We start from the raw sequence: 57,671 nt of genomic DNA, 5'->3' as shown, positions 1-57,671 counted from the left end.
TGGTAGTAGTTTTGCTGCCCAAATGGCAACTGAAGATGTACTAAAAGCTAAAGGTATTGATGCCAAGTTAGATCATACGGATATTTCTTCTGCCGCGTCGATGAATGTCGACATTATTATTACCGCAGAAAATTTTCGTTCGCAATTTGCTAAATTTAATATTAGTGACCACACCTCGATTGTATACCTAAAAAATATCGTTTCGAAGTCGGAAATTGATGAAAAATTAAGTCCGATCTTACAAGAGAAAGGATTGCTTTAATAAGCAAAAAGGAGAGCATTATGAACGTAATTAACTTCATTATTGATAATATTCTAACTCAAGCATCTATCACAATTAGTTTAATTGCTATGCTTGGTCTTATTCTGCAAAAAAAATCGGTAGGGCAAACCATATCAGGAACGCTAAAAACTCTACTTGGTTTTCAGGTGCTCAATGCTGGTTCAAGTATTATTGTTGGTAGTTTGAGTTATTTTGGTCAAATTTTTACAGCTGGCTTTGAGATGCAAGGCATTATTCCTTCCATTGAGGCAATCAATGGTCAAGCCATGAATCAATTAGGTTTGGGTAGAGATATTGCCTTAACCTTTTTAATGATATTTATTTTTAATATTTTAATTGCCCGTTTTACGCGTTTTAAATATATCTTTTTAACTGGCCAGGCTATTCTTTGGATGGCAACCATGACAACCGTGTTCGGTAGTTTCGCTGGTCTTTCAGGTGTGAGCTTGATTTTAGTCGGTGGTGTTATTGGTGCACTTTTTGCCGTCTTTATGCCAGCGATTGCTCAACCTATTATTCGTAAAGTTACTGGTTCGAATGATATCGCACTTGGGCATTTTTGTACTATTGGTTATCTGTTCGAAGCGGGTGTTGCTTATGTTGTTGGTGAGAAAGGGGAAAATAAACGTTCAATTGAAGATATAAAATTACCAAAATCGTTTGAGTTTTTACAAGATACCTATTTATCAGTTATGGTGGTAATGCTGCCTTTATATATTATCACCGTGCTTTTTGCGGGTGAAGAATATGCTTCGACACTATCTGGCGGTCAAAACTATATCATTTATGCATTTACTCAAGCAATCATATTTGTAGTTGGTATTTATGTGTTGTTAGCCGGAGTTAGGTTATTACTGGGTGAAATCGTGCCAGCTTTTAGAGGGATCGCCATGAAGATTGTTCCTAATGCAATACCTGCGCTTGATTGTCCAGTGTTTTTCCCCTATAGCCCTAATGCCGTTATTCTTGGTTTTATTACTACCACTATTGGTACGGTAATTGCGATGTTAACTTTACCTTTCTTTGGCCTTGCGATGATTCTTCCTGGCATGCTAACTAACTTTTTTGCTGGTGGTACCGCGGGGATCTTTGGTAATGCCGTAGGTGGACGTCGTGGCGCTTTAATTGGTGGAATAGCTCATGGCATATTTATCACTTTATTACCCGCGCTGTTAGTCACTATCTTTAATCAAATGGGATTTGTTAATGCCACAGCGACTGATGTGGATACCGTTACGGTGGCCTTGCTTTATGCTTGGATTTTGAGCCCATTATTGAAGAATTTTTAATTAAGAGGTGACCATGTTTAACTTTTTTAAAAAGAATAAACCATCTGTTCAAATAGAACCATCAACTCCAAGAGAGCTTGCAGCTGATGAGATTGCTCAAATTGAACATCAGATTAATGAACTGAAACAACAAATTACCCATACCGATGATGTTCAATTATTGGCCAGTTGTAATGAACAGATAGGAATACTGTATAACCAGTTAGGGCGTGTTGATTTGGCTATAGAGTATTTAGAAACCAGCATGCAACAAAAGAGATCAATTGGTGAAGGATATAAAATCCTAATGAGTTTGTATAACCATAAACGTGCAGAGGCAGCAAAATCAGGATCTATTACCGATATCGACTTTTGGATGAATAAAATGGATGAAATGCGCAATATTGCCAAATTAGCTACAATTCAACGAAATTAAAGGAAAAAGTTATGTACACTACACTTAAAGCGGTAACCGAATTAGCGACTAAACTTAATTTTACTGTTGGCGCATTTAACACACATAATTTAGAAATGCTACCCGACATGCTTCGAGCAGCGAAAGAAGTTGGCGCACCGATTATTATCCAGACAAGTGTTGATACCGCTCGTTATATTGGTTTTAAAGTCTTGGTCAATACCATAAAAGCCATCGCTGATGAAGAAATTGTCGATGCGGTTTTGCACCTTGATCATGCTAAAAATTTTGATGATATCAAACAGGCGATTGATAGTGGATTTACCTCGGTTATGTTTGACGGCTCATCCTTACCGTTTAAAGAGAATATACTAAAAACTCGAGCTGTGGTTGAATATGCCCATGCTCGAGGTGTGTCGGTAGAAGGCGAGCTTGGTACTATAGGTGGCACCGAGGAGGGCATTCACGTTGAAGTTAACGATAAAGTTTACACTAGACCTAGTGATGCTTTGGTCTTTGTACAGGCCACAGGAATTGATGCTTTAGCGGTAGCAATCGGGACTAATCACGGTCAGTTTAAATCGAAAACTGAAGTCAACATTCCGTTACTTAAAGAGATTCATGCAATGGTTGATATTCCATTGGTTATTCATGGTGGTACCGGTGTGAAGGAGGAAGATTACCCTGAGCTGATTAACAACGGCATTCGTAAATTCAATGTCGGTACAGAGTTATTAGTTAATTGGACACAAGTTGCTAAAGATCAGTTTGCTCAAACTGAAGTTAATAAGTCGCTAAGGCATAATGTGATTCCTGCTAATCAAGCAGTTAAAGATATTGTCAAACATAAAATGAGTTTGTTTCTCAATGTTAATCAACGTATTAACTAAGGTAATCTTATATGCCAAAATATTTGATCTTACTTGCTGGTTGTCCTTGTACCGGAAAAACATATTTGATCCATCTATTGCAGCGACAATTCACCAACAGTTTGCTGTTGACGCCCGATGAAGCAAAGGAGTTGTATGCCGACTCCGTTGGGTTTAATTCACTTGCTGAGAAAAATGCCTTAGAACAAAAAGTTTGGCATTTTTATTACGGGGTGTTGCAGTGGTATATGGACGCTGGCAAGAAGATCATTATTTCGGAATATCCATTTAGCGATAAGCAAAAAAATCAGTTAAACGATTTTGCTAATCGCTACCATTATCAGGTAATAACCATTCGCTTGGTGGCTAATTTTGATATTCTTTGGCAACGCCGATATAAGCGTGATCGCTCTTTAGAACGTCATTTATCGCATATTATGACCCACTATCATTATGGCGACGAATTAGCTGATCGTAATCTTGCCGATGATTTGATAACCAAAGAAAAGTTTTATCAAATTTGCCATGATAGACAATATGATAAATTTGCATTAGGGACATTGTTTGAAATGAATGTAGATGATTTTAGTAAAGTAAATTATGCTGATTTATTGAATAAATTGAAAAAGATTATCACCTAATGAAATATAGAGGACGAATTACCTTTAGCCTTTAAGCATAAATTATTTCTGGCAATTTGATATCCCAAGGTTGATTATCAATATTGGCCAATTTTTGGCAGGAAAATGCGAGCCCAATGGGTAATATTTGTTGTTGTTGATAATTAACCAGCATACGGTCGTAATAACCACCTCCCATTCCCATACGATAACCGCGCTCGTCAAAAGCAACCAATGGTGTAAAGACGATATCAAGTTGTGCAAACGGTATGACATTATTGACATTAAGTTCTGGTTCAAAGATACCAAAATGATTTTTTATGAGTGGCGTATTTGTGGTGTACTTTAAAAAGAGTAGGTGATTTTTACAAAATGGATGGGTAATTGGTAAGTAGACTGATTTGTTTTGTTGCCATAGATATTCAATAATCGGTTTTGTATCGACTTCCCCATCAAATGACAAAAAAATAGCGATGTTTTTAGCTTGATTTAAAGCTGGATGAGTTTCAATTTTTTGATAAATAATTTGCTGCGCATCACTGCGTTGTTGTGGAGATAATTCACGTCTTTTTTGACGTATCGCTTGCCGAATATTCATTAGTTATCGATTGAAAAAGAAAAGTAAAGAAGCACTCCAAGATGTCGTTAGGGTCGTAACCCTTGAACCCAAGGTTCAAGGTGAGTTGCATGTTTTAATTTTTAGGTTTCCTAAATAAATTAGGCATACACACCAATTAAAAATCATACCACTCTAAATTAAAGAATATCGGCTCAGGGGACTAACCCTTATCCCGAGCATCTCAGAGATAATTAATATAATACAAAATTTAGAAAATCATACAATAGTCTTTGTTGAATATTTACGTTTAAGCTAACTAATTGTTGGTATTTAAAGCGGAATCAAGTAACTGCTGTAGCATTTTTAATCTATTAGCGAACTCGTCGCTTTTTTCTTTCTCTTTCGTTAGTTCATAAGATATATTTAGCGCAGCAGTCATGATTAGTTGATCACTACCAACTTGTGGTGATTTTTCTCGTAAATTTGTTAAGCGTGCATCTAAATCTTTAGCCGCATTTGTGAGTGCGTCAACTTCTTCGACAGGGCAATTAAACTTTAACGTTCGCCCAAAAATCTGAACCGTGACAGCTTGAGTTTCCATATTTAACCTATAGTTTTATAAATGTATTAATTTTGTCGATTATATGTTTGGCGTTTAATCCAACTTCATCACGCATTTCTTGTTGCGATCCTTGTGGAATAAACACATCAGGCAATCCGATGTTTAAAATATCACATTTTATTTTTTTCGATAACAAAAATTCATTGACGGCGCTTCCAGCCCCACCTTTGATACTGTTCTCCTCAATGGTGACAAGTATATTATGGCTTTGACTAATGTGCAAAAGGACTTTTTCATCTAGTGGTTTTACAAAACGCATATCTATCACTGTAGCATTTATTTGATCAGCTGCTTGTAAAGCTTCAGGTAATAATGTGCCAAAATTGAGTAAAGCAATATTTTCACCTTCTCGACAGTATTTCGATTGTCCCAATGGTATTGGAGAGAGTGGTTGTAAGCTAGCACCACATCCTTCACCACGAGGATAACGTACCGCTGATGGGCCATTATGTAAATAACCTGTATAAAGCATTTGTCGACATTCGTTTTCATCACTCGGAGTCATAATAACAAGATTAGGAATACAGCGTAGAAAACTTAAATCGAAAGCACCTTGATGGGTTTCACCATCAGCTCCAACAATGCCTGCTCTATCTATAGCAAACAGGACAGGTAAATTTTGGATAGCAATATCATGGATCACTTGATCATATGCACGTTGCAAAAAAGTAGAATAGATAGCTACTACCGGTTTTAATTCACTAATAGCAAAGCCTGCGGCTAATGTTACCGCATGCTGCTCAGCAATGGCTACATCGAAAAATTGTTTGGGATAGCGTTTTGCAAATTCAGTCATACCAGAGCCTTCGCTCATGGCAGGAGTAATTGCCATTAAACGTTTATCATTTTCAGCTATCTCACACAGCCAATCACCGAATATTTTGGAATAGGTTGGTGCAACTTTCTTTGAAATCGGTAAAGTTCCTTCATTAGGATTAAATTTGGGAACACCATGCCATAAAGTTGGGTTTTGTTCGGCAGGGCCATAGCCTTTACCTTTTTGAGTAATAATGTGCAGTAGTTGTGGTCCTTTTAACTGCCTCACATTTTGCAAGGTAGCTACAAGTGTTTCGACATCATGGCCATCTACTGGGCCAATATAATTGAAGCCTAATTCTTCAAATAAAATGGCTGGAGTAACTAATCCTTTTAAATGTTCTTCGGTTTTTTTGAATAATTCTTTTAATGGCGGAATATTCGAAAGGACTTTTTTACCACTTTCACGAAAAGAGGTATAAGCTTTACTTGATAAAATTTGCGCTAAATGCTGATTAAGTGCGCCGGTGTTTTCAGAAATTGACATATCGTTATCATTAACAATGACTAACATATCAGGTTTTATATGACCTGCGTGATTCATTGCTTCAAATGCCATACCAGCGGTTAATGCACCATCACCAATAATTGCTGCTACTTTTTGTCCTGATTGTTTTTGTTGTTCAGCAATAGCAATACCTAGTGCGGCACTAATAGATGTTGATGAATGGCCAGTAGTTAACACATCGTATGCACTTTCATGACGATGAGGAAAAGGGTGCAATCCACCTTTTTGGCGAATGGTTAGCATCTGATCACGTCGACCAGTAAGGATTTTATGCGGATAAGCTTGATGCCCTACATCCCATATAATTTTATCAAATGGTGTGTTATAGACGTAATGTAAAGCGACGGTTAATTCGACTACACCTAAACCTGAAGCTAAATGGCCACTAGATTGACTAACACTATCTAATAAAAATTGTCGTAATTCCTGACAAATCTCTGGCAATTGTGATAGCGGATAACGTTTAAGATCCGTGGGAAAATTGATTTGCTTTAATAAAGGAAATTTATCTAAATTCATTTTTATCATCTAGTTATTAGGTTAACTATTTCGATTAATAATAAAACCAGCAAGATCTTGTAATGGTTGGCTATTATAAGGTATTTGCCGCAGACTATCGATAGCTTGCCGATATAATGTGTTTGTCATTTCAATTGCATTTTGTAAGCCAACTAATGCCGGATAAGTACTTTTTTCAAGTGCAATATCTGAACCCTGTGGTTTGCCCATTAGTTCTTGTTCACCAATAACATCTAAAATGTCATCTTGAATTTGAAATGCTAATCCAATAGCTTGAGCATAGTCATCTAAGATTTGATAATAGGGTTTGGCTACCTCACCACTAGCATAAGCTCCAAGCCTAACTGCTGCTTGAATTAAAGCACCGGTTTTATAATTATGGATATTTTGTAAATGTTCAAGGGTTACCTTTTGATGTTCTGCTTGCAAATCAAGTGATTGACCTAAGCACATACCTGTAAGTCCACTGGCGTTAGCGAGTTCGCTAATCATATTAATTTTACTTTGATTATCAATATGTTGATTTTCGCATAATAAACTGAAAGCTAGTGATTGTAAGGCATCGCCAGCAAGAATGGCTTCTGCTTGACCGAATTGAATATGACAAGTAGGTTTTCCCCGCCTGAGGTTGTCATTATCCATGGCAGGTAGATCATCATGAATTAAAGAATAAGTATGCATTGATTCGATAGCAGCTGCAATAGGATCAAGTTTATCTAAAGGACAATTAAACATCTGTCCAGTTAGATAAACTAGAATAGGGCGGATTCGTTTGCCTCCGGCAAGCAGACTATAGCTCATCGCCTGTTGCAAGTTTGAAGGGGCAAATTGCGAAATATATGTTGTTAAATAATTATCAATACGTTCTTGTAATGGTTTTGTGCTATTCATTATTATCAATTGAAAATTCAGATAATTGAGCATCACTATTTTCAGATAACAAAATTTGGATGCGTTGTTCAGCCTCATTAAGTTGTTTTTGACCAGAACGGGCTAATTTGATGCCTTTTTCAAACTCATTTAAAGCTTCATCTAATGGTAAATCACCATTTTCAAGTTGAGTGACAATTGCTTCAAGTTGTTGGATAGTTTCTTCAAAACTTGCTTCTTTATCTTGTTTTTTTGCCATATCGTCCCCCTTTGTGTTAAATGAGTATACACGTATTTTTTCTGATGGTGAATTAAGATATTTAAGTTAAATTATTACATTAATTAAAACATCATTAACCAATGAGTTGCGATTAGTTTTATTGAGTATCGTGGCAAGATGGATAATCTTCTTGTTCACGTTCAAGTTCATCAACTGATAGTTGGGCTATATCAGGATTGATCGGTTTTTTAACTTCAATTCCTAATTCTCTGAATCGTTCTATTTGACCAATAACATTACCTCGTCCTTTAGATAGTTTGTTCATTGAATTTTGATAGGTCTGTTGTGCTTTATCTAAACAGTTACCTAGGTTTTCCATATCCTCAATAAAACCGCGAACTTTATCATATAGTTTACTTGCTCTATCAGCAATAAGTTCGGCATTACGATTTTGGTATTCAAATCGCCATAAATTATGAATAGTTCTTAACGCTACCAATAAGGTTGTTGGACTAACAATCATAATATTATTTTTTAAAGCATCATTAATTAATGACGGATCTTGATCAATTGCTGACAAAAATGCTGGTTCAACTGGAATAAACATTAATACATAATCTAATGAATTGATACCAATTAGTTTGTGATAATCTTTTTGGCTAAGCTGTTTTAGATGATTACGTACTGAAGCTAAATGATCGGCAATAGCCTTTGTTCTAATATCATCATCATCGCTGTTAAAATAACGTTCATAGGCAACTAAAGTAACTTTGGAATCAATGACAACATCACCGCCTTGAGGTAAATGAACAATTACATCTGGTTGCAATCGTTGATTATTTTCATTGGTTAAATTAACCTGAGTATGATACTCATGTCCTAAGCGGAGTCCTGAGTTATCCAAAATTTGACTAAGAATGAACTCTCCCCAATTACCTTGAGTTTTATTATTGCCTTTTAGTGCATTAGTTAAATTAGTGGCCTCTTTAGTCATTAATTCATTAAGCTGTTGCAAATTGCGGATTTCATGGGTGAGAGTATGACGCTCTTTGGCTTCTTGTCCAAAGCTGTCTTGAACCTGCTTTTGAAAGCCTTCTAGTTGTTGTTTTAGTGGTGAAAGTAGAAAATCTAAACTTTGTTTATTTTGTTGCTCAATCTTTTTACCACTTTGCTCAAAAATTCGATTAGCCAAATTTTCGAACTGAGTTGTTAAACGTTGCTCACTTTGTTCTAGAATGGTTTGCCGTTGGTGAGCGGCATTCATCGTCTCTTCTAAACGTGTTTGCAATTCGCTAATTTTAATATTTTGGGCGATATTTTGTTGTTGGTATTGATTTAACTCTTGTTCCAACTGTGTTATTTGATTATTTAAAACCTGATTTTCTTGTTTTTTCTGATTCAGTTGTAAATCAAATAAGGCTTGTAGATTATTAGCTCTAAATTGAGTTTTTAATAAAGCGATTAATAAAGCAATGGCGATAATAGCAATTATTATCGCTATCCATTCACTTAAGTCTAAACTTCCAAACATGATCAAGCCCTTGCAAAAGTGAATGAAATGACATCATCTAAATTCATGGCATCAAGTGCTAACATAATTAAGCGGTCAAGTCCTACGGCAACACCGGCACAATCAGGCAAACCTGCTTCCATAGCCGCAATTAACTCAATATCAATATTTTGTGGTGGTAAGTTTTGATTTGCCCGATCAATATTATTTTGTTCAAAACGCATCTTTTGTTCTTGTGGATTGGTTAACTCTTTAAATCCATTAGCTAGTTCTATCCCTTTATAATAAAACTCAAAACGGCTGGCGACTCGATGGTCTTCTGGACTGATCGCTGCTAATGCTGCTTGAGATGCTGGAAAATTATATACTGCAACGGGCTTTTCTTGACCAATATGAGGTTCGACGCCAAAACTAAATAAGCATTGTAATAAAGTGTCTCGATCATAATCATCAGTATTAAGCTCGATATTAAGCTTTTTAATCGCATCAATTAGGCTTGCTTGATCAGCTTCCAATGGGTCAATATTTAGATGACGTTGAAATGCTTTTTGATAGGAGATACGCTCGGCTGGTTCGCAATCTAGAACGTTTTGTAATAGATCGTCTACCTCATTAATCATTTGCATCATATCAAATTGGATACGATACCACTCTAGCATAGTAAATTCAGGGTTATGATAGCGACTCACTTCTTCATGATTACGAAAACATTTACAGATTTGATAAATAGGGCCACTGCCAGCCGCTAATAAACGCTTCATATGATATTCAGGGCTGGTGATTAATGACATTTTCTGCCCTTGTTGTTCATTGGTTTCACCAGGTTTTAAAAATAAGGTATGAAATGAGCTAAGATGCACATCTGTTACTGCATATTGGCTTAAGGTTGGCGTCTCGACTTCTAATATACAGCGATCAGCGAAAAACTGTCTTACTTGAGATACAATTTTAGCGCGCTTAAGTAAATTATTAATTGATGCAGTAGGTTGCCAAGTCATAAAAAATATCCATGGATTTTGATTAATTACTAAAAGAAGACATAGGGCATTAAGCCCTATCTCTTATTGCTGGCGTTCATTTTGCCATAATGAGAACAAATTGTCGTATTTTTCTTGTTGATGCCAGATGTGACAATGAAGTGCAGAAAGAATAATAGGGTCTTCTAAAATAGCTAATTGTTGTTCTTTACTGATTTTTTCTAAATCCACTTGCTGATAGTGCTCAATCAGTTGTTGGCGCAATTGCTGATTTTTTGTATTAGGTAAATGACGAGAAGTCGATAATGCACAGGCTAATGCATTATAAATAGGATCGACAAGTGCCATAACAAAGCCATGTTCCATAAAAGCAGCTTCGGTTTGCGTTAAATAGTCACCAGTGAGTTTTACTGCACGTGAAGGGTGGGTTTCTTCAGGAGTTAAAAATAACCCTGCTTGTTTAGCTTTCATACCAATACTAGATAATCCAGAAACGCGAATTACCAGTGGTGAAATAGTTAATGGGATTAAAATTGCAATATACCAATAGGTAAATTGTGGATTTAACCAAATAATCACGCATAACCACACAATCCCTAATAATGATAAAGGCCAACAAAAATAGAATGATTCCCCCCAAGTTAAGGCATCATCACTTCGTGATGGTGACTTCCATTGGATTTTGCTACCAAGCCATGCTTTAACAACGAATTTGCTATGGAAGATCATACGGATTGGTGCAAGGATCATTGACCACACCATTTCAATAAGAATTGATAAGGTTAGTTTAAATATCCCGCCTACATCTTTTGCCCCTGTTCTGGCTATAATAATTCCGTAGCTAAATAATTTAGGTGCAAACAACAATACCATCGTAGTTGAAAGTAGTTGAATAGCTAATTGTTCATCCCACCTTGGCCAGGTTGGGTAAAATTGGTTGGGTTGGAAAAAATATTGTGGTTCAGAAATATTGAACACTAATAATAATAGTGTGGAGAAAATTAAAAATATCAACCACAATAATGATGAAATATAAGCCATACCACTGGTTAAAAACATAACTCGGTGGGTTAAAGTAATGCCACTTTTGAATATTAAGCGAAGATTGATCAGATTACCCATACACCAACGATTATCTCGTTTGAGATCTTCTATCATGTTTCCTGGTAACTCTTCATAGCTACCATTCATATCATACGCAATCCATACCCCATAACCAGCTCGTCGCATTAAACTTGCTTCAACCAGATCATGCGATAAGATATGAATCGGGCCTTTACGTTTTTGCAATGGTGATAAAATACAGTGTTCAATAAAGGGTTTGAGGCGAATCATGGCATTGTGACCCCAATATTGGGCTTCACTTAGTTGCCAGAAGTGAGTACCTGAGCAAAAAATATCGCTATAAATCTGATTGGCAAATTGTTGAATACGGCCGTATAAGGTTGTCATTCTGACCGATTTTGGTGGTGATTGTAATATACCTGCTGTCGGATTCATTTCCATCATGGCAACCATTTTTAAGATACAATCGCCAGTCATAATACTATCAGCATCAAGAATCATCATGTACTCATATTGATGTCCCCAGCGACGACAAAAGTCATCAATATTACCGCTTTTACGTTTCACACGACGTTTACGATGACGATAGAAAATATTACAACCATTATCTGCTTTTTTAGCATTAAAATCAGCCCAAGCCTTTAATTCATTAACATACAAATCAGGATCGTTTGTGTCGCTAAGAATATAAAAATCACAACATTGAGGATGTCCCGTTTCAACCAGTGATTCATAGGTAGCTTCAAGTCCTGCGAATACTCGTGAAACATCTTCATTACAAATAGGCATGACTAATGCCGTACGATGTTTTGCGTCAATATGGGATGCAGGATCGTTAGGAATAGCAATGGTATAACGGTCTTTTTTTATCACCGCTAAAATAAGGCCCATGATACTGGTCCAAAAACCGATTGAAATCCAACAAAATAATATAGCGAAGAGACCAATAACAAAACCTTGTATGATATAAGGGATGATACTATAGATAGCCAGTTCCGGATTGATTTCCCAATTTGCCATAAAACTAATCTTTTGCCAGCTTTGATACGGCAAAAGTGATGATAAATAAGTCGTACCATAGTAAGTTTGCACGGCAATAAGCGCAAACATAATTAAGCGACGAATAAGTGCGATAATATTTACACGTGGTTTTGATTTAGCTGTATAGTGTTCATCCCAAATTTGTGGTTGTACTGATACACGTTCAACTTTGGGATAACTAGGTTGTTGTTGTCTTGTTTCATTAAAATATTCAGTATTGCCGACTTGATTCAATCGATATTTTAAGAATTCGACATCATTGACAAGTGAGTTATTGTTTTCCGATTTCTGACGCCAAATTTCGGCGTCAGGTAGATTTTCGAAGTAATCTTTTTTCATATTATTGGCTGATTTTTATAATTATTGAGCAGGATATTGCCCGCTCCAAGTTTCGGACAATACTTCACCCGTTTGAGAAGCGAGCTGAACTCGCAAATCGGTTGCTTTTTTGTTATCCTCAACGTTAAACCGTATAATAACACGCCAACCTTTAGTCACTGAATTGTATTGAGTGTCGCAACTAACAATTGATCCGTTATTAATACTTGAAATAACTTTAACAGGCTTTTTGTCTGATAACTGAGGGCCAGTAAAATCAATAACATAAGCATTAGAACCATCAAGTTTACGTATTAAATTGGCTTGTTTTATATCACCCAACGATAAACGAGTACTTTCTGCTCTAGCGACGTTAGCTGGATAGCGATTTTTTTCGTTTAGTGTGTAGTGTAATCGATATTTAAAAGTAAGTTGATCACCACTTTTGTACTGTTTTTCCGGAACCCAGAAGGAAACAATATTATCATTGGTTTCATCGGCTGTTGGAATTTCGACAAGTTCAACTCGTCCTTTTTGCCAATCATTTAAGATTTCAACCCAAACACTTGGTCTTAGTTCGTAATGGTCATCTAAATCTTGATAATCATCAAAACCTTTATCTCGTTGGATTAGGCCAAAGCCTTTCGGATTTTCTAAACTATATGATGAAAACGATAAACGTTTTGGATTGTTTAAAGGGCGCCAAATCCACTCATTGTTATTGGCCAAAATAGATAACCCGTTTGAGTCATGCATTGCTGGACGATAATTAAGTAGTGGTGAAGGTTGATTTGGACCATATAAGAACATACTAGTTAATGGCGCAATACCTAATTTTTTAACTGAATCACGGAAAAATACTTTAGCTTCTACAGTGACTGTTGTATCAATACTTGGTACTAAAGTAATTTTATAAGCACCTGTCACACTTTGAGAGTCGAGTAATGCATAAATGACTAAATGCTTTTGGTTTGGGTCTGGACGTTCAATCCAATATTCTTTAAATCGAGGAAATTCCTCTCCTGACATTTCACCAGTATCGATGGCAAGCCCCCTTGCAGAAAGGCCATAACGTTGATCTTTACCAACGGCACGGAAGTAACTACCACCAAGCGCAGTAAATATTTCATCATCGGTTTTCGTTGGTTTATTAATTGGATAATGAACTTTAAAACCGGCAAAACCAAGATTTTTGGTGTTTAAATTATCTAAATTGAGTTTGCTCAAGTCAAAATAATCTGGATTGTATTTTATTTCATTAACTTGATTATTTACAATTTCGTTAATTTTAACCGGCGTGTCGAAATACATACCTTCATGATAAAACTCAAGTTTAAAACGACTCTTACGATCATTCCAATAAGCTTTATCATGTTTAAAAGAAATTTTTTGATAATCAGCAAATTGTAGTGAAGATAGCTCACTAGGAATATTTTTAGATGGTTGGACATAAGACTTTTTTGATAATTTTTCTGCTTTTGTCACTACATCATTAAAAGTAAAAGCCCATGAAGAAAAACTCAAACAAGATATCGATGCTATGCATAACATCTTGCAAGTTAATGTTTTACTAAATCGACTAATAGGTAATAAATTGTACATAAAAAAGACTCACTTAAGTATTATCTAAAAATATTAATGTAATTGATAATATTGTCTTTAGGACTACTTAAACAATTTTCAAGATAATCGGTTTTCATTTCGTCAAGAATACTTGGATTTTCATCAATTAAAAAATGCGAGTAATTATCTTTGAGAATTTTAGTTTGTAATGCAGCCAAATCTTGTTCTGACATTCTAAATAATGGTTGATAGCGATTAGTTATATTTTCTGTATCTTTGCTGTAAACTGCTGCAACAAAATCTGCTGACCATTGACAGTAATTGTTTAGATTATTGTCGGTTGGATTAATTTTCTTTAACTCAATTTTATGTTCGGCTTGATTTTCTTCAATCACTTTTTTGAGTTGAATATCATATTTTAACTTATAAAATTCGTTAAGATAAAAATTTAACACACAGGAAGATTCGTTACTGTCATCTTTACAGTCTAAAATACCGTGTTTTTTTATATAACTGTCAAACTGTTTATCGCCAACTAATTGAAGTAATTGATTTTTGGCATTAGATACAAACGGATTATTTTGTTCTGTTTGTTCTTTTAATATTGCTAACGAATCGACTTCAATATTTTTGCCATTATTTTTTGTTTTAGACATATTGTTTTTTACACAGCCTGTGGCAAGAATAAAGACAATGGCACATGTAAGGATATTACTTATTTTCATATATCAAATTCCATGAACATATTCTTGAGTTGAAAATTCAGGTTGAGCAACTTAACACTTTCTAGTGAAGTCGTAACGCGAAATTATATACTCTTATTCTTTTAAAAACACTAGATGATTACATTAATTTAGTAAAAAACGCACTAAATATTCTTTTGCTGATTTTGTTTAATGTCGGCACATTTTTTTTATATCAACAGTAAATTGTGAATCATCGGTTAAAGCTGGCTTAAATTTTCCTTTTGCTTTTAAAAAAGCAATAAGCTGCTCGGCATTCATATCGGAGTTAGAACAGGTATGAAATCTAGCTTCGGTACCAAACTTTTCATTGATAGCATTAAGTAAAGATGATTCGGTATAATCGTTTCCATCCATCATCTGTAGTACTTCATGACCGTGAATTGATATCATTTCCCTCTCCTAGATTGTTTTTATCTCGCGCTAATTATTATTTTTAAGCGGTGAAAGATAGCAGATATTTTTAATAAAAAAAAGAGGTTAAATATTAAAAATATCATTAATTGTATTTAGATTAACCCTGATTATTATCAGGGCTAAATAATTAGTGTGAAAAAGGTTAAATTGATAAGATAATCTTTATTTATTTTCATCGATTTTTACAATAATCGAGTTGTTTTCAGTTTTAACCTGTTGGAGTACAACTGATATTGTATCAGCTAGTTTAAAGACAAGCTCATCTTTAATTTTAATTGAACCCTCATCAAGATTTAAGGTTATTTCATCACGAACGTTATGAATCATGGAGAGAGGTAAAAATGCGAATGCCCCTATCTCGGTCAATCGGACTCGAGCACCACCTCGGTTAATATCAATTATTTCAGCATTAAAGCGTTTTCCTTGTTTATTGGTTAGGTATTGGCTATAAAGATTTTCGGCGATATCACGTTCAGCTAAACGTAATTTTTTTCGACGATCAGACATACTTTGTAGTTGTTCGGAAGTTGGCGCAATGAATGGTTGCTCTTTAAGCGAAGCTTTAAGTAAACGATGGTTTATCATATCACCATATTTGCGAATTGGTGATGTCCAGGTTGCATAAGCTGTAAATCCTAAGCCAAAGTGTGGTTCTGGTGTTAATGAAAAATCAGCTGGAGTTTGGAATTTTCTTAACCTTGCCGATAGGAAGTCATTATCATCAATTAATCGACGTAATTTGACATATCCTGCAAATGTCATTAGTGATTCTTTATCGAAATCAGTGATGCCATTATCGGCTAATATTTTTAAGATCTGTTCAATGTATTTGCTATCAAAACCTGAATGGGTATTAAACACCCCAGTGCCTACTTTTTCTTGCAAATACATAGTTAGAGCTAAATTGGCAATAATCATCACTTCTTCAACAATGTTATTACCAATACCACGTAATTCTTTAATGATGTTTTTTACTTGGCGATTATCATCTAGTACGAATCGATAATCATTATTGGCTTTAAATACTAACGCATTTTGTTGTCGCCAATCTATACGTGCTTTTGCTAGTTCTGATAGTAATTTAAGTTGTTTTTTTATCGTGGCGTCATCGATATTTAAATCACTTCGACCTTCTAAAAAATCAGAAACATTGTTGTAAGCAAGTTTAGCTTTCGATTCAATCCATGCAGGAGTGAAACTAATATCATCATTAGCAAATTGACCATTTTTATCAATGTTAATTTTACAAACCATGGCTGGTCGTTTTTCATTGGCTTTTAATGAGCATAGATCATCAGCCAATTGTTTAGGTAACATTGGAATATTAAAATCGGGCAGATAAGTTGTAAAATTACGAATTTTGGCAATATTATCCAGTTTACTATCAGGTAAAATATAAGCCGTAGGATCGGCAATAGCTACCATTAAGTTATAATTACCCATTTCGTCTTGGCAAATAGCAATCGCATCATCCATATCTTCGGTATTTTCATTATCAACCGTGAAAAATGGTACTTCAGTTAACTCTTGACGATTTTCCTGTTCAGACTCTGATATTGTAAAAGCTTCCTCTTGAGGTGCTTTATCTTCTAAATCGTAACGCGCCAAAGTTTTGAGCCATAATTGATAAATTGAATCAGAACTGGCGATAAATTTGGTTACTTCAGCAGAAAAATGATTTTTATCTTTTTCTAATGGATGTGATTGCAATATAGCAACAACCCAATCACCTTCTTTTAATTTTTGCGTAACTTGAGGATTAACTTTACAGCGTATGGCAAAATTTGTTGGCATATTTTCAGGATAAATTACCATAGCGCGATCTAAAAAGCCGATTTTACCAATAAATTTTTGTAAGCTACTTTCAATTAATGTTTCAGGTTCAAATGACTCTTTATCATTATTGCTGATGATAGTTCCCGATACTTTATCTCCATGGCAAAGCTGCTTCATTTTGGCAACAGGAATAAAATAATTGGTTTTATTATCAACATCTAAAAAACCAAATCCTTTTTCGTGCGCTCGGACGATACCTTCAACACGCGGTTTTTGTTCGTATAATTCTTGTTTAAGTTGGGCGAGTAATGGGTTATTTTGAAACATATGGCTTAATATTAATTGAAAAATTTAGACTAAATTCTATCATAGTTATGCTTTTAGGAGTTATTGAATTGTTCATCAATGACTGGCTATTGAAGTCAGTTGCAATAAATAGAGTTAAAACATGAAATTAAATTATAAATTACAAGGCAATAAACAACCGATTTTATTAATGCATGGGCTATTTGGTAGTTTAGATAACTTAAACATGCTAGCTAAAGACCTCGTTGCAAATTATCAAACTATACAAGTTGATTTACGTAATCATGGCCAATCGCCATGGTCAAATATCATGAACTATCAAGCTATGGCGGAAGATATCGTGGAACTCTGCCATGATTTGCAATTACAAAACTTAATCTTGATTGGTCATTCGATGGGGGGGAAAGTTGCTTTGCAACTAAGCCAATTGATTCCACAACAAATTGCTAAAATCTGTGTAATTGATATTGCGCCAGTTAAATATACTCAAACAATTAATACTCCGGTAATAAAAGCATTGGCACAATGCATTGTTCAACAATTAGTTGATAGAAAGCAAATCGCTGAAGTCATGAGACAACATGGCTTAAGTGAACCAACGATTTTATTTTTGCTCAAATCCTTTAAACATGAGCGTTGGCTATTTAATGCTGATGTAATTATTAATCAGTATGACAATATTTGTGATTGGCAAATTATTTCAGCTTGTGATATTCCTACTTTATTCATTCGTGGAGGAAATTCTAACTATATTACTGATAAGGATTATCCTGCCATTTTTAGCCAATTTCCTAATGCGCAAATTGAAACAGTAGCCGGTGCTGGCCATAATGTTCATGCGGAAAAAACAGAGCAAGTATTGCAACTTTTATATCCTTGGTTAGCTGACTGATCATAATTATTTCATTAATAAAAATTAATCAGAAGCACCATTGTTTAATTGATGGTTGCTGATTTTTATTTTTTTCATTTAAACTAAAAATTGCTAGCTTAAATAAGCAATAATACTAAAAAATAAGATTATTGTTTGGTAAATTCAATCAACAAACATGCATAGCTATTTTTATCTAAAGGAGTGAAACTCATCACGCTAGAATTAGCGCAAACGGGATGGGATATTGCCGTAGCATGGAATGAAAAAATAGAAAATAAACAGCGTGATATATTTTTAGCAATGAACATTAATCACATAGTAAACGTTGCTGTTTAATTGTTTTATGATTAGGAGGAATAACATTAATAAAAACTATCCGACAAGATGTACTATAAGGTTGACTATAAACTTGATATTGCCAATTATTCGGTATTATTTGCGGTACAGTATGAGGATAACTATCAAGTAAAGCAAAGGCGATTTGCTCCGCTTTAAACTGTTTTTGGAAATAGTGGTGTTGACTAATAATTGCAGTTAAATAACCACTAAAACCTAGCATAATGATGGCAAACATTAAGCATGATATCATGACTTCAATTAAGCTAAATCCAGCTATGTTTTTTCTATTCACAATCAACTAACCTTTTTTCTGGACAATAATCTAGCCAATGTCCTTTTTCAATAATCAAGTGATTATCTGCAAAATGCGTTAACATATAAAGATAATAGTCATCAGCTTGGGCGCGTACTAAGGTATAGTTATCCACTTTTAATCGTGATTTTTTTATACATGCTGTTAAATGATATTGCGCATCAGATAAGCATTGCCACTCTTCGGTCGGAAGTTGCCAGGTCTGCTGAGTTGCCCAATTTAAACTAGAGCTCGCTAGGTTAAACTGGCGATAATATTGAATCTCAATTAAATAGTTTTTTTTTAATGAATTAACTATAGCTTGAAAACCAGTTAATAAAATGAGTCCGACTATGGTTAAAATAATTACCATTATTAGCGTGCTAAAGCCATCTATCTGTGTTGTTTTTTTATTAAAATGGATTTTCATTCTTGATAATGGTTACCGTTTGATAGATTATTTTTTTGTTTTTCTTTAATTGAGCAGCAATATTTATTACAAAATAATTATTTTGCTGTTTTATTGAAAATTGCGTTATTTTAATGTCATGTGGATCGAATATTTTCTCCCAATTTACACCCTCACAACTTATTGAACCAACTTTATATTCCAAATTATTTTTGTAGAAACGATAAGCAAAAATGTCTGATTTACTTGGCGTATTACGATCATAAATCCAATCATTGCGAATCTCACTATCATAACGAAAAATATAACAATTGTTTGAAGTATTGATTTCAATTGGATGTTGTTTCATTTTTTCGGGGCTGTTGGCAATAAAACCAGCACGTTTTAGATCTTTGGTTATACTAACTAACCCTTGATGGATATTCTTTTCTAAATGAATACGTAGATTTTTCTCCAGTAATATAGTTTGTAATTTACTATAGAATGAGGTGATACCAATAAAAATTAGACTAGAAAAAGCTATACTCAACAATATTTCAAATAATGAAAATCCATTTTGTTTTAACATCTAGGTAGTCCTGGTAAATAACTATTCTTTTTACAAAATCGAATTCGTCCACGATATGAAATGATAATTTGCGTAGTACCAATGGTGTTGTGTAATTCGATTGTACCTGTTTGCGCCATATTTTTCCGGCCCCAAAAGGAGATAGCTTTTTTATCAGTTAAATCACTTAATTCAACGGAATTGTTAGGCTTCATAAAATAGGTGGTGCCTTCTTGGCAAGTGGCTGGTTTTTCCCCTTTGCTGATACTTAAACACCAAGGCTGAAAAAAATAATATACGTGATAGTTTTCGTTAGTATTGTAAGCTCTGGCTTGAGCCTCTTCTAAAAAATAGGCTAGCTGTTTTGTGGTGGTTGCTAGTTCATTACGCAGTTGTAACTCTTTCCAATGTTGTACACCAATTGCGGCCAAAATAGCACTAATACTGATAACAAATAAAAGCTCTAATAAAGAAAATCCGCTGTTTTGCATTATTTTTTTATTAAGAAATTTAACGAGAATTAAACTTTATATCTAAATAAAATCACGCTATTAACTTTTACTAAGATTTTGTGAAAGGCATTCCAAATAATTAACTTTTTTTGAGAGATCTTAATGATACGATAAACCACTTAAAAATAGTGGCATATTATATTATACTGTTAGGCCAATTAAATTTGCTAACGGACTTAAAGTTAAAGGAAACAAGAAATGCAACAATTACAAACTATTATTGAGGCAGCATTTGAACGTCGTGCTGAAATTACTCCTTCAAATGTTGATACAGTGACGCGTGATGCGATCAACCAATGTATCGCTTTATTAGACAGCGGTAAAATGCGTGTCGCAGAAAAGATTAATGGCGATTGGGTAACTCATCAATGGTTAAAAAAAGCAGTGTTGCTTTCATTCCGTATTAATGAAAATCAACTTATTGATGGTGGCGCAACTAATTATTATGACAAAGTACCGTTGAAATTTGCTGAGTATGATGAAGCGCGTTTCCAACAAGAAGGTTTCCGCGTAGTTCCATCAGCAATTGCACGTAAAGGTGCTTATGTAGCTCGTAATACAGTATTAATGCCTTCATATGTAAACATCGGTGCTTATGTTGATGAGGGGACTATGGTTGATACATGGGTAACCGTTGGTTCATGTGCGCAAATTGGTAAAAATGTTCACTTATCAGGTGGTGTTGGAATTGGTGGTGTATTAGAGCCGTTACAAGCAAACCCAACTATTATTGAAGATAACTGTTTTATCGGCGCCCGTAGTGAAATTGTTGAAGGTGTGATTGTCGAAGAGGGCAGCGTTATCTCAATGGGTGTATTTATTGGTCAAAGTACTAAAATTTATGATCGTGCAACTGGTGAAGTTCACTATGGTCGCGTACCGGCTGGTTCTGTGGTGGTATCAGGTAACTTACCAACTAAAGATGGTAAATACAGTCTTTATTGTGCAGTAATCGTTAAAAAAGTAGATGCTAAAACATTAGGTAAAGTCGGTATTAACGAATTACTTCGTACTATTGATTAATTTTATTAATCTATCTATTAAAGCTGCCGTAAATGTTACGGTAGCAATAAAATGAGTTGTTTAAAGTAAGTTATATTTTATAACGATTAGAAGAGGAAAATTTATGCCTTCTTTTGATATTGTGTCAGAAATTCAAATGCCAGAAGTCAAAAATGGGGTCGACAATGCGACTCGCGAATTGGCAACACGTTGGGATTTCAAAAATGTCGAAGCATCATTTGAGCTTAATGAGAAAAATGAAACTATCAAAGCGACGAGCCAATCAGATTTCCAAGTACAACAGTTACTGGATATTTTACGTGATAAGTTAGCTAAGCGTGGTATTGATGGTGGCGCGCTAGAAATTCCAGAAGAGATGGAACATAGCGGTAAGTTTTATAGTATTACAGTTAAGCTTAAACAAGGTATCGATAAAGAATTAGCTAAAAAAATAGTTAAATTAATCAAAGATAGTAAAATTAAAGTACAAGCGCAAGTACAAGGTGACCAAGTTCGCGTTACTGGAAAATCACGTGATGATTTACAAGCAACTATGGCACTAGTTAAAAATGGTGAGTTAGGTCAACCATTTCAATTTACTAATTTCCGCGACTAATCAATCATTCCAATCTTTGTTATTGCCGACATTATTTTTGACAATATTTGGATAAAATTTTTCGGCAATATGTTTTTGCTTATCCACAGAATCAACTTTTAAAAATATTGAGGAAAGCACTTTTTTGCGTCTAAATTTTTAATAATATGTGCTTTTATTTTTATTTTTGGTGAGGCATTATTTCAAATAACGAGATTTTTTTAACTAAATACGTTATTCTATCACCTTGTCTATCCTCTTATATTATAACAATACTTATTATGCTGAAAAAATTAGTTTTCTTTTTTGTTTTTTTTATTTTTTCATGTCCTTTATTTGCACAAAATCCCAATGATGAAGATAAGAAAGTATTTATTGATAACTTATTATCAAAAATGACTATTAAAGAAAAAGTGGGACAATTGCGATTAATCAGTGTCGGCGGTGATCTAACCTTAGACAAAGTACTTGATCAAATCGAAGCGGGTGAAATCGGTGGCATTTTTAATACTGTTGTGGAACCCGATCTATCCAGAATGCAGGAAAGAGCTTTAAAATCGCCAAACAAAATTCCAGTCTATTTTGGTTTTGATATTGTCCATGGCCATCGTACAGTATTTCCAATTAATTTAGGTTTAGCAGCAACTTGGGATCGTAATGCCTTCGCTAAAGTGGCTGAGGTATCAGCTGATGAAGCAACGTCTGATGGACTTAACGTTACTTGGGCTCCAATGGTGGATATTACCCGTGATCCTAGATGGGGACGAGTTTCGGAAGGATTTGGAGAAGACCCTTATTTAGCTTCAGAAGCTGGGCGAATTTTTGTTGAAAAAATGCAAAAACAATCCTTAGCTGATAAAAAATCATTAGTCACAACAGTTAAACATTTTGCACTTTATGGGGCGGTTGAAGCTGGGCGTGAATATAACAGCACCGATATGAGTGAACGCAAAATGTTCCAAGAATATCTTGTGCCTTATAAAGCGGCTATTGATGCCGGCAGCCGAGCGGTTATGGTTGCTCTTGTTAGTGTAAATGGTATTCCTGCTACAGCTAATCATTGGTTATTAACTGATGTATTACGTAACCAGTGGCATTTTGATGGAGTGGTTGTTAGTGACCATGGCGCTATTCGTGAATTAATTAATCACGGCGTTGCAACTGATGCAAAAGATGCGGTACGTATTGCCATCAAAGCGGGTATTGATGTGAGTATGAATGATGAATACTTTTTACAGTTTTTACCTGAATTGGTTGATGAAGGTGCTATCTCAGAAGATCTGATTAATCAAGCTTGTCGCCATGTGTTAGAGCTTAAATATGATATGGGGTTGTTTAAAAATCCGCATCGAAATTTAGATCCTAATTTTGATATTGAGACTATGTTTGCTAACGATCGCCTACATCGTACTGAAGCCAGAGATGTAGCTCGTCGTAGTATTGTATTGTTAAAAAATGAAAATAATTTATTACCGTTAGACAAAAATAAAAAAATAGCTGTCATTGGACCATTGGCTGATTCAAAACGAGATATTTTAGGTAGCTGGTCAGGTGCTGGGCGTGCTAATTTAGCGGTAACACCGTTGCAAGGCATTAAAAATGCCATCGCAAATCCCAAATTAGTGAGTTACGCATGGGGTGCGAATCTCTCGGATGATCCTAACCTTGATAAATTTTTAAATTTATATGGTGAGAGCAGCAAATTTGATAAACGACCAGCTAATAAGATGATAGCCGAAGCTGTTGCTCAAGCTAAAAAATCAGATGTTGTTGTAGTTTTTGTTGGCGAAGCACAAGGCATGGCACATGAATCATCAAGCCGAACAGATCTTAATCTTCAAGCTAGTCAAAAACGATTAATTAAAGCATTAAAAGCTACTGGTAAACCACTGATCATTGCTTTAATGAATGGCCGTCCACTTACTGTGAAAGAAGAATATCAGCAAGCTGATGCTATGCTTGAAACGTGGTTTTTAGGTACTGAAGGGGGGAATGCTGTGGCTGATGTGCTGTTTGGAGACTATAATCCATCAGCTAAATTACCGATGTCTTTCCCTGATAATGTTGGCCAAATTCCTGTTTATTATAGCCATTTAAAAACAGGTCGACCACATGGTACGGTTAATATGGGTAAATACACAACATCTTATTTTGATAGCCCTAATGAGCCTTTATTTCCATTTGGTTTTGGCTTAAGTTATACTGATTTTACTATTGATTTTTCATTATCAAAAACTGAAATGTCACCAAATGGAGAAATTGAAGTTATTGCTAATGTGGAAAATACTGGTGAAAGAGAAGGTTCACAAGTGGTGCAGTTCTATTTGCAAGATGTGACAGCATCAGTAAGCCGACCGGTAAAAGAATTAATTGGTTTTGAATCTATTACTCTTAAACCGCATGAAAAAGGTCAAGTGAAATTTGTTATCAAATATGACATGTTAAAATTCTGGAATGATAAAATGCAATATGTTGCAGAGCCCGGTAAATTTAATGTGTTTGTAGGCGCGGATTCTACAACTAAAGATAAGCAAACATTTACTTTACTTGATAATTAAAGTTAGCATTCTCCGTCGACTTCGGTCGGCGGTTTTGTGTCGTGGTTATTGTTATGTTTGAGTTTGATCTTGTTCTACAGCTTTTGCAACAGATGTGCGTATATTTGGTTATAGCTTATTTGTTGAGTAAAACCCCGATTGTCATTCCTTTAATGCAAGTCACCATCCATTTACCTCATAAATTAGTCTGTTATTTTATTTTTTCATTATTTTGCATTATGGGTAGCTATTTTGGTTTACATATTGAAGATACTATTGCCAATACTCGTGCTATTGGAGCTATTTTAGGCGGGTTGCTTGGTGGTCCGGTAGTAGGGCTTTTAGTTGGTTTAACTGGCGGTATTCATCGTTATACATTAGGTGGTATTACGGCTGAAAGTTGTATGTTATCGACTATCTTGACTGGTTTAATTAGTGGATTACTTCATTATACTCTAATGAAAAAAGGCCGAATTGATTTAGTTTATAATCCCTTTTTAGTTGGGGTATTAGGTGTTCTGGTTGAATCATTAGAAATGATTCAAGTACTATTAATATCGAGACCTTTTGATGTTGTTTTACATGCAGTGCGAAGCATTGCTGCACCAATGATTGTGGCCAATAGTATTGGAGCTGCAATGTTTATGCGAATTTTACTAGATAGACGGGCGATTTTTGAACGCTATACATCGGCTTTTTCGGCCAAAGCTCTTAAAATCGCAGTGAGTACTGAAGGTCTATTGCGTGAAGGTTTCAATCAAGAAAATAGTACCAAAGTCGCAGAGATTATTTATCAAGAATTAGATATCGGTGCTGTATCAATAACCGATCGGGAAAAAATTCTTGCTTTTATTGGAGTTGGTGACGATCATCACTTACCAGGTACGAAAATTACTTCAAATGTTACTTTAGAAGCGATTGAGCAAAATGATGTTAAATATCTTGACGGTACACATCAACCTTATCAATGTTCAATCAATAAAAATTGTCGTTTAGGTGCAACTTTGGTTATTCCTCTTCGTGGTGAAAATAATAATGTAGTTGGTACTATTAAACTTTATGAAGCTAAAAATACATTATTTAGCTCAATAAATAGAACTTTAGGTGAAGGTATTGCCAGCTTATTATCTGCGCAAATATTGGCCGGGCAAAATGAGTACTACAAACAGTTATTGTCTAAAACTGAGATTAAACTATTACATGCCCAAGTAAATCCTCACTTCTTATTTAATGCCTTAAATACTTTACTGGCTATTATTAGGCGTGATAAAGAACAAGCATCGCAATTAGTGCAAAACTTATCAACTTTTTTCCGTAAAAACTTAAAACGTACTGATGAAATAGTAACGTTAAAAGATGAAATAGAGCATGTAAATGCTTACCTACAGATCGAAAAAATGCGTTTTATGGAGCAGTTAAGTATAAATTTTGATATTCCTGAACAACTCGAAGATGCGCAATTACCAGCATTTTCATTACAACCAATTGTTGAAAATGCTATTAAACATGGTACTTCACAATTAATTAGTCAAGGAGAAGTAACGATTAGAGCCTATGCAAATGAGCAGACTTTAATTTTAGAGGTTATTGATAATGCAGGTAATTATCGAGAAAATAAAAAAGATAATAAAGGACTTGGTCTTAATTTAGTGGATAAACGAATTAAGATCCGCTATGGTGAAAACTATGGTATAAAGATAATCTGTAAACCAGACGAATACACAAATGTAATGTTATCTTTGCCTTTGATAGAGGATGTCGTAGTTTAATGTTAAATGTGATTATTGTTGATGATGAATTACTTGCTCGCGAAAATTTACGTTGTTTGCTAGAAAACGATAGCCAAATTAATATTGTCGCAGAATGTAATAATGCCATGGATGCTATACGTGAAATTCATCGATTAGCACCTGATGTCGTTTTTCTTGATATTCAAATGCCAAAAATAAATGGTCTTGAAATGTTATCAATGCTTGATCCGCAAACTATGCCTCATATTGTTTTTTTAACTGCTTATAGCGAGTTTGCTGTAAAAGCTTTTGAAGAACAAGCTTTTGATTATCTATTAAAACCTATTGAACAAGATAGGCTAAATAAAACTTTAAGCCGTTTACATAAAAAATGTCCTGTAGCTGATATAAATCAATTATCAGGTATTGATCAACAGTTAAAATATATACCTTGTATTGGTCATAATAGAATTTATTTACTATCTAATGATGATGTTTTTTATATTTCATCTAAAGTTTGTGGTATTTATGTGTTTAATCAAAACAATAATGAATATTTTACTGAACTGACACTAAAAACCTTAGAAGATAAAACCTCACTAATTCGTTGTCATCGACAATATTTAGTCAATTTAAAAAAGTTAAAAGAGATTCGCTTTAATGAAGCAGGTAGTGTTGATATTATTTTAAATAATGATGTTGCTGTGCCGGTGAGTCGTCGATATTTAAAATCGCTTAAAGAGATATTAGGACTATAATCATTTATTCTGGTTTATTTCATCGATAGAGATACCGTTTACCAACCATTTTTAACCACTCATATAGTCGTTTTAACCTGTAACTAAATTTCCTATACCATTCAATTAACTAAAAAATTACTATACCCTTGAGCATAAAGTAAGCTTTATCTCATGATTCAATACAACCAAATTCAAAAACAATTTGCAGTTAATATCCATCAATTTCATCAATCTTTGTAACTAAATAACAAGATTAAAAAGATTGAAAGGTGATATTAATTTTAAAGCGATAAAGAGAATTATTATGAATAATAGAATACTTAAGCATATACCTTGGATCATTTTGGCCATCGTTGGTGCTTGCTGTTTAGCAGTCATAGCACTACGCCGAGGTGAACACATTAGTGCATTGTGGATTATTGCCGCTGCGGTGTCTGTCTATCTAGTTGCTTATCGATATTATAGTTTGTATATCGCCAATAAAGTAATGCAGTTAGATCCAACACGGGCGACGCCAGCTGTGATTAACAATGATGGTTTAAATTTTGTGCCAACCAATAAATATGTCTTATTTGGACACCATTTTGCGGCAATAGCCGGTGCTGGACCGCTTGTAGGCCCTGTACTTGCAGCACAAGTAGGTTATTTACCGGGTACTCTATGGTTATTGGCTGGTGTGGTATTTGCTGGAGCAGTACAAGACTTTATGGTGCTATTTTTATCATCACGCCGTAATGGTTCATCTTTAGGTGAAATGATAAAAGAAGAGATGGGACCAATTCCTGGAACAATTGCCTTATTTGGTTGTTTCTTAATCATGCTAATTATTTTAGCCGTATTAGCATTGATTGTTGTTAAAGCATTAGCTGAAAGCCCGTGGGGCGTATTTACTGTTTGTTCTACAGTGCCAATCGCATTATTTATGGGTATTTATATGCGATACCTCAGACCAGGCCGTGTTTTAGAAGTTTCAATAATTGGTATTGTATTACTAATTTTGTCTATCTGGTTTGGTGGTGTTATTGCTCATGACCCATATTGGGGGCCAGCATTAACTTTCAAAGCAACCACGATTACTTTTACTTTAGTTGGTTATGCCTTAGTTTCTGCGATGTTGCCTGTATGGTTAATTTTAGCACCGCGTGATTATCTCGCCACTTTCTTAAAAATTGGTGTAATTGTTGGTTTAGCTATTGGTATTGTTATTTTAAATCCTGATTTAAAAATGCCAGATGTAACTAAATATGTGGATGGCACAGGCCCTGTTTGGAAAGGTTCTTTATTCCCATTCTTATTTATTACTATTGCTTGTGGCGCCGTTTCTGGTTTCCACGCCTTAATTTCATCAGGTACAACACCAAAATTACTTGCTAATGAAACGGATGCTCGTTTTATCGGCTATGGTGCTATGTTAATGGAGTCTTTCGTGGCTATTATGGCTTTAGTGGCTGCATCAATTATTGAGCCAGGTTTATATTTTGCTATGAATACTCCACCAGCTGCGCTAGGAATAACTATGCCTGATTTACATAAATTAGGTACTGGCGATGCGGCGATGATAATGTCTCAACTACAAGATGTGACAGCACATGCGGCGGCTACAGTTAGTTCGTGGGGATTTGTGATTTCACCTGAGCAAATTTTACAAACAGCCAAAGATATTGGCGAACCATCAGTATTAAATCGTGCCGGTGGTGCACCAACTTTAGCCGTAGGTATTGCCCATGTGTTCCATCAAATTCTTCCTGGCGCAAATATGGGCTTCTGGTATCACTTTGGTATCTTATTTGAAGCACTATTTATTCTAACAGCGCTTGATGCAGGAACTCGTTCTGGACGTTTCATGTTGCAAGACTTATTAGGTAACTTTGTACCATTCTTGAAAAAAACCGATTCACTGATTGCTGGCTTTATTGGTACTTTAGGATGTGTTGGTTTATGGGGATATCTACTTTACCAAGGTGTGGTTGATCCATTAGGCGGTGTTAAGAGCTTATGGCCATTATTTGGTATTTCAAACCAAATGTTAGCAGCGGTAGCATTAGTATTAGCTACAGTTGTATTAATTAAAATGAAACGAGCTCAATTTGTTTGGGTGACTATTATTCCTGCCGTTTGGTTATTGATTTGTACTACTTGGGCATTGGCACTTAAACTATTTAGTAATGATCCTAATTTAGAAGGATTCTTCTATTTAGCTAATGAGTATAATCGTCGTATTGCCGAAGGCAGCGAATTAACTGCACAACAAATTGATAATATGCATCATATTGTCATTAATAACTACACTAACGCCGGTTTAAGTATCTTGTTCTTAGTAGTTGTGTATAGCATTATCTTCTTTGGTATTAAAACTGCACTTAAAGTGCGTAATAATAAACAAAGAACTGATAAAGAAACCGCTTATGTGCCTATTCCTGAAGGTGGTGTTAAAACTACGATGTCACATTAATTAATAGTAAACAGAATGTTAAATTAAACTAACATTCTGTCTGTTTATGGAAATAACTTTCGTACTCCTTATTTTGCCTAACAATAGTCACTATCGTTAGGCATTTTTTATCACTGATTAAGCATCTTGTTTTTTATAAAAACGCTTTAATTGAAAAAATAATAATTTAGAATAATAGCTGTTTTTATAAAAACGATTTAAATTAATTAGGATGTTAATTTTACATAATAGTGATAGGAGATAAGGATGTTGGTAAGCAAAAAACGTGCTTTGTTAAGCGGTTTATTCATATTAGGTTGTGTATTTCAGGTTAATTCAAAAGAAGTTGATGTTTCTATTTTAGCAACGTCAGATGTGCATGGGCGAATGTTGCCATGGGATTATGGTACTGACAAAGCAGACTCTTCAGGCTCTTATGCGCAGATATCTTCGTTTTTAAAGGAGTACCGTTCACTACATGAAAATGTCATAGTGGTTGATGCTGGTGATATTATTCAAGATAATCAAATTGAACGATTTTATAATGTGCAAAATCATCCGGCTATTGCGGCATTAAATGCCATGCATTATGACATTATGGTACTTGGCAATCATGAATTTAATTTTGGTATGCCGATAGTCGATAAAGTAATTTCTGAATTTAAAGGCCAATCTTTAGCAGCTAATATTTATTATAAAGATTCCGGTAAACCTTATTTACCCGCCACAACCATTATTGAGAAAGAAGGTATTAAGATTGGCTTTATTGGTGCAACTACGCCTTTTGTTCCAGAATATGAGAATAAAACTAGTTATGTAAATCAAATGGAATTTACTATGCCAATACCGGAAATAAAAAAACAAATTGCTAATCTCAAACAACAATCAGTTGATGCTATTGTTTTAGTTACCCATATGGGATTAGATAATGAAAACAATAAACCTGGTACAGGTGTTGCCGATGTTGCTAATCAGTTACCCGAGCTTGACGTAATTATTGCCGGACATAATCATCAAAATATTAGTGAAAAAGTCATTAATAATGTTGTTATTACTGAACCCCATCGCTATGGTACAGTAGTATCGGTGGTTGATCTTAAATTTGATATTGATGGCAATAAAAAAACGTTAAAAGCGAAAAAATCGCAAACATTACCGGTAAAAACTTATCCAGCTGATCCTGAAATCGAGAAAATTTATTCGCCTTATCATCAACAATTAAGAGAAATTTCTAATCAAGTTATTGGTGAAACAGATCAAGATCTTGTACCACAAGAGATAATACATGGTATACCAGCGGTTTACTTGCAAGAAAGTGGTTTAACTAATTTACTTAATTCTGTACAAATTTATTATAGCGGTGCGGATGTGACTGCTGTTTTAGTCGATAATAAAAAAGCGATATTAAATAAAGGGCCAATCGCTCGCAAAGATATTGCTAACAATTATCAATACACTGCTGGTGAAACCTCTATTTTTGAAGTTACCGGAAAGGATCTTAAAGATTATATGGAATGGTCAGCGGCATATTTTGCTCAAGTACAACCAACGGATAAAAATTATCAATATGATTCGGTGCGAGGCGCATCTAAATATATGACTTATGATATGTTTGGTGGCGTTAAATATATTATTGATTTAAGTGAACCAGTAGGGCATCGAATTAAAAATCTAACACTTTTAAATGGTAAAGTTATTACTGATGATATGAAACTCAAACTAGGTATGAATGCTTATCGTTATGAAATGTTGGTGAAAAAAGGTGGTCCATTAGAAGGGCGCCGAGTCGAGCCAATTTGGAATTCTCGTACGGCATTAGGTGATGAAGAAGGTACCATTCGTAATATGACCATTAAATATATTACCGATGTGAAGAAAGGTAAGATTAGCGATGAATCAAATAATAATTGGCAAGTTATTGGTATTGATCCTAAACAATCGAATTAGTATTAGTATCCTTATTGGCTCGTTTTTACACTAGTTTTTAGTAAAATGATAATTACTGTTATAAGCACTTTAAATTTTATATTGGAGTTGAATTAACGGTAATTACCTTATTGTGATAAAAACCAAGAATTTTTACTATAGAAGATATTTAGTAAATGGTTTATCTGATTGATTATTTTTTAATGAACAAAAAAATACGAGCCATTGACTCGTATTTAATTATTAATTTATTTATTGAGTGCTTTTACTTTCAGTATTATGCCTTCAACTGCAACAACTTCAACAGGATGACCTACTTCTAGATCTTGATTACATTTTGCTGACCATGTGCCGTCTTTTATTTTTACTCGTCCTGAACCATTAGTAATGGCATCAGTAACGATTGTTCTAATACCAATTAGTCCTTGTTGTGGTTGATTGATTTCAACTTTATTTGATTTGTTGTTATCGCGTTTTTTTAACCATACCCACCAAAGATAAGCAGATATTAACGTAAAAATAGCAAACAAAATCCATAAAACTGGCCAAGACAATGGTAAAATTAAGGCAATTAAACCAACAATAATGGCAGCAATTCCACTCCAAAGTGCATATCCGCCGGTTCCTAATAGCTCAGCAATCAGCAAAATACCACCTAAAGCAATAAATATCCAGTGAGGAGAATTATAAATAACCATTAAAAAATCTGTCATTGGTTGTTACCTATTATTAATTGAATTATATTTCCTATCATCTCCCTAACCAATTTATAACCAGTTAGGGAATATGATTTGCTTAAATTTAATTTAGTACAGCCTATTTAGTATTTTTGATTAATTCAGCAATACCACCAATGCTACCCATTAGGCTTGATGCATCAAGTGGCATCATCACAACTTTACTGTTATCTGAAGCACCGATTTGTTGTAACGCTTCAGTATATTTTTGTGCAACAAAGTAGTTGATGGCATTAATATTACCAGCTGCAATAGCATCCGAAACCATTTGTGTTGCTTTAGCTTCCGCTTCGGCTGCACGTTCGCGTGCTTCAGCTTGTAAAAATGCTGCTTGTTTTTCACCTTCAGCTTTTAAAATTTCTGACTGTTTTTCACCTTCAGATCGTAAAATAGCCGCTTGACGAACACCTTCTGCTTCAAGAATTTCTGCACGTTTATTACGTTCAGCTTTCATCTGCGCATTCATAGCTGCAATTAGTTCTGCCGGTGGACGAACATCACGAATTTCAATACGGGTAATTTTTATTCCCCATGGGCTAGTTGCATCATCGACAATACTAAGTAGTTTTGAGTTAATATGGTCACGTTGTGATAACATCTCATCAAGCTCCATACTACCAAGTACAGTACGGATATTCGTCATCATTAAATTAATCACTGCACGTTCAAGTTGATTAACTTGATAAGCGGCTCTTGCTGCTTCTTGTACTTGAATAAAGCAAACAGCGTCAATTTGCACATTAGCATTATCTTTAGAAATAACTTCTTGTGATGGAATATCAAGCACTTGTTCCATCATATTAATTTTACGGCCTACACCATCCATAAAAGGAATAATAATATTTAAACCTGGTTCTAGGGTATGCGTATATTTACCAAAACGCTCAATAGTATATTGGTATCCTTGTGGAACAATAGTGATAGCTTTAAAAACTGTTACAATTGCAAGTAAAACGATTACTGCAATAAGAATAAAAAAGATAGGCATAGATCAAAATCTCTAATTTTTATTAATAATTTATCGGAGTTGCTTATTTTAAAGACTAAAATCTGGTTTGGCTAGTTTTAATTCGTTTGATAAAAAATAGTAAACTTTTTTACTGTGAAAAGCCCTTCTGATTGCTAACAGGTAGACTTAATTTAAATGTACACAAAATATTCACTTGACAACACATCAATGAACTAGTTTAATAGTACAAAATCTTTTTTAGCAGATACAATAATGATAAATCAGCAATCCACATTAACTCATTGTAAACAAACTACAGTTTTGGGTTGGTGGCGCATCACTTTTTGCGGGTGATGTGATGATGTCCTTTTTTCATAATACCCGCTCAGTGCGGGTTTTTTAGTTTTGCAAAGATAAAAATAATTTTATAAAAGAGAGTCAACAATGAATAAGCCTACATTAACACAGATAATTAAAACCATTGGTTATTATCAGGATCCGACTCAGGTATTTTATCAACTTTGTGATAACAAACCGGCAACATTGTTACTAGAATCAGCCGAAATTGATAACAAGCAAGGTATTAAAAGTGTAATGATAGTTGATAGCGCTTTGACTATTTCTGCACTCAATAACCAAGTCACTTTTCAAGCTTTAACCAGTAACGGACAAAAATTATTACCTTTATTACAACAAGCTTTTCCTGATAATGTTGCTAAAACACAATTAGATGAAAATAATCTTAAATTAGTTTTTCCGGCTATTGATAATTTGCAAGATGAAGATTCACGCTTAAAGTCATTATCAATTTTTGATGCACTAAGAACATTATTAAACATCGTTAATATCCCACAACAAGCGAGTTCTGATGCAGTGTTTGTCGGTGGTTTATTTGCTTATGATCTTGTTGCTGGCTTTGAGGATTTACCTCTGTTACCAACCGAACAACGTTGCCAAGACTTTCGCTTTTATTTAGCTGAAACATTACTGGAAATTAATCATAAAGATCGTGTTTCATTGTTAAAAGCTACGGCATTTACTTCTTGTCCTGATGAGACAAAACGCTTGAATCAACGCTTAATTGAGTTGCACAGTAAACTTAATCAACCGATGAAAGCGATTAAGACTCAATCTTTAGCAGAAATAAATGTTTCATGTAATAAGAGTGATGATGATTTCAATACCATAGTTAAAAAAATGCAGGATGCTATCCAACAAGGTGAAATTTTCCAAGCCGTTCCTTCAAGACGTTTTTCATTACCATGCCCTGAACCATTATCTGCTTACCAAGTGTTAAAAAATACCAATCCAAGTCCATATATGTTTTATATGCAAGATAGCGATTTTGTTCTGTTTGGTGCATCACCGGAAAGTGCCCTTAAATATAACAAAACCAATAATCAAGTTGAAATTTACCCTATTGCTGGTACTCGACCTCGTGGTTTATCCGCAAGTGGTGAGATTGATTATGATTTGGATAGCCGACTAGAACTTGAAATGCGCACTGATAAAAAAGAGTTGGCTGAACACTTAATGCTAGTTGATTTAGCCCGTAATGATTTAGCTCGTATTTGCCAGCCGGGCACTCGTTATACTAAAGAGTTATTAAAAGTTGACCGTTATTCGTGTGTTATGCACCTTGTTTCAAGAATAGTTGGCCAGTTACGGACTGATCTTGATGCACTACATGCTTATCAAGCAACAATGAATATGGGAACACTAACTGGTGCACCCAAAGTAAGAGCAATGCAACTAATTGCTGAATCGGAAAAAATAAAACGTGGTAGTTATGGTGGAGCAGTGGGGTATTTAACCGCTAGTGGTGATTTGGATACCTGTATTGTTATCCGTAGTGCCTATGTGGAAGACGGTATTGCTACGGTGCAAGCAGGTGGTGGGGTGGTTTTAGACTCAGAACCTCAATCAGAATCGGACGAATCACGTAACAAAGCTCGTGCTGTTGTTCGCGCGATTATGGCAGCACATAATGTAGAAGGTGTATTCTAATGGCTAATATCTTATTTATTGATAATGTTGATTCGTTTACTTATAACTTAGTTGATCAGTTACGTCATAATCAACATAAAGTGACGATTTACCGTAATACTATTCCGGCGGATGTGATTATCGAAAAATTATCACATATGCAAAATCCTATCTTAATGTTATCGCCAGGTCCAGGTACGCCAAGCGAAGCTGGTTCAATGCCTGAATTACTAAAACGTTTAAAAGGGAAATTACCGATTATTGGTATCTGCTTAGGCCATCAAGCGATTGTCGAATCTTATGGTGGTATGATTGTGCCAGCTGGTGATATTTTGCATGGTAAAGCCTCATTAATTGAACATGATGGTCAAGCTATGTTTAAAGGTTTACCCAATCCATTACCGGTAGCGCGCTATCACTCATTAAAAGGTGAAAATATTCCAAAAACACTAACCGTTAATGCCATGTGTAATAATATCGTTATGGCGGTACGTAATGATGAAGATCGGGTTTGTGGTTTTCAATTTCATCCTGAATCGATTTTAACCATTCAAGGGGTAAAATTATTAGAGCAAACCATTGAATGGGCACTTAATCCAGTCCAAAAACAACCACAGGCAAGACAAGAGGCAATTGTCGATAAGCAAGAATACAATATTCAACCGATTTTAAATAAATTGTACTTAGGACAAGTATTGTCACAAGAAGAAAGCAAAATACTATTTAACTTAATTATTCAAGGTAAGATTGAACCAACAGTTCTGGCAACCGCGATTATAAGTATGAAAGTGCGAGGTGAACAACCAGATGAAATCGCCGGTGCGGCGCAAGCCTTACTTGAAAATGCCGATGCTTTTGAAGTTCCTGATTATGATTTTACCGATATTGTTGGTACAGGTGGTGATGGCACGAATAGTATTAATATATCAACAGCTAGTGCTTTTGTTACTGCGGCCTTAGGGTATAAAGTCGCTAAACATGGTAACCGAGGGGTATCAAGTAAATCAGGATCCTCCGATGTACTATCTGCTTTAGGTATCAAATTAAATATGTCAGCGGAAGCCTCACGTAAAGCGCTTGATGAATTAGGGGTATGTTTCTTATTTGCTCAACAATATCATTCCGGTTTCCGTCATGCTGCGCCAGTTCGTCAACAATTAAAAACACGCACAATTTTTAATGTGCTAGGACCGTTGATAAATCCATCACGACCAAAACGTATTTTACTCGGTGTTTATCACCCTGATTTGATAAAACCGATTGCAGAAACATTAAAAATGTTGAACTATACCCATGCTTATGTGGTACACGGTGCCGGTATGGATGAAGTCGCGATTCATGGCGAAACCCAAGTTGCAGAAGTAAAAAACGGCGAAATTCGCTATTTCACCCTGACACCACAAGATTTTGGTTTACAACAATACACCTTAAAAGATATTGAAGGTGGTACGCCGGAAATGAATCGCGATTTATTGCTAGCGATTTTACAAGGACAGGGTAAACCCGCCCATGAAGCAGCGATTGCCGCAAATGTGGCGATGTTGATCAGTCTATTTGGTGAGTCAGATTTAAAACTAAATGCCCAACGCGCAATTGAATTGATGCATAGTGGCAAAGCCTATGAGCTATTACAGAAGTTAGCAGCAAGATAATAAGTGGAGAATAAAATGGCAATTGCAGCATTAACCGAAAATGTTGAAATGGCAACAGTGTTAAAAAAGATTATTGCAGATAAACAACTATGGCTGGCTGAACAGCAAGCTAAAAATCCACTGGCTAACTTTAAAAGCAAAGTGGTACCGAGTGATCGTGATTTTTACCAAGCGTTAACACAACCGAAGACGGTATTTATCTTAGAGTGTAAAAAAGCATCGCCATCAAAAGGTTTAATTCGTGATGATTTTGATCCGGCAACGATTGCTAAAGTTTATAAAGATTATGCTTCAGCGATTTCAGTTTTAACTGATGAAAAATATTTTCAAGGTCGGTTTGAATTTTTGCCTATGGTACGTAATGAAGTTACTCAACCGGTACTTTGCAAAGATTTTATTATCGATGAATATCAAATTTACTTAGCGCGATATTATCAGGCGGATGCTATCTTATTAATGTTATCAGTGGTAAATGATGATGAGTATCGCCATCTTAGCCAAATTGCTCATCAACTTAAAATGGGAGTTTTAACTGAAGCAAGTACGGAACAAGAAGTTGAACGAGCCATTAATCTTGGCGCCAAAGTTATTGGTATTAATAATCGTAACCTTCGTGACCTGTCAGTAGATTTAAATCGAGTAAAAACATTATCTAAATCTATTCCTGATGATCGAATTATTATCAGTGAATCGGGTATTTACACTCATAATCAAGTTAAAGATCTTAGCCATTATGCTAACGGTTTTTTAATTGGTAGCGCGTTAATGTCTGAGTCAAATCTAAATCTAGCTATTCGTAAGGTGATGCTAGGAGAAAATAAAGTCTGTGCTTTAACCAGAGCGCAGGATGCTATCACCGTTTATCAAGCGGGAGCGGTTTATGGTGGATTAATTTTTGTGGCAAATTCACCAAGATATATCACAGTAACTAAGGCACGTAGTGTTATCGCAGCAGCTCCGCTCAATTGGGTCGGTGTATTTAAAAATAGTGATATTGAAGATGTTTGTGATATAGCTAAACAACTGTCACTTTATGCGGTGCAATTACATGGTCATGAGGATGATAATTATATTCAAACACTTCGCCAAAAATTGCCAGCAGCCTGTCAAATTTGGAAAGCATTAAGTATTAGTGATAGTATTCCGAACCATGATAATCCATTAGTCTCTCGTTATATATTTGATAATGGCGCCGGTGGATCAGGTAAAAGTTTTAATTGGTCGCTGTTACGTGGCAAAGATTTAAGTAACGTCATTTTAGCTGGTGGTATTAATCCACAAAATGTAAGTGAAGCACTCGCTACTGATGTTATTGGTGTTGACCTTAACTCGGGTGTTGAAGTTTCACCCGGAATTAAAGATAAACAAAAAATTACAGCAGTATTTGAACAAATTTAACTAATTATATTGAAGGAATGGTTATGTCTAAATTAAATCCTTATTTTGGCGAGTTTGGCGGTCAATATGTACCGCAAATATTAATGCCAGTACTAGAACAACTTGAGGATGCTTTTATATCGGCGATACACGATCCGAGTTTTCAAAAAGAATTTAATGACCTTTTGGTGAACTATGCAGGTCGCCCGACCGCATTAACATTGTGTAAAAATCTTACTGCAGGTACCAAAACAAAACTATATTTAAAACGAGAAGATTTAGTTCATGGTGGAGCCCATAAAACTAACCAAGTCCTAGGCCAAGCATTACTAGCTAAAAGAATGGGTAAAACCGAAATTATTGCCGAAACTGGTGCTGGTCAGCACGGTGTCGCTTCAGCATTAGCTTGCGCATTATTAGGTTTAAAATGCCGAATCTACATGGGTGCAAAAGATGTTCAACGCCAAGCTCCAAATGTATTTAGAATGCGATTAATGGGGGCTACCGTCATTCCAGTTGAAACGGGTTCCGCCACGTTAAAAGATGCTTGTAATGAAGCATTACGTGATTGGTCTGGTAGTTATGAAACCGCACACTATATGTTAGGTACAGCTGCTGGACCTCATCCATTTCCGACCATTGTGCGTGAATTTCAACAAATGATTAGTCGTGAAGCAAAACAACAAATTATGGAAAAAGAAGGGCGTTTGCCTGATGCAGTAATCGCCTGTGTTGGCGGTGGTTCAAACGCAATTGGTATGTTTGCTAATTTTATTGATGATAAATCAGTTAGATTAATTGGTGTAGAGCCAGGTGGGCATGGTATTGAAAGTGGTGAACATGGTGCATCGTTAAAACATGGTAAACTCGGTATCTACTTTGGTATGAAAACACCAATGATGCAAACGGATGAAGGGCAAATTGAAGAGTCTTATTCGATTTCTGCTGGTCTTGATTTTCCGGCAGTAGGACCACAACATGCATATTTAGATAGTATTGGTCGAGCGGAATATGTCTCTGCTACTGATGATGAGGCGCTTGAAGCCTTCAAAGCATTATCTCGTAGTGAAGGCATTATTCCTGCATTAGAGTCATCGCATGCATTAGCTTATGCACTGAAAATGATTAAAGAAAATCCAAACAAAGAACAACTATTAATTGTTAATTTATCTGGTCGTGGTGATAAAGATATCTTTACGGTTTATGATGTATTAAAAGCAAAAGGAGAAATAGAATGAGTCGTTATCAAAAACTGTTTGATCGTTTAACAGTCGAAAAACGTGGTGCATTTGTTCCTTTTGTTCCGGTTGGTGACCCAAACCCACAACTTTCAAGTCAAATTATTCAAACTATGATTGATGCTGGGGCTGATGCGTTAGAATTAGGCATTCCTTTTTCTGATCCAATGGCGGATGGACCAACAATTCAAAATGCTAATATTCGTGCTTTTAATGGTGGTATAACCGTTGAAAAATGCTTCGAAATCTTAACTAACATTCGAACTAGTAATCCAGATATTCCTATTGGATTATTAATCTATGCCAATTTAGTATTTAAAAATGGTATTGATAACTTTTATGATAAATGCGCCAAAGCTGGTGTTGATTCTGTATTAGTTGCTGATTTACCTGTTGAGTATGCGGAAGAATTTACTGGTGCCGCCGAACAACATGGCATAGCTCCGATATTTATCTGTCCACCTAATGCTGATGATGAGGTGATAACAAATATTGCTAAGCATGGTAAAGGTTATACTTATTTAGTCTCACGAGCTGGGGTAACTGGTACGGAAAATCGAGCTAATAAACCACTTACACATTTACTCGAAAAATTGACAGAGTTTAAAGCACCGCCTGCGATTCAAGGATTTGGTATTTCAGAACCGGCTCAGGTCAGTGAAGCAATTAAAGCTGGTGCTGCCGGTGCAATTGCAGGATCGGCAACGGTCAAAATTATTGAAAATAACCTTAATAATCCAGCGAAAATGTTGAGCGAACTAGCTAGTTTCGTTAAAACGATGAAAGCTGCAACGCAAAAATAATAATAGCAAAACTATCCGCTGATTATTCAGCGGAATTTATTACTTGAAAAAACAATAATTGTACTTATATTAACCTTAACTTGAGATTAATTGTAATTAGTTGCGACACAAAATCATAGCAATTTAGTTTTCAATAACTTTAAGGTCTTTTTGTTAATTATGCTATGATTTTCGGTTGCAATTTTTACAAAAGACAGTATAATCTTCAGCCATCTATCGCGGGGTGGAGCAGCTTGGTAGCTCGTCGGGCTCATAACCCGAAGGTCGTTGGTTCAAATCCAGCCCCCGCAACCACTTAAATTTTCATTCATATTAATCTATCCCATTTTTATTGTCTGAAAGTTCGAATCAAGTGGCTTCATTATATTAAATTTTAAATGTAGCCTCGCTTGTCGGGGTTTTTTTATATGTTATGATTTAAACGCAAGTTTAAAAGGAATGTTGGGCTTTATGCCCTTTTTTATTTTCTGCAGTGGAGGTTTGTTTGGCTAATTTAGAACAGCAATTGACCGATATCATTCAAGAACCAGTTAATGCACTTGGTTTTGAGCTAGTTGGTATTGAATATATTCGTGGTCGTTATCCCGTTTTACGCGTATATATTGATAGTGAAAATGGTATTACCGTTGATGATTGTGCTGATGTTAGTCGACAAATTAGTGCGGTACTTGATGTTGAAGACCCTATTACAGATGCCTACAATCTTGAAGTTTCATCTCCAGGTATGGATAGGCCTTTGTTTACGCTTGAACACTATCAACGTTTTGTTGGTGAAGAAGTCATCGTCAGTTTGCGTATTCCGGTTGCCAATCGCCGCAAGTGGAAAGGACAGATTAAATCCATTGAGAATGAAATGATTACGTTTAATGTAGATGGAAATGATGAAGTGTTTGCTTTTAGTAATATTCAAAAAGCAAACATTGTACCAAATTTTAACCTTAAATAGAGTACAGGTGTAAAGGATGAATAAAGAAATTTTAGCTGTTGTTGAAGCAGTATCTAATGAAAAAGCTCTTACCCGAGATAAGATTTTCGAAGCGTTAGAAACCGCATTAGCGACAGCCACTAAAAAGAAACATACTGTTGATATCGATGTTATTGTAAAAATCGATCATAAAACTGGCGATTATGATACGTTTCGTCGTTGGTTAGTAGTGAATGAAGTCACTCAACCCACTAAAGAAATAACCCTTGAAGCAGCACAGTTTGAAGATCCTGATGTAAAATTAGGTGATTATGTAGAAGAACAAATTGAGTCAGTCGCGTTTGACCGTATTACAACCCAAACCGCTAAACAAGTTATTGTGCAAAAAGTACGTGAAGCTGAGCGTGCAATGGTAATTGACATGTTTAGAAACCGTATCGGTGATATCGTGACTGGTATTGTTAAAAAGACCAATCGTGATAGTGTTATCCTTGATTTAGGTAATAACGCTGATGCAATGATGTCTCGCCATGATATGTTACCTCGTGAAAATTTCCGAATTGGTGATCGTGTACGTGGTATTTTATATCTTGTTGAACAAGATAATAAACCAGCACAACTTTGTGTTAGTCGTTCAAATCCACAAATGATGGAAGAGTTATTCCGCATTGAAGTGCCGGAAATCGGTGAAGAGATGATAGACATTAAAGGTGTATCTCGTGATCCTGGTTCCCGTGCTAAAATTGCGGTTAGCAGTAATGACCGTCGTATTGATCCTGTTGGTGCTTGTGTTGGTATGCGAGGCGCACGTGTTCAAGCGGTTTCAAATGAATTTGGTGGTGAGCGTATCGATATCGTTCTTTGGGATGATAATCCTGCACAATATGTTATCAATGCTATGGCGCCAGCCGATGTTGTGTCAATCGTGGTTGATGAAGATAAACACACTATGGATGTCGCAGTTAATGCTGAAACATTACCACAAGCTATTGGTCGTAACGGACAAAATATTCGTTTAGCATCACAACTTACTGGTTGGACGTTAAATGTCATGAGCACAGAAGATTTGCAAGAAAAACATCAAGCTGAATCTTTTGCAGCAATTAATAATCTAATGAAACATTTAGATATTGAAGAAGATCTTGCCCAGCTTTTAGTTGAAGAAGGTTTTACTTCATTAGAAGAACTAGCTTATGTACCAGTTGAAGAGTTATTAGAAATTGATGAACTTGATGAAGAGCTGGTTGAAGCATTAAGAAATCGAGCAAAAGATGCATTAACAACTATTGCTCTTGCGCATAGTGGTGATAAACGACCTGCTCAAGATTTATTAGAACTACCAGGTATGACACAAGAATTAGCCTATCAATTAGCACAACGAGATGTAGTAACTTTAGAAGATTTAGCTGAACAAGGTACAGATGATCTTGCGGATATTGAAGGCTTAACAAGCACACAAGCTGGCGATTTTATTATGGCTGCCCGTAATATTTGTTGGTTTGCAAATGAATAATTGAGGGAAAGTAATACATGACCAAAGTATCAATCGAAACACTGGCTCAAGAGATAAAAACTCCAGTGGAAACGCTTTTGCAACAGTTTGCTGATGCTGGTATTAAAAAAACTGCATCGGATTCTGTTACCCAAAAGGAAAAAGAAGCTTTGCTTGCGCATTTAAATCCTCAGCAAGGCCCAACAAAATTAACGCTACAACGTAAAACACATTCAACATTGAATGTGTCTAGCGGTGGAGGTAAGAGTAAAGAAATCAAAGTTGAAGTTCGTAAAAAACGAACTATTGTTAAACAAGATCCCGCTGAGTTAGAAAAAGCACGTCTTGAAGCGGAACAAAAAGCCAAACAAGAAGCTGAGTTAAAAGCGCGTAAAAAAGTCGAAGAAAAGGCAAAATTAGCTGCTGAAGAACAAAAGAAACGTGAAGAAGCAGAAGCTAAAAAGCGTAGTCAAGAACAAAAAGCTAAAGCTGCTCAAGAACAAGCAGCTGATCCAAAAGTGAAAAAAGCACAGGAAGAAAAAGCACGTTTAGAAGCTGAAGCTAACGAAATTAAACGTAAAGCTGAAGAAGAAAACCGCCGTAAACTTGAAGAAGAAGCTAAACGTATGGCGGAAGAAGCGCGCAAACTTGCTGAACAATATAACGAAACAGAAGAAACCAATAATAACAGTGATGATGAAGATTATCACGTAACTACCTCTAAATATGCTCGTGCGGCTGAAGATGATACCGATCGTGAAGTCGAAGGTGGTCGAGGTCGTGGTCGTGGTACTAAACAGACTAAACAGAAAAAAGCTAGCAAATTATCTGAAGGTAAAGCTGAACGTGAAGAAGCTCGAGCTGTAACTCGTGGTAACCACAAGAAAAAAGGCAAAAGTACTTTACAACAAGGTTTTAACAAACCAGTTCAGGCTGTTAACCGAGATGTAATTATTGGTGAAACCATCACTGTTGCCGAGCTAGCCAACAAAATGGCTGTAAAAGGCTCAGAAGTTATCAAAACCATGATGAAAATGGGGGCAATGGCAACTATTAATCAGGTTATTGACCAAGAAACAGCACAATTGGTAGCTGAAGAAATGGGACACAAAGTGGTACTTCGTCGTGAAAACGAACTTGAAGAATCACTAATGAGCGACCGTGATACAGGTGCTGAAAAAGTATCACGCGCTCCAGTTGTGACTATCATGGGACACGTTGACCATGGTAAAACATCACTTCTTGACTATATTCGTAAAGCGAAAGTTGCTTCAGGTGAAGCCGGTGGTATTACTCAGCATATTGGTGCTTACCATGTTAAAACCTCAAGTGGTGAAATCACTTTCTTAGATACTCCTGGCCATGCTGCATTTACTTCAATGCGTGCTCGTGGTGCTAAAGCAACGGATATCGTGGTACTTGTTGTTGCTGCTGATGATGGTGTAATGCCACAAACAATTGAAGCTATTCAGCATGCTAAAGCTGCGAATGTGCCAATCGTTGTTGCTGTAAATAAGATTGATAAACCAGAAGCCGATCCTGAGCGCGTGAAAGGTGAACTGGCTCAATATGGCGTTATGTCAGAAGATTGGGGTGGTGATACTCAGTTTGTTCATGTTTCAGCTAAAGCAGGTACAGGTATCGACCAACTACTTGAAGCGATCTTATTACAAGCTGAAGTACTTGAATTAACTGCCTACGAAACTGGAATGGCAAGCGGTGTTGTTATTGAGTCATTCCTTGATAAAGGTCGTGGTTCAGTGGCAACTGTGTTGGTTCAATCAGGTACTTTACGTAAAGGCGATATTGTACTGTGTGGTTTCGAATATGGCCGTATTCGTGCGATGCGTAACGAATTAGGTAAAGAAGTGACCGAAGCCGGTCCTTCAATTCCGGTAGAGATTTTAGGTCTTTCTGGTGTACCGTCAGCCGGTGATGAAGCGACAGTTGTTCGTGATGAAAAGAAAGCTCGTGAAGTAGCCCTATATCGTCAAGGTAAATTCCGTGATGTTAAACTAGCTCGTCAACAGAAAGCTAAACTTGAAAACATGTTTACTAACATGACGGAAGGTGATGTATCTGAACTTAATATTGTCCTTAAAGCTGACGTACAAGGTTCTGTTGAAGCAATTTCTGATTCATTACTTAAACTATCTACTGATGAAGTTAAAGTTAAAATCATTGGTTCAGGTGTAGGTGGTATTACTGAAACTGACGCATCACTTGCTGCAGCATCTAATGCAATCATTTTAGGTTTTAACGTTCGTGCTGATGCATCTGCGCGTAAAGTTGTCGAAGCAGAAAACTTAGATCTCCGTTACTATTCGGTTATTTATGACCTAATTGATGAAGTTAAACAAGCAATGAGCGGTATGCTTGCCCCAGAATATAAGCAAGAAATTATTGGCCTTGCTGAAGTACGTGATGTATTTAAATCACCTAAATTTGGTGCAATCGCTGGTTGTATGGTAACTGAAGGTGTAGTTAAACGTCATAATCCAATTCGTGTATTGCGTGATAACGTGGTTATCTATGAAGGCGAACTTGAATCACTACGTCGCTTCAAAGATGACGTTAACGAAGTTCGTAACGGTATGGAATGTGGTATTGGTGTTCGTAACTATAACGATGTTCGTGTAGGTGATACTATCGAAGTCTTTGAAACTGTCGAAATCAAACGTACTATTTAATTAATACGTTAACATGTTATAAGCAAGGTTTTAACCTTGCTTATTCACATTTTAAGGAAAATAGATATGGCAAAAGCATTTAATCGATCATCTCGAGTTGGACATGAATTACAAAAAGAGATTGCGATTATTTTACAGCGTGAAATCAAAGATCCACGCTTAGGCATGGTGACTGTTTCTGGTGTAGATATTTCACGTGATCTCTCTTATGCCAAAGTATTTGTCACTTTTTTAAATGATGATGATCCACAAGTTATTGAACAAGGATTGAATGTCTTAAATGATGCAAAAGGATATATTCGAACGTTGATCGGTAAAGCCATGCGTTTACGAATTATTCCTGAAATTAAATTCTTTTATGATGAATCGCTTGTCAAAGGTATGCAGATGTCTAGTTTAGTCTCTGATGTGATTAAGCAAGACAACGAACGTCATAAAGATTAATAATTAAAAGCACTCAATTTTTGTAAAAAATATTGAGGAGTGTTATCCGTTTCAATTTAAATATCTATGATGAATATAAAGAAAATTCGCCGTGATGTTCACGGCGTTTTGTTATTAGACAAACCACAAGGCATGACATCAAATGATGCCTTACAAAAAGTGAAAAGACTATTTAATGCTAAAAAGGCAGGTCATACTGGTGCTCTCGATCCTTTAGCAACCGGAATGCTACCGATTTGTTTTGGCGAAGCAACTAAATTTTCACAATACTTATTAGATTCTGACAAGCGTTATCGAGTAATTGCTAAATTGGGTGAGCGCACAGACACATCTGATGCTGATGGACAAATAATCTGTACTAAACCTGTTGATGTTACTCAACTTCAAATAGAGCAAGCATTAACTCATTTTCGCGGTGATATTTTACAAGTTCCAACCATGTTTTCGGCTTTAAAATATCAAGGTAAGCCGCTTTATGAATATGCTCGTCAAGGTATTGTCATTGAGCGAGAAGCCAGACCGATCACGGTTTACGAAAACCAGTTTATTCAATACGATTCGGCTAAACAGGAATTAACGTTAGAGATCCATTGTTCAAAAGGGACTTATATCCGTACTATCATTGATGATTTAGGTGAGTTACTAGGTTGTGGAGCTCATGTGATTTATTTAAGACGTTTGCAAGTGTCAAATTATCCAATCGATAAAATGATTAGCTTGGATGAATTACAAAATATTACTGATAAAACACAATTACTCATGCCGGTAGATAGTCCATTACAAGATAGCCCGAAAGTGCAATTGAATGATAGCCAAGGTAGCGATATCTTATTAGGTAGAACAATTAAATTAGCTGACAGTGTAGCAGTAGAAACTTTAGTTAGAATATATCAAGATCAACAATTTATTGGTGCTGGTATTCAACTATTGGATAAATTGTCACCTAAAAGATTGATTTCAACTTCTTAATTTTTTTTATTACCTTTCATTAACAGAAGATTAGTTAATAAAAAAAGCTTTAGTTTCAATAATATGGCATCGTGCTAACGATGTCATATTTTGTTTAAGTAAATCACAAAGTAAGTGTACTGATTTATTGCCCATTTCATAGAGTGGTTTGTTAATTCTATTCAATTTATCCAAATCATTATATTGATATTCATTGCTATGGCTAATATAAGCAATTGACATTGATTTTAACTGATTTGATTGGCTTTTATTGACTTGATGTAAGGCTCCAAATAGAGAACGATAACAAGATAAATAATTTTGTGCATGATAGCTATCTGAATCGAAGAAGGACAAACTGCTTAAATCTTCAAAAATAATAGCTGTTGGTGGTTTATTACTATTTAATAAGGTTTTAATTGCATCTCGTCCATGTTCATAAGTTAAACAGCCTTGAATGATATAGTCGGAATCAATTGGTAAATTATATCGTTGAAAGGATTGTTGATAACCTTGGAGGAAAAAAGATGAGTTAATACTTTTATCGCTATTAACAAAAATAGCGATCCGTTGGTTACCTTTTTTAATTAACTGTTGCGTTGTTTTAAAACCAATTGTGAGATGATCAAAATAGACACAAGAAAAATTATGTTTGTAATGATTTACAAATACCATTGGCGGTAATGATTTTTTATAACTATATAGATTCTCTAAATAAGGTGCTTGATTAATTATTAAAATACCAATAAAGCGATTTTGAGTAATGTAATGAACCAAATGATAAATATCACTATCGTCTTGGTAAGAAAATTGTAGATAGCAAAATTGTAATTTGACTGCATATAAAGCTTGTTCAATACCGTAATTGATTAAACTTTTTGAAATGAGTTGATTATCAATAATTAATATTCTATTACTGGTATGATCTAGTTGGTAGTCTTTCAAGTTTTCTGACAGATCAACATTTAAGGCTTTCATTGCTTGATAAACAACAGATTGGGTTTGTGACGATGTCATATTAGGTGTTCTTAGTACTCTAGATACAGATGCCACTGAGACCTTAGCTTTTTTCGCAATCGCTGATAATGTAATTTTTGCCATAATTCTTACTGAAACCGAACAAGAGATATAATTACTTTAACGAAGAACAGCGAAATTGTAATTAGCTAATATCTATTTTTTCGAGCAAGATTCCAAAGTTAGAAAACATCTTTTTGCGAAATATTTGGCAATATAGTGGTATAATTGCCACTAAATTTTTTAATTCGGGTTTATCATATGTCTGCATGGAATATTGCCATTGTTGGTGCGACAGGACAAGTGGGTTCTGCGCTAATTGAGTTATTAAATAACTCAAAAACTATTGAAATTGAAAATCTCTATTTAGTCGGTAGCGACAACAGCGCCGGTGAAGTTGTGCGCTTTGCGGGTAAAAATTTAACGGTAATTGATAGTGAGCAGATGGATTGGAGCCAATGCCATTTTGCTTTTTTTGTTGCCGGCAGTAAAACCAGCGAAAAATATGCTCAAACAGCCGCACAAGCAGGTTGTATTGTTATCGATGCTAGTGGCTTTTTTGCTGATCAAGATCATATTCCATTAATTGTACCGAAAGTAAATAACAGTGTACTAACCGAATATCGCAATGAAAACATCATTGCTGTAGCTAGCCCAACGGTATCTCAATTATTGCGCTGCGTGGCGTCATTAGCTGATATCCAGTTGTTAACTAATCTACACGTAAGTAGCTTTATTCCATCATCACTATATGGCAAACCCGGTGTTGACGAACTTGCTGGGCAAAGTGCTCGGTTACTAAATGGTATGCCTGTTGATAATCAATTGTTTGACAATCAACTTGCTTTTAACTTATTACCTGTTTCCCATGAGTCTGACCACCTAAGTTTAGGTGAACACTCACAAATTAATCAAATCCGTAAAGTGATAAGCAATTATGATTTACCTATCTCTATTGAATCAGTTATTGTTCCGGTATTTTATGGATTGGCTCAAGCGGTTAATGTTTCAAGCAGTTTACCAATTGAATTAGATATGGCTCGTTTTGATGAATTTGGCGTTGAAGTAAAAAGTGAAGATTTACCAACACCGGTAACCGAAGTAAATACTGATGCTGAAAGTAATCTGACGATCAAACTCGCTAATTTACGACACAGCTATGGTAATTATGAGCAAATCCAATTTTGGTCAGTGGCGGATAATGTCCGTTATTTAGGTGGTTTAATGTTAATCGAGACGTTAGAGATCTTAATTAATGACTACCTGTAAGATTGCCTTAGGTATCGAATATGATGGTAGCGGTTATTTTGGTTGGCAACGTCAACAACATGTTGATTCAGTACAACAAAGATTAGAATCGGCTTTGTCAGTAATCGCTAATGAACCTATCGCGGTATTTTGCGCTGGGAGAACTGATGCCGGAGTTCATGCAACAGGGCAAGTCATTCATTTTGAAACCACTGCTCAGCGTGCTGAAGGAGCATGGACAATGGGTGTCAATTCCCATCTTCCTGACAATATCGCTGTACGCTGGGCAAAAAGTGTTGATGATAGTTTTCATGCTAGATTTAGCGCAACAGCTCGCCGTTATCGATATGTGATTTATAACCACCGTTATCGTCCGGCTATTTTAGCTAAAGGGGTATCACACTATTATCTGCCATTAAATGAACAACTCATGCATCAAGCAGCACAATATTTATTAGGTGAAAATGACTTTTCATCGTTTAGAGCGGCGCAGTGTCAATCACGGACACCTTGGCGTAATATTCATCATATTGCAGTTACAAGACAGGGCGAATATGTTATTGTCGATATTAAAGCCAATGCCTTTGTTCACCATATGGTGCGTAATATTGTCGGGAGTTTGCTAGAGGTTGGCGCAGGCAATCAACCACCGCAATGGATCGAAGCTTTATTAGCGGCAAAAGATCGTACCCAAGCAGCAGCAACGGCAAAACCTGAAGGATTATATTTAGTTCAGGTGGATTATCCATTAGAATATCAACTTCCTAATTGCGCTTTAGGCCCATTATTTATACAGTAAGCTAATTAGTTATAGGTTAAATGAATTTAAAAATACAAAGATGAATGCAATGAAAAATGATGAAACAAGTTCGAATAAAGAACTGAAAAATCAAGACGCAAAAAAATCAAATTTGCAAAATATAAAGTTGCCTCCTCATTCTATTGAGGCAGAACAAGCTGTGCTTGGTAGCCTAATGTTGGATAATCAACGTTGGGATGTTGTCGCAGAAATGATTACTGACCGTGATTTTTATTCTCGTCATCATCAATTAATATTTTCAGAAATGCATACCTTAGTCAGTCGTGGTACTCCGATTGATTTAATTACACTTTCTGAAAGTTTAGAAAGTAAGGATTTACTGATCGATGTTGGTGGATTTGCGTATTTAGCTGAACTTTCTAAAAATACTCCTAGTGCGATTAATGTGGTTGCGTATACCGATATTATTCGTCAACAAGCTATATTGCGTGAATTGATTAGTGCTTCAAATGAAATAGCCGACAACTGTTACTCAACTGAAGGTCGAGATAGTACGGAAATTTTAGACTTAGCTGAAAGCAAAATTTTCCAAATTGCCGAAAGTCGTACCAAGCAAGGTGAAGGGCCTAAAAATATTACCGATGTGCTTGAAGCTACGGTAGCAAAAATTGAAGAGCTATTCCAGCGCCCACATGATGGGGTGACTGGAGTATCGACAGGCTTCCTTGACCTAGACAAGAAAACAGCAGGTTTACAACGTTCAGATTTAATCATTATTGCGGCTCGTCCATCAATGGGTAAAACGACATTTGCCATGAATCTCTGTGAAAATGCCGCTATGATGCAAGAAAAACCAGTTCTTATTTTTAGTCTTGAGATGCCGTCAGAGCAAATTATGATGCGTATGTTAGCATCTCTATCACGTGTCGACCAAACTCGTATTCGGACAGGTCAACTACAAGATGATGACTGGGCTAGAATATCGAGCACTATGGGCTTACTGCTTGAGAAGAAAAATATCTATATCGATGACTCCTCAGGATTAACACCGATGGAGTTGCGTTCACGGGCACGACGAATCTATCGTGAACATAAAGGATTAAGTATGATCATGGTCGATTATTTACAGCTTATGCGTGTACCTAATATTTCTGAAAACCGAACACTTGAGATCGCCGAAATTTCACGCTCATTAAAAGCCTTAGCAAAAGAATTGCAAATCCCAGTTGTTGCACTTTCGCAGCTTAACCGTAGCTTAGAGCAACGCGCCGATAAACGACCTGTTAACTCTGACTTACGTGAATCAGGCTCTATTGAACAAGATGCTGACGTGATTATGTTTATCTATCGTGATGAAGTCTATAATGAAGCGTCGGAACATAAAGGTATTGCCGAAATCATCTTAGGTAAACAGCGTAATGGTCCAATAGGTAAAGTGAGATTAAAATTCCAAGGTCAATTTTCAAGATTTGATAATTATGCTGATGCCGGTAAATATTTAGATGATGAATAATAAACTCAACTAAATAACTAGTGTAAATGTGAAAAAACATAACATTTACACTAGCTCAATTAACGTTTTATCTTATGGTTAGCATAGACTCGATAAAACTGAGCCATAACAAAGATAAACGCCTGTAAAATCACAATACAAGCACTGGTTGAGGCATCTAGATGAAAACTGATTAATGTACCGGTTACCGTCGAAAAAGCTGATACAATCACCGCAATCACTAACATCTTTTCAAAACGTTTGGTTAACAAAAATGCAGTAATACCTGGGGCAATTAGCATTGCAATAACTAAGATAACACCTGCCGCTTTAAGTGATCCAACAATGGTTAGCGCCAAAATACTTAATAAACCGTAATGCAATAATTTAACTGGTAAACCAACCACTTTGGCTTGTACGGCATCAAAGCAGTACAACATTAAATCGCGGCGCTTAACAATCACTATAACCGAAACAATGCCCGCAATAGTAATAATCTGTATTAATTCTTGATAACTAGTACCTAATACGCTACCAAATAGAATATGGTTTAAATGTTGGGATGTTTCTACTTTAGAAAATAACACCAAGCCAAAAGCAAACATTCCCGAAAAAACAATACCCATCACGGTATCTTCTTTAATTCGACTGTTTTCCTTAATATAACCGGTGGCGACAGAACAAAATAATCCTGAAGCAAACGCACCTATCATTAGGGGGATTCCAATTAAATAAGCGAGTACAATACCAGGTAATACTGCATGAGAAATAGCATCCCCCATTAATGACCAGCCTTTTAATACTAAAAAACATGACAGCAAAGCACAAACAATCCCCGTAGCTAAGGCGGCCAGAATAGCACGTTGAACAAAAGGAATTGTTAGGGGATGATAAATAAGCTCCCATAATATAGTCATACTGCTCCCCCTTTAATACGTCTTGCTTGCTTAATTCGACGACGGTTTGAAATCAATCCTTGTCTTGGCGCAAAGAAGAAAGCAGTCAAAAAGATTAAGGTTTGCAGTGTCACAATTACGCCACCGGTTTCACCATTTAAAAAATAACTTATCCAAGCGCCAATTGCACTAGTTGATGCACCAATAACCACTGAAATAATTAATAACCTTGTAAACCTATTCGTGAGTAAGTAAGCGGTTGCTCCTGGCGTTACCACCATCGCAATGACTAATATTGCTCCCACAGTTTGCAGAGCTGCAACCGTACAAGCACTTAAAATAGTGAAGAATAAAATCTTTAATGGTAAAGGTTTTAAACCAATAGAGCGTGCATGTGTTTCATCAAAAAACACCACTAACAGATCTTTCCAGAATAAGAGTAATAAAATAAATGAAACCAGAATTATGATTTGCACTTGTCTCATATCACTATCATCAATTCCCAAAATATTCCCAAAAATAATGGTTTGGGCATTAATTGAGGTTGGATTTAATGAGATGATTAAAAGGCCAATAGCAAAAAAGGTTGAAAAGATAAAACCTATAATTGCATCTTCTTTTAAACGAGTAAAAGCACGGACAATGATTATTGATAAGGCAGCCAACAATCCTGTAAAAAACGCCCCAACCGAATAAGGATAGCCGATCGCATAGGCACCAGCCACACCTGGTACTACAGAGTGGGAAAGAGCATCACCCATTAAAGACCAGCCTTTTAACATCAAAAACGCCGATAAAAATGCACAAGCGGCGCCAACTATACTACTTACCCAAATAGCTTTTAACATAAAGCCATAGGTAAAAGGTTCTAGAAGTAGTTCCATTTAGTTTTGCCCTTTAGGTTCAATTATCGTTGGTTCGACTAATAAATCCTGATGAGATGAACTATCAATACCTTCACCGTAAAATACAGCAGCACGTTCGTCATCAGTTAAAATCGACATCTTGCGAGGATCTTCATCCTCATGCAATTGTTCACCTGATAAGCTTAAATAACGTAGAGCACCACCAAAAGTTGTCATCAAATTTTGTGGTGTAAAGGTGGTTTTTGTTTCGCCAAAAGCTAATACGGTTTGGTTAATTAACACCACTTGATCACAAAATTCAGGGACACTACCTAAATTGTGGGTAGAAACCAAAATTAAATGGCCTTCATCACGAAGATCTTTAAGCAGATCGATAATGGCATTTTCTGTTTTAACATCAACGCCAGTAAATGGCTCGTCTAACAACAATACCTTACCTTGCTGAGCCAAAGCTCTTGCTAAAAAAACACGTTTTTTTTGACCACCAGAAAGCTGACCAATCTGGCGGTGTTTAAAATCCAACATATTGACTCGGTCTAGTGCTAAATCGACCTGTCTCTTGTCTTCTTTACTCGGTATTCGTAAAAAAGACATATGACCATAACGTCCCATCATCACCACATCAGAAACTAAAACCGGAAAATCCCAATCGACTTCCTCAGTTTGTGGAACATAGGCAATAATATTTTGCTTCAATGCTTGTTTTACCGAAATATTATTAAAAGTCACTTGTCCTTTAGTTGGTTTTATCATGCCCATAATGCTTTTAAATAGTGTTGATTTACCACTACCATTAACGCCAACCAGCGCACAGATTGTGCCACCATTTAAGCGAAAGCTTGCATCATGAATTGCGGTGTGACCGTTATTATAAGTCACGGTAATATCATCAACATTTAAGCAAATTTGAGTCATTATTTTTCAAATCCTTTAGCGATTGTTTCAACAGTCACTTTTAACAAATCAATATAAGTTGGTACTGGGCCATCTTGAGTTGAAAGCGAATCAACATATAACACACCACCGTATTTAGCACCGGTTTCTTTACTGACTTGTTTAGCTGGTTTATCTGAAATGGTGCTTTCACTAAATAAGACCGGAATATTATTCGCTCGAACTAGATCAATAAGGCTTTTAACTTGTTTGGGCGTGCCTTGTTGCTCGGCATTAATTGGCCATAAGTAAGCTTCTTTAAGATTATAATCACGCGCTAAATAACTGAATGCCCCTTCACTAGTCACTAACCAACGTTGTGATTCTGGAATTTTTGCTAAACGCTCACGAAGTGGGGCATCTAGCGCTTTAATTTTAGCTACATAATCTGCGGCATTCTTATTATAGATTTCGGCATTTTTAGGATCATATTTAACAAAAGCGGTTCGAATATTTTCAATATAGGTTAAAGCTAAGGTTGGTGACATCCAAGCATGTGGATTTGGGTTACCTTTATAACTGCCTTCTTGAATTGGCATTGGATCGATTCCTTCTGTAACTACAACTGAAGGTACATCTTTAATATCCTCAAAAAAACGTTTAAACCAAAGTTCCAAGTTTAAACCATTCCAAAGCACTAAATCAGCAGAAAGAGCTTTAGTAATATCTTTTGGGGTAGGATCGTATTCATGAATTTCGGCTCCTACCTTAGTAATGGATTCAACAATTGCAGCATCACCGGCAACGTTTTGGGCAATATCTTGAATGACGGTAAATGTGGTAACCACTTTAAATTTCTTTTCATCAGCCGATGCTGAATTAGCTAAGCCAGTTAAAACTAACAATGATGTTAATATCATGTTTAATAATGTTCTGCGGCTTTTAAAAAAATTAAATTTCATTAGCGAATCCTTATTAAATACTACCTTTTCAAGCTAGATTGAAATATAAAAATAAGTTATAGATAAAATTAGTTAGAAATGAATGAAATCCTTTTCTAAATAAACTCCTAATAACAAAACTATAATATTTAAATGCTAATGAGAATTATTATCACTTAATTAATGAAAGTCAAATTATTTTTATAACTAATTCGATTAATGTTAAATAAAGATACAAAAAAAGCGTAGATAGATACATCTATTAGATTGATAGCTAATGTAGTGTTAAACTTAGTGATAATTGTAATATCTGACAATAAAGTTCAATTACAACTTAAAAAACTAACGAGGTTAAACATGAAACTACGTAAAGTGATGATTATTGGTGTAGGTAATGTTGGTTCAACTACAGCTTATACATTGGTCAATCGTGGATTTTGTGAAGAAATTGCACTGGTTGATCTTAATAAGGATTTAGCTTACGGTCATGGTCAGGATTTGTTAGATGCTGCCGCCTATCGACAAAATATGATTAAAGTCAGTTTGCGTGAATCGACGGACTGTGCAGATATTGATATTGCCGTTATTACTGTTACCTCCGGATTAGCGCAAAAAAGTAGAGCTGAAGAACTTACTGGTACTTCTAAAATTATGTCTAATCTTATTCCTAGTATGATGAAAAGTGGCTTTAAAGGAATATTTTTAATTGCTACTAATCCGTGTGATGCGATTACTTATCAAGTTTGGAAGTTATCTGGTTTACCTCGTCATAGAGTTATTGGTACTGGTGTTTGGCTTGATACCGTGCGTTTACGACGCCTATTGGGAGAACAGATGGATATTGGTCCACAAAGTATTGATGCATTTATTGTTGGCGAACATGGTGATTCGCAGTTTCCAGTTTGGTCACACTCATCGGTTTATGGTATCAATCTCAATGATTTAGAAAGTAAAAAAATCGATTTTAATGATATTGGACTAAAAGCTAAAAACAAAGGCTTTGAAATTGTCAAATATAAGCATTGTACTGAATATGGTATAGCTAGCACTATTGCAGAGATCTGCCAACATATTTTTACCAATAGTCACCGAGCATTAGCACTTAGTTGTGTATTAGATGGTGAGTATGGTTATAAAGATTTAGCAATAGGCGTACCGGCAATCTTAGATCAACATGGTATTAAGAAAGTTATTGAACTTGATTTTAATGACAACGAAAAAAAATTATTCACCAATAGTGTCGATATTGTGAAAGGATACATTGATCATATTAATTTGTAATTGTTAAAAATTTTGATTATAAGGGCGTTTTCAGACTTATTATCAGTTATTGATTACGCCCAACGTTACTATAATACAAATTATTTAATTAAATTTTTAAATGAAATATTAAATATACGATTTATATTCTTTATTAAGGTAAACGTCCGTTGATATTTAGTATTTAAAATTTTGTAAACTTGATTCAATTGAACAATCACCTTCGCAATATCCTCAGTAGATAATCCTTATTATTACATTCTAATTTTTATTATTTCAACAGAATTAATTGAAGTTGGTGAATAGTTTTGATTTGCATATTTTTCAATTAATAATATTATTTTTATAACTATCATATAATTAAATACTGATTACACAATTATTACCAAAAAAGTGGTTATTTGCCTATTTGATTGGAATCATTATTATGTAATATATCGTTATATATTTTAGTTATAATTTTAACTTTAATTATTAGCAATTAAATCTAATTCAATTACCTTAATGAGATTGTTTTAATAAAAGGAATTAATACATGAAAAAAGTACTTATCTCTATAATGTCGGTGGTGTTATTAACTGGCTGTAAAGTCGAATTGACTCCAACCGTAAATTTAAGTGATATAAATAGTGAAACAGTGAAAACTATTTCATCAAAATTAATTGTAGAAGTGACCGCGTGTGCTGATTATAAAGATTCTCGTAATGAATCATCCAGCTTAATCGAAGCTAAAAAGGGGATAACCGAAGTATTTGGTGATGCCAAATATATTGAATGTTATAGAGAAAAAATGGATTCAAAAGCATTATTTGAAATTCCTATCACTGTTGGTGGTAAAGAATTAACTGGTGATATCCAATTAGCTAATGCCGATTTTGGTGGAGGTATGGTGTTAAAAATGTCACCAACCTTAAAAACTAAAATTGACAAAGTCAGTAAGTCTGGAATGTCTAAAATACAGCCATCAGTAACAATAAAACTCAAAAATGATACTAGCGAAAATGTTGATATTGTTGCTCATGCATCATATCTAAACGATAAGCCAATGACTGTATCGACTTATACACTGTTAGCAGGAAAAGAAACTATCTTCAAATTATCTGATGTTTCAGTGTCATCTGCATTTGATAACGGTGTTTCAATTATTTATGAAGATTTAAATAATAGAATGAAATTAGAAAAATAAGAACCTAACCAAATAAAAAAAATGAAGTGACCCCCAATAGTTGGACAACCAATTACTGGGGGTCACTTCAATATGAGGTTTTTTTATTCTATAAATATTAATCAAATCAGTTTAGCAAACTCATCACTTGTTGTTGCCAAGATATATAATTTGGTGTTCTATATAACACTTCATCAAGTTTATCCTTAGGTATAACTTCGACACTTATATAATCATTGAATGAACCAGCAAATTTTTGCGTTTCTATACCATTAACTCTTTAATAATACATTGAGAAAATATAGTGTTAACTAAAAAATTGATTCGCCCCCTGTAGGGTAATTAACATGATCTTACTTTCAATCATACACGGTAGTGTATATAATATCGTCTATCATCATTCATCGATTGATTAATTAACTAATTTTGTTAGTTTATGTGATGATCTCATAATGATTGCCATAACTTCAGCGCAAGTTGCTCGTTACTAGTGCCGAATTAGTGATGGACTCTTATCAATATGAGGGGGTATGTACAATTAAATTAATGCTGACTTTAACAGTGTTTACCATTATTGGGCTTCTGTTTGTTCCAAAAACGAAAAGCTTTTTATAAACCTGTTTTATGGCGCTATCAATTGACATACTCAATAGACGTTTGGATTTATGTACCACTTCCTAGTGTCTAATTTTC

General features: G+C 35.4%; 52 protein-coding genes, 1 tRNA gene and 1 other RNA gene (1 of these 54 running past the window's edge). 29 read left to right on the top strand and 25 right to left on the bottom strand.

Translation table 11 applies throughout. The features are described 5' to 3' along the window. The 5 genes in view from H3T56_RS10685 to H3T56_RS10665 are tightly spaced (at most 20 nt apart) and all read left to right on the top strand, a layout consistent with a single transcriptional unit that may run on beyond the window. A protein-coding gene (locus H3T56_RS10685; protein ID WP_034901817.1) for a PTS sugar transporter subunit IIB crosses the window boundary here: on the top strand, positions 1-262 show its 3' portion. It extends 41 nt beyond the left edge of the window; the window shows 262 of its 303 coding nt (coding positions 42-303); the start codon falls outside the window, past its left edge; its stop codon occupies positions 260-262. A gap of 20 nt (positions 263-282) precedes the next feature. Beyond that, complete coding sequence (locus tag H3T56_RS10680; RefSeq protein WP_065650972.1) at positions 283-1,572, top strand: PTS sugar transporter subunit IIC; 1,290 nt, start codon at positions 283-285, stop codon at positions 1,570-1,572. A gap of 13 nt (positions 1,573-1,585) precedes the next feature. Then, positions 1,586-1,987: a hypothetical protein gene (locus H3T56_RS10675; protein ID WP_065578475.1), complete on the top strand. Its 402-nt coding sequence runs from the start codon at positions 1,586-1,588 to the stop codon at positions 1,985-1,987. An 11-nt stretch (positions 1,988-1,998) separates the two neighbouring features. After that, on the top strand, positions 1,999-2,856 hold the full coding sequence (locus tag H3T56_RS10670) for a class II fructose-bisphosphate aldolase (RefSeq protein ID WP_086320983.1): 858 nt from the start codon (positions 1,999-2,001) through the stop codon (positions 2,854-2,856). An 11-nt stretch (positions 2,857-2,867) separates the two neighbouring features. Next, positions 2,868-3,476 (top strand): AAA family ATPase, encoded by a 609-nt coding sequence (locus H3T56_RS10665; protein ID WP_086354070.1) that lies wholly within the window; start codon positions 2,868-2,870, stop codon positions 3,474-3,476. Positions 3,477-3,507: 31 nt separating this feature from the next. On the opposite strand, the gene H3T56_RS10660 is transcribed toward H3T56_RS10665, so the two are convergent. The 13 genes from H3T56_RS10660 to H3T56_RS10600 all read right to left on the bottom strand — a co-directional run bounded on the left by H3T56_RS10660 (position 3,508) and on the right by H3T56_RS10600 (position 17,306). Then, positions 3,508-4,053 carry a 5-formyltetrahydrofolate cyclo-ligase gene (locus H3T56_RS10660; protein ID WP_198192949.1) on the bottom strand — a complete coding sequence of 182 codons (546 nt, stop codon included), beginning with the start codon at positions 4,051-4,053 and terminating at the stop codon, positions 3,508-3,510. Positions 4,054-4,082: 29 nt separating this feature from the next. Continuing rightward, positions 4,083-4,265, bottom strand: a non-coding RNA gene (gene ssrS, locus H3T56_RS10655) — 6S RNA. Positions 4,266-4,330: 65 nt separating this feature from the next. After that, positions 4,331-4,615, bottom strand: a complete 285-nt coding sequence (zapA, locus tag H3T56_RS10650; RefSeq protein ID WP_034903801.1) for a cell division protein ZapA — start codon at positions 4,613-4,615, stop codon at positions 4,331-4,333. A 7-nt stretch (positions 4,616-4,622) separates the two neighbouring features. Next, positions 4,623-6,488: a 1-deoxy-D-xylulose-5-phosphate synthase gene (dxs, locus tag H3T56_RS10645; protein ID WP_370545549.1), complete on the bottom strand. Its 1,866-nt coding sequence runs from the start codon at positions 6,486-6,488 to the stop codon at positions 4,623-4,625. A 12-nt stretch (positions 6,489-6,500) separates the two neighbouring features. Further along, complete coding sequence (ispA, locus tag H3T56_RS10640; RefSeq protein ID WP_370531059.1) at positions 6,501-7,373, bottom strand: (2E,6E)-farnesyl diphosphate synthase; 873 nt, start codon at positions 7,371-7,373, stop codon at positions 6,501-6,503. Then, positions 7,363-7,608 (bottom strand): exodeoxyribonuclease VII small subunit, encoded by a 246-nt coding sequence (gene xseB / locus H3T56_RS10635; RefSeq protein ID WP_065578470.1) that lies wholly within the window; start codon positions 7,606-7,608, stop codon positions 7,363-7,365. The genes ispA and xseB overlap by 11 nt, the downstream gene beginning before the upstream one ends. Positions 7,609-7,726: 118 nt before the next feature. Next, a complete protein-coding gene (gene rmuC, locus H3T56_RS10630; RefSeq protein ID WP_086356783.1) occupies positions 7,727-9,100 on the bottom strand; it encodes a DNA recombination protein RmuC in 1,374 nt (457 codons plus the stop codon). A 2-nt stretch (positions 9,101-9,102) separates the two neighbouring features. Continuing rightward, a complete protein-coding gene (gene epmA / locus H3T56_RS10625) occupies positions 9,103-10,077 on the bottom strand; it encodes an elongation factor P--(R)-beta-lysine ligase (protein ID WP_065650967.1) in 975 nt (324 codons plus the stop codon). Between the two features lie 63 nt (positions 10,078-10,140). Then, positions 10,141-12,501, bottom strand: a complete 2,361-nt coding sequence (mdoH, locus tag H3T56_RS10620; protein WP_086356784.1) for a glucans biosynthesis glucosyltransferase MdoH — start codon at positions 12,499-12,501, stop codon at positions 10,141-10,143. 21 nt (positions 12,502-12,522) lie between these two features. Beyond that, entirely contained in the window at positions 12,523-14,082 is a 1,560-nt protein-coding gene (locus H3T56_RS10615; RefSeq protein ID WP_232351436.1) for a glucan biosynthesis protein G, read from the bottom strand. Positions 14,083-14,102: 20 nt separating this feature from the next. Beyond that, on the bottom strand, positions 14,103-14,768 hold the full coding sequence (locus H3T56_RS10610) for a hypothetical protein (protein WP_065578466.1): 666 nt from the start codon (positions 14,766-14,768) through the stop codon (positions 14,103-14,105). Positions 14,769-14,936: 168 nt separating this feature from the next. Then, the gene (locus H3T56_RS10605) at positions 14,937-15,179 is read right to left on the bottom strand and encodes a YecH family metal-binding protein (RefSeq protein WP_065578465.1); all 243 of its coding nucleotides are present in this window, start codon (positions 15,177-15,179) and stop codon (positions 14,937-14,939) included. Positions 15,180-15,365: 186 nt separating this feature from the next. Beyond that, a complete protein-coding gene (locus tag H3T56_RS10600; protein ID WP_198192948.1) occupies positions 15,366-17,306 on the bottom strand; it encodes an exoribonuclease II in 1,941 nt (646 codons plus the stop codon). 121 nt (positions 17,307-17,427) lie between these two features. On the opposite strand from H3T56_RS10600, the gene H3T56_RS10595 reads away from it, so the two are divergent. Continuing rightward, positions 17,428-18,177: an alpha/beta fold hydrolase gene (locus tag H3T56_RS10595; RefSeq protein WP_086356787.1), complete on the top strand. Its 750-nt coding sequence runs from the start codon at positions 17,428-17,430 to the stop codon at positions 18,175-18,177. A 289-nt stretch (positions 18,178-18,466) separates the two neighbouring features. Here the strand turns inward: H3T56_RS10595 and H3T56_RS10590 are convergent, their stop codons facing one another. Genes H3T56_RS10590 through H3T56_RS10575 form a run of 4 tightly spaced genes read right to left on the bottom strand, consistent with a single transcriptional unit; the run spans position 18,467 to position 20,237 of the window. Next, a complete protein-coding gene (locus tag H3T56_RS10590) occupies positions 18,467-18,790 on the bottom strand; it encodes a prepilin-type N-terminal cleavage/methylation domain-containing protein (protein WP_034903814.1) in 324 nt (107 codons plus the stop codon). After that, positions 18,783-19,163, bottom strand: coding sequence for a DUF2509 family protein (locus tag H3T56_RS10585; RefSeq protein WP_165596322.1), 381 nt, complete (start codon positions 19,161-19,163; stop codon positions 18,783-18,785). The genes H3T56_RS10590 and H3T56_RS10585 overlap by 8 nt, the downstream gene beginning before the upstream one ends. 40 nt (positions 19,164-19,203) lie before the next feature. Continuing rightward, a complete protein-coding gene (locus tag H3T56_RS10580) occupies positions 19,204-19,767 on the bottom strand; it encodes a prepilin peptidase-dependent protein (protein ID WP_065614080.1) in 564 nt (187 codons plus the stop codon). Beyond that, positions 19,761-20,237 carry a prepilin-type N-terminal cleavage/methylation domain-containing protein gene (locus tag H3T56_RS10575; RefSeq protein ID WP_086320994.1) on the bottom strand — a complete coding sequence of 159 codons (477 nt, stop codon included), beginning with the start codon at positions 20,235-20,237 and terminating at the stop codon, positions 19,761-19,763. Before H3T56_RS10575 ends, H3T56_RS10580 begins: the two co-directional genes overlap by 7 nt. Positions 20,238-20,456: 219 nt before the next feature. Here H3T56_RS10575 and dapD point away from each other — a divergent pair, with 219 nt between their 5' ends. The 7 genes from dapD (at position 20,457) to H3T56_RS10540 (ending at position 31,240) form a co-directional block, all read left to right on the top strand. Then, on the top strand, positions 20,457-21,281 hold the full coding sequence (gene dapD, locus H3T56_RS10570) for a 2,3,4,5-tetrahydropyridine-2,6-dicarboxylate N-succinyltransferase (protein WP_065578459.1): 825 nt from the start codon (positions 20,457-20,459) through the stop codon (positions 21,279-21,281). A gap of 103 nt (positions 21,282-21,384) precedes the next feature. Then, entirely contained in the window at positions 21,385-21,876 is a 492-nt protein-coding gene (locus H3T56_RS10565) for a YajQ family cyclic di-GMP-binding protein (protein WP_034903574.1), read from the top strand. Positions 21,877-22,136: 260 nt separating this feature from the next. Continuing rightward, positions 22,137-24,413, top strand: a complete 2,277-nt coding sequence (bglX, locus tag H3T56_RS10560) for a beta-glucosidase BglX (protein WP_065614081.1) — start codon at positions 22,137-22,139, stop codon at positions 24,411-24,413. Positions 24,414-24,466: 53 nt separating this feature from the next. After that, a complete protein-coding gene (locus H3T56_RS10555) occupies positions 24,467-26,161 on the top strand; it encodes a sensor histidine kinase (RefSeq protein WP_065578457.1) in 1,695 nt (564 codons plus the stop codon). Continuing rightward, positions 26,161-26,880 (top strand): two-component system response regulator BtsR, encoded by a 720-nt coding sequence (btsR, locus tag H3T56_RS10550; RefSeq protein ID WP_086360527.1) that lies wholly within the window; start codon positions 26,161-26,163, stop codon positions 26,878-26,880. The genes H3T56_RS10555 and btsR overlap by 1 nt, the downstream gene beginning before the upstream one ends. Positions 26,881-27,166: 286 nt before the next feature. Continuing rightward, a complete protein-coding gene (locus H3T56_RS10545) occupies positions 27,167-29,314 on the top strand; it encodes a carbon starvation CstA family protein (RefSeq protein WP_232347780.1) in 2,148 nt (715 codons plus the stop codon). Between the two features lie 246 nt (positions 29,315-29,560). Further along, the gene (locus H3T56_RS10540) at positions 29,561-31,240 is read left to right on the top strand and encodes a bifunctional UDP-sugar hydrolase/5'-nucleotidase (protein WP_198192947.1); all 1,680 of its coding nucleotides are present in this window, start codon (positions 29,561-29,563) and stop codon (positions 31,238-31,240) included. 227 nt (positions 31,241-31,467) lie between these two features. On the opposite strand, the gene H3T56_RS10535 is transcribed toward H3T56_RS10540, so the two are convergent. After that, positions 31,468-31,932 (bottom strand): NfeD family protein, encoded by a 465-nt coding sequence (locus tag H3T56_RS10535; RefSeq protein ID WP_198192946.1) that lies wholly within the window; start codon positions 31,930-31,932, stop codon positions 31,468-31,470. Between the two features lie 103 nt (positions 31,933-32,035). Further along, entirely contained in the window at positions 32,036-32,944 is a 909-nt protein-coding gene (locus H3T56_RS10530) for an SPFH domain-containing protein (RefSeq protein WP_086360524.1), read from the bottom strand. Between the two features lie 405 nt (positions 32,945-33,349). On the opposite strand from H3T56_RS10530, the gene H3T56_RS10525 reads away from it, so the two are divergent. The 11 genes from H3T56_RS10525 (at position 33,350) to truB (ending at position 46,481) form a co-directional block, all read left to right on the top strand. Next, on the top strand, positions 33,350-34,912 hold the full coding sequence (locus H3T56_RS10525; RefSeq protein WP_086354077.1) for an anthranilate synthase component 1: 1,563 nt from the start codon (positions 33,350-33,352) through the stop codon (positions 34,910-34,912). Further along, positions 34,912-36,543 (top strand): bifunctional anthranilate synthase glutamate amidotransferase component TrpG/anthranilate phosphoribosyltransferase TrpD, encoded by a 1,632-nt coding sequence (gene trpD / locus H3T56_RS10520; protein WP_198192945.1) that lies wholly within the window; start codon positions 34,912-34,914, stop codon positions 36,541-36,543. Before H3T56_RS10525 ends, trpD begins: the two co-directional genes overlap by 1 nt. Positions 36,544-36,558: 15 nt before the next feature. Beyond that, entirely contained in the window at positions 36,559-37,941 is a 1,383-nt protein-coding gene (gene trpCF, locus H3T56_RS10515) for a bifunctional indole-3-glycerol-phosphate synthase TrpC/phosphoribosylanthranilate isomerase TrpF (RefSeq protein WP_199283298.1), read from the top strand. 23 nt (positions 37,942-37,964) lie between these two features. Further along, positions 37,965-39,158 (top strand): tryptophan synthase subunit beta, encoded by a 1,194-nt coding sequence (trpB, locus tag H3T56_RS10510; RefSeq protein ID WP_065614087.1) that lies wholly within the window; start codon positions 37,965-37,967, stop codon positions 39,156-39,158. After that, on the top strand, positions 39,155-39,961 hold the full coding sequence (gene trpA, locus H3T56_RS10505; RefSeq protein WP_065578450.1) for a tryptophan synthase subunit alpha: 807 nt from the start codon (positions 39,155-39,157) through the stop codon (positions 39,959-39,961). Before trpB ends, trpA begins: the two co-directional genes overlap by 4 nt. Before the next feature lie 217 nt (positions 39,962-40,178). Continuing rightward, positions 40,179-40,255 (top strand) — tRNA-Met (locus H3T56_RS10500). A gap of 190 nt (positions 40,256-40,445) precedes the next feature. Then, positions 40,446-40,907 carry a ribosome maturation factor RimP gene (rimP, locus tag H3T56_RS10495; RefSeq protein ID WP_065578449.1) on the top strand — a complete coding sequence of 154 codons (462 nt, stop codon included), beginning with the start codon at positions 40,446-40,448 and terminating at the stop codon, positions 40,905-40,907. Positions 40,908-40,923: 16 nt separating this feature from the next. Further along, a complete protein-coding gene (nusA, locus tag H3T56_RS10490; RefSeq protein ID WP_198192943.1) occupies positions 40,924-42,399 on the top strand; it encodes a transcription termination factor NusA in 1,476 nt (491 codons plus the stop codon). A 17-nt stretch (positions 42,400-42,416) separates the two neighbouring features. Beyond that, on the top strand, positions 42,417-45,068 hold the full coding sequence (gene infB / locus H3T56_RS10485) for a translation initiation factor IF-2 (RefSeq protein ID WP_198192942.1): 2,652 nt from the start codon (positions 42,417-42,419) through the stop codon (positions 45,066-45,068). A 66-nt stretch (positions 45,069-45,134) separates the two neighbouring features. Next, positions 45,135-45,512: a 30S ribosome-binding factor RbfA gene (rbfA, locus tag H3T56_RS10480; RefSeq protein WP_034882735.1), complete on the top strand. Its 378-nt coding sequence runs from the start codon at positions 45,135-45,137 to the stop codon at positions 45,510-45,512. 66 nt (positions 45,513-45,578) lie between these two features. Then, positions 45,579-46,481 (top strand): tRNA pseudouridine(55) synthase TruB, encoded by a 903-nt coding sequence (gene truB / locus H3T56_RS10475; protein WP_065578446.1) that lies wholly within the window; start codon positions 45,579-45,581, stop codon positions 46,479-46,481. Positions 46,482-46,511: 30 nt separating this feature from the next. Here the strand turns inward: truB and H3T56_RS10470 are convergent, their stop codons facing one another. Next, positions 46,512-47,561 carry a LacI family DNA-binding transcriptional regulator gene (locus H3T56_RS10470; protein WP_198192940.1) on the bottom strand — a complete coding sequence of 350 codons (1,050 nt, stop codon included), beginning with the start codon at positions 47,559-47,561 and terminating at the stop codon, positions 46,512-46,514. 177 nt (positions 47,562-47,738) lie between these two features. Between H3T56_RS10470 and H3T56_RS10465 the strand changes: the two genes are divergently transcribed. Genes H3T56_RS10465 through dnaB form a run of 3 tightly spaced genes read left to right on the top strand, consistent with a single transcriptional unit; the run spans position 47,739 to position 50,998 of the window. Further along, positions 47,739-48,746 carry an aspartate-semialdehyde dehydrogenase gene (locus tag H3T56_RS10465; RefSeq protein ID WP_086356795.1) on the top strand — a complete coding sequence of 336 codons (1,008 nt, stop codon included), beginning with the start codon at positions 47,739-47,741 and terminating at the stop codon, positions 48,744-48,746. Then, positions 48,733-49,524 carry a tRNA pseudouridine(38-40) synthase TruA gene (truA, locus tag H3T56_RS10460; protein ID WP_086360516.1) on the top strand — a complete coding sequence of 264 codons (792 nt, stop codon included), beginning with the start codon at positions 48,733-48,735 and terminating at the stop codon, positions 49,522-49,524. The genes H3T56_RS10465 and truA overlap by 14 nt, the downstream gene beginning before the upstream one ends. A gap of 49 nt (positions 49,525-49,573) precedes the next feature. Then, positions 49,574-50,998, top strand: a complete 1,425-nt coding sequence (dnaB, locus tag H3T56_RS10455) for a replicative DNA helicase (RefSeq protein ID WP_232347777.1) — start codon at positions 49,574-49,576, stop codon at positions 50,996-50,998. 59 nt (positions 50,999-51,057) lie between these two features. Here the strand turns inward: dnaB and H3T56_RS10450 are convergent, their stop codons facing one another. Genes H3T56_RS10450 through H3T56_RS10435 form a run of 4 tightly spaced genes read right to left on the bottom strand, consistent with a single transcriptional unit; the run spans position 51,058 to position 54,532 of the window. After that, positions 51,058-51,894 carry a metal ABC transporter permease gene (locus tag H3T56_RS10450; RefSeq protein ID WP_065578441.1) on the bottom strand — a complete coding sequence of 279 codons (837 nt, stop codon included), beginning with the start codon at positions 51,892-51,894 and terminating at the stop codon, positions 51,058-51,060. After that, on the bottom strand, positions 51,891-52,757 hold the full coding sequence (locus H3T56_RS10445; RefSeq protein WP_198192936.1) for a metal ABC transporter permease: 867 nt from the start codon (positions 52,755-52,757) through the stop codon (positions 51,891-51,893). Before H3T56_RS10445 ends, H3T56_RS10450 begins: the two co-directional genes overlap by 4 nt. Beyond that, positions 52,758-53,654, bottom strand: coding sequence for a manganese/iron ABC transporter ATP-binding protein (locus H3T56_RS10440; protein ID WP_198192935.1), 897 nt, complete (start codon positions 53,652-53,654; stop codon positions 52,758-52,760). Next, on the bottom strand, positions 53,654-54,532 hold the full coding sequence (locus tag H3T56_RS10435; RefSeq protein WP_370545550.1) for a metal ABC transporter substrate-binding protein: 879 nt from the start codon (positions 54,530-54,532) through the stop codon (positions 53,654-53,656). The genes H3T56_RS10440 and H3T56_RS10435 overlap by 1 nt, the downstream gene beginning before the upstream one ends. Before the next feature lie 378 nt (positions 54,533-54,910). On the opposite strand from H3T56_RS10435, the gene H3T56_RS10430 reads away from it, so the two are divergent. After that, complete coding sequence (locus H3T56_RS10430) at positions 54,911-55,834, top strand: L-lactate dehydrogenase (protein WP_065578437.1); 924 nt, start codon at positions 54,911-54,913, stop codon at positions 55,832-55,834. A 514-nt stretch (positions 55,835-56,348) separates the two neighbouring features. Continuing rightward, positions 56,349-56,999 carry a hypothetical protein gene (locus H3T56_RS10425; RefSeq protein WP_086361308.1) on the top strand — a complete coding sequence of 217 codons (651 nt, stop codon included), beginning with the start codon at positions 56,349-56,351 and terminating at the stop codon, positions 56,997-56,999. 106 nt (positions 57,000-57,105) lie between these two features. On the opposite strand, the gene H3T56_RS11805 is transcribed toward H3T56_RS10425, so the two are convergent. Next, a complete protein-coding gene (locus H3T56_RS11805) occupies positions 57,106-57,246 on the bottom strand; it encodes a CbrC family protein (protein ID WP_199283300.1) in 141 nt (46 codons plus the stop codon). Positions 57,247-57,671 lie beyond the last annotated feature (425 nt).

It is taken from the genome of Gilliamella sp. W8123 (genome assembly GCF_016101085.1).
Classification (GTDB): Bacteria; Pseudomonadota; Gammaproteobacteria; order Enterobacterales; family Orbaceae; genus Gilliamella; species Gilliamella apis.
The sequence above is the reverse complement of the archived record's forward strand: the minus strand, read 5'-3'. Positions and strand labels throughout refer to the sequence as shown.

Bases quoted from the DNA above. Each gene is read 5' to 3' on its own strand.
- H3T56_RS10465 (WP_086356795.1), top strand. From the start codon at position 47,739: ATGTCTGCATGGAATATTGCCATTGTTGGTGCGACAGGACAAGTGGGT.
- btsR (WP_086360527.1), top strand. From the start codon at position 26,161: ATGTTAAATGTGATTATTGTTGATGATGAATTACTTGCTCGCGAAAAT.
- H3T56_RS10470 (WP_198192940.1), bottom strand. From the start codon at position 47,561: ATGGCAAAAATTACATTATCAGCGATTGCGAAAAAAGCTAAGGTCTCA.
- H3T56_RS10535 (WP_198192946.1), bottom strand. From the start codon at position 31,932: ATGACAGATTTTTTAATGGTTATTTATAATTCTCCTCACTGGATATTT.
- H3T56_RS10545 (WP_232347780.1), top strand. From the start codon at position 27,167: ATGAATAATAGAATACTTAAGCATATACCTTGGATCATTTTGGCCATC.
- H3T56_RS10585 (WP_165596322.1), bottom strand. From the start codon at position 19,163: ATGGTAATTATTTTAACCATAGTCGGACTCATTTTATTAACTGGTTTT.
- trpCF (WP_199283298.1), top strand. From the start codon at position 36,559: ATGGCAATTGCAGCATTAACCGAAAATGTTGAAATGGCAACAGTGTTA.
- truB (WP_065578446.1), top strand. From the start codon at position 45,579: ATGATGAATATAAAGAAAATTCGCCGTGATGTTCACGGCGTTTTGTTA.
- H3T56_RS10450 (WP_065578441.1), bottom strand. From the start codon at position 51,894: ATGACTATATTATGGGAGCTTATTTATCATCCCCTAACAATTCCTTTT.
- H3T56_RS10610 (WP_065578466.1), bottom strand. From the start codon at position 14,768: ATGAAAATAAGTAATATCCTTACATGTGCCATTGTCTTTATTCTTGCC.
- H3T56_RS10605 (WP_065578465.1), bottom strand. From the start codon at position 15,179: ATGATATCAATTCACGGTCATGAAGTACTACAGATGATGGATGGAAAC.
- rmuC (WP_086356783.1), bottom strand. From the start codon at position 9,100: ATGTTTGGAAGTTTAGACTTAAGTGAATGGATAGCGATAATAATTGCT.
- xseB (WP_065578470.1), bottom strand. From the start codon at position 7,608: ATGGCAAAAAAACAAGATAAAGAAGCAAGTTTTGAAGAAACTATCCAA.
- H3T56_RS10575 (WP_086320994.1), bottom strand. From the start codon at position 20,237: ATGCAAAACAGCGGATTTTCTTTATTAGAGCTTTTATTTGTTATCAGT.
- H3T56_RS10665 (WP_086354070.1), top strand. From the start codon at position 2,868: ATGCCAAAATATTTGATCTTACTTGCTGGTTGTCCTTGTACCGGAAAA.
- rbfA (WP_034882735.1), top strand. From the start codon at position 45,135: ATGGCAAAAGCATTTAATCGATCATCTCGAGTTGGACATGAATTACAA.
- H3T56_RS10445 (WP_198192936.1), bottom strand. From the start codon at position 52,757: ATGGAACTACTTCTAGAACCTTTTACCTATGGCTTTATGTTAAAAGCT.
- H3T56_RS10435 (WP_370545550.1), bottom strand. From the start codon at position 54,532: ATGATATTAACATCATTGTTAGTTTTAACTGGCTTAGCTAATTCAGCA.
- H3T56_RS10525 (WP_086354077.1), top strand. From the start codon at position 33,350: ATGAATAAGCCTACATTAACACAGATAATTAAAACCATTGGTTATTAT.
- dxs (WP_370545549.1), bottom strand. From the start codon at position 6,488: ATGATAAAAATGAATTTAGATAAATTTCCTTTATTAAAGCAAATCAAT.
- trpD (WP_198192945.1), top strand. From the start codon at position 34,912: ATGGCTAATATCTTATTTATTGATAATGTTGATTCGTTTACTTATAAC.
- H3T56_RS10680 (WP_065650972.1), top strand. From the start codon at position 283: ATGAACGTAATTAACTTCATTATTGATAATATTCTAACTCAAGCATCT.
- trpA (WP_065578450.1), top strand. From the start codon at position 39,155: ATGAGTCGTTATCAAAAACTGTTTGATCGTTTAACAGTCGAAAAACGT.
- nusA (WP_198192943.1), top strand. From the start codon at position 40,924: ATGAATAAAGAAATTTTAGCTGTTGTTGAAGCAGTATCTAATGAAAAA.
- trpB (WP_065614087.1), top strand. From the start codon at position 37,965: ATGTCTAAATTAAATCCTTATTTTGGCGAGTTTGGCGGTCAATATGTA.
- mdoH (WP_086356784.1), bottom strand. From the start codon at position 12,501: ATGAAAAAAGATTACTTCGAAAATCTACCTGACGCCGAAATTTGGCGT.
- H3T56_RS10565 (WP_034903574.1), top strand. From the start codon at position 21,385: ATGCCTTCTTTTGATATTGTGTCAGAAATTCAAATGCCAGAAGTCAAA.
- H3T56_RS10595 (WP_086356787.1), top strand. From the start codon at position 17,428: ATGAAATTAAATTATAAATTACAAGGCAATAAACAACCGATTTTATTA.
- bglX (WP_065614081.1), top strand. From the start codon at position 22,137: ATGCTGAAAAAATTAGTTTTCTTTTTTGTTTTTTTTATTTTTTCATGT.
- H3T56_RS10615 (WP_232351436.1), bottom strand. From the start codon at position 14,082: ATGTACAATTTATTACCTATTAGTCGATTTAGTAAAACATTAACTTGC.
- epmA (WP_065650967.1), bottom strand. From the start codon at position 10,077: ATGACTTGGCAACCTACTGCATCAATTAATAATTTACTTAAGCGCGCT.
- H3T56_RS10600 (WP_198192948.1), bottom strand. From the start codon at position 17,306: ATGTTTCAAAATAACCCATTACTCGCCCAACTTAAACAAGAATTATAC.
- H3T56_RS10540 (WP_198192947.1), top strand. From the start codon at position 29,561: ATGTTGGTAAGCAAAAAACGTGCTTTGTTAAGCGGTTTATTCATATTA.
- infB (WP_198192942.1), top strand. From the start codon at position 42,417: ATGACCAAAGTATCAATCGAAACACTGGCTCAAGAGATAAAAACTCCA.
- H3T56_RS10430 (WP_065578437.1), top strand. From the start codon at position 54,911: ATGAAACTACGTAAAGTGATGATTATTGGTGTAGGTAATGTTGGTTCA.
- dapD (WP_065578459.1), top strand. From the start codon at position 20,457: ATGCAACAATTACAAACTATTATTGAGGCAGCATTTGAACGTCGTGCT.
- H3T56_RS10660 (WP_198192949.1), bottom strand. From the start codon at position 4,053: ATGAATATTCGGCAAGCGATACGTCAAAAAAGACGTGAATTATCTCCA.
- H3T56_RS10555 (WP_065578457.1), top strand. From the start codon at position 24,467: ATGTTTGAGTTTGATCTTGTTCTACAGCTTTTGCAACAGATGTGCGTA.
- H3T56_RS10440 (WP_198192935.1), bottom strand. From the start codon at position 53,654: ATGACTCAAATTTGCTTAAATGTTGATGATATTACCGTGACTTATAAT.
- H3T56_RS10675 (WP_065578475.1), top strand. From the start codon at position 1,586: ATGTTTAACTTTTTTAAAAAGAATAAACCATCTGTTCAAATAGAACCA.
- H3T56_RS10530 (WP_086360524.1), bottom strand. From the start codon at position 32,944: ATGCCTATCTTTTTTATTCTTATTGCAGTAATCGTTTTACTTGCAATT.
- truA (WP_086360516.1), top strand. From the start codon at position 48,733: ATGACTACCTGTAAGATTGCCTTAGGTATCGAATATGATGGTAGCGGT.
- zapA (WP_034903801.1), bottom strand. From the start codon at position 4,615: ATGGAAACTCAAGCTGTCACGGTTCAGATTTTTGGGCGAACGTTAAAG.
- dnaB (WP_232347777.1), top strand. From the start codon at position 49,574: ATGAAAAATGATGAAACAAGTTCGAATAAAGAACTGAAAAATCAAGAC.
- H3T56_RS10580 (WP_065614080.1), bottom strand. From the start codon at position 19,767: ATGTTAAAACAAAATGGATTTTCATTATTTGAAATATTGTTGAGTATA.
- H3T56_RS10425 (WP_086361308.1), top strand. From the start codon at position 56,349: ATGAAAAAAGTACTTATCTCTATAATGTCGGTGGTGTTATTAACTGGC.
- H3T56_RS10670 (WP_086320983.1), top strand. From the start codon at position 1,999: ATGTACACTACACTTAAAGCGGTAACCGAATTAGCGACTAAACTTAAT.